We start from the raw sequence: 57,671 nt of genomic DNA, 5'->3' as shown, positions 1-57,671 counted from the left end.
AAAAAAGCGGATAGCCATGGCTACCCGCAAATGCGCACAGAGAGAAGGAGCTTATCGCAACCGTGTTAGAACACCGACTGAATTTTCAGACCGGCGACCAAGGCATTGTCGACTTTATCCACGCCACCTGGGTGGGTGACGTATTGCAGGTTGGGACGCACGGTCAACCAGTTGGTCACGTGGAAGCCGTAGTTGATTTCGTAGTTGTACTCGGTGCTGCGCAGTGGCGCATAACCTACCTGGCTGTAATCGGTGAACCCGCCAGCTTCGTTCAACAGCTCGGCGTTCTTGCGCACGTCATCGTTGACATGCAGGCGCGCAGCGCCAATGCCCACGTCATCTTTTGGACGCGCATCGAATGGGCCCTTGTACACCAGCATGATCGACTGATAGTTGTCGACCGTGTTGGTTTCCTTGTCGTGGAAGGTGGCGTTGGCCGCAATGTTCAGGCCGCGGGATGCGTCGCCGTTATGGGTGGTGAGTTGCTGTTGCGCAACGAACCAGTAGCCCTTTTTGCTGCTGCGGGTACGGTAGTCTGCGCCAGTGGTGGCCGCATTGTCGCCGTTGACGTCTTCACGTACATCGGGAGCATCGGCGGCGCTCTTGTAGTAACCCACACGGTATTCGCCCGGCAGGTTGTTGACCTTCGGCGACCAGACCAACTCCACCGGGATCACTGTACCTTTGGTGCCACTGCCGCTGAGCTTGAAGCCGTTGCCGTGTTCCAGCTGCGAGGGGTTCTGGTTGTACGCACCGATCTGCGCATACAGCTCTGGCGTGATGTTGTACTTCACGCGGATCGCAGCCTGGCTGACCGGCCAGTTGTACCAGGTGTTGACGTAGTTACCCACTTGGGAACCACAGAACGACAGGTTCTGGAAGTCGCACGGGAAGGTGTTGAAGTCTTCGCCCTCACCGAAATAACCGAGTTTCACATCCAGCTTGTTGTCGAACATCTGGTGCTGAATCCAGAACTGGGTCAGGCGCACCATATGGCCACGGCCGTACACTTCTTGAGACGAACTCAGGGTGCCGGCACGTGGGTCGCCAATACGGTCATTGGAGATGTTGCGGCCGTTACGGCTGGTCATCTGGATCTTGGCCTGGGTGTTGTCCCAGCCCCAGAGCTTTTGCAGGTCCAGCGCTACGCCGAGGCCGAACTGGTCAGCATAACGACCGGTCTTGTCATCGTTGTAGCCGCCGTGGGCGTTGTAGCCCGCTTCCCCAACGTAGTCGGCCTTGATGTCGATACCCTGCTCGATCAGTTTGGTCCGCTCGCCGCCCCAATCGCCGGTCATCCACTTGGAATCGGCACTGAACGCTTCGTCTGCCATCGCATTGGCAGACAAAACCAGCGCTGCCACTGCTGACAACTGGCAGATCAAGCGAGTGTTGTTATGTTGCTTTTTCATCCCTACATCCTCGTCTTTATTGTTATTAACTGTTTTTATCTAACGCGGTTTACAGCTATTTCCGAAACATCCACATCGAATGTGTGGGAGCGGGCTTGCTCGCGATGGCATCACTGCGGTGTGCCTGGTAGACCGAGCGGCCTGTATCGCGGGCAAGCCCGCTCCCACATTTTGATTTTCAGCGGCCCTTGAATTGGGTGACGTTGTCGGCATGCTGCTGTGCCGGCTGCATAGCTGCGGTGCCCAGGCGTTCGCCGGTCTTGGCGTCGAACAGCAGCACCTTGGCCGGATCGAACTGCAAGGTCAGGCTCTCGCCCACTTGCGGCGCTACGTCCGGCGCCAGGCGGCAGCAGACCTTGGTGTCATTGAGCTGCACGAACACCAGGGTGTCCGGGCCGGTCGGCTCGGTCACCTGGACTTCAGCGCGAATGCTCGGCAGGCCATTGCCCTCGCCGCTGGCCAGGACAATTTGCTCCGGGCGCAGGCCAAGGATCACGTCGCGGTCTTCAAGACCCGCATCGTTCATGCCCAATGGCAACTCGCAACGCGCCTGGCCGCTGTCGAGCAGGGCCAGCAGGCGGCCTTCCTTGCGTTGCAGGCGCAGGGGGATGAAGTTCATCGGCGGCGAGCCGATAAAGCTCGCCACAAACAGGTTGGCCGGATCGTTGTAGATGTCTTTGGGCGTGCCGAACTGCTGGATGATGCCGTCCTTCATCACCGCCACTTTGTCGCCCAGGGTCATGGCTTCGATCTGGTCGTGGGTCACATAGACCGTGGTGGTTTTCAGGCGTTGGTGCATCAGTTTCATTTCGGTGCGCATCTCGACCCGCAGCTTGGCGTCGAGGTTGGACAGCGGCTCGTCGAACAGGTAGATCTTCGGCCGCCGCGCCAGCGCCCGGCCCATGGCCACGCGCTGTTGCTGGCCACCGGAGAGCTGGCCCGGCTTGCGATTGAGCAGGTGTTCGATCTGCAGCAACTTGGCCACCCGCGCCACTTCCTCGTCGATGGCCGCCTGGCTCATCTTGCGGATCTTCAGGCCGAATTCGATGTTCTCGCGCACGCTCATGGTCGGGTACAGCGCGTAGGACTGGAACACCATGGCGATGTCCCGGTCCTTGGGGCTCATGCCGCTGACGTCCTGGTCACCGATCATGATCGCGCCGCCGCTGATGTTTTCCAGGCCGGCGATGCAGTTCATCAAGGTGGACTTGCCGCAGCCCGAAGGCCCGACGAGGATCAGGAACTCACCGTCCTTGATCGACAGTTCGATGTTCTTCAAGGTGTCCGGCAGGCCGGCACCATAGGTCTTGTTTACGTTGCGAAGTTCGAGCGTAGCCATGATTACCCCTTGACCGCGCCAGCCGTGAGGCCGCGCACGAAATACTTGCCTGCGACCACATAGACCAGCAGGGTCGGCAGCCCGGCGATCATCGCCGCCGCCATATCAACGTTATATTCCTTGGCCCCGGTGCTGGTATTGACCAGGTTGTTCAGCGCCACCGTGATGGGCTGCGAATCACCGCTGGAGAACACCACGCCAAACAGGAAGTCGTTCCAGATCTGGGTGAACTGCCAGATCAGGCAGACCATGATGATCGGCGTCGACATCGGCAGGATGATCCGACGGAAGATGGTGAAAAATCCCGCGCCATCCAGGCGCGCAGCCTTGACCAGCGCATCCGGAATGCTCACGTAGTAGTTACGGAAGAACAGCGTGGTAAACGCCAGGCCGTAGACCACGTGCACAAACACCAGGCCAGTGGTGGTGCTGGCCAGGCCCATCTTGCCGAGGGTGAACGAGGCCGGCAGCAAGACGGTCTGGAACGGCAGGAAGCAGCCGAACAACAACAGCCCGAAGAACAACTGCGAACCGCGAAAACGCCACATCGACAGCACGTAGCCGTTCAATGCGCCGATGGTGGTGGAGATCAGCACCGCGGGGATGGTGATCATGAACGAGTTCCAGAAATACCCGTTCACCGTGGCCCAGGCCTTGACCCAGCCAATCCCGGTAATCACCGTCGGCCAGCTCAGCAGGTTGCCGGTGCTGATGTCTTCCGGGGTCTTGAAGCTGGTCAGCAGCATGACCACCAGCGGCACCAGGTACAGCACCACGGCCAGGATCAGCACCCCATGGATCGCCAGGCGGCTGAAGCTGATGGAAGGTTTGGCGAGACTAGTCATGGCGCTTGGTCCTCAGCTCGGAGTACAGGTAAGGCACGATGATCGCAAGGATCGCGCCGAGCATCAGGATCGCACTGGCCGAGCCCATGCCCATCTGGCCGCGGCTGAAGGTGAAGGAGTACATGAACATCGCCGGCAGGTCGGACGAGTAGCCAGGGCCGCCGGCCGTCATCGCGGCCACCAGGTCGAAGCTCTTGATGGCAATGTGCGCGAGGATCATTACCGCGCTGAAGAACACCGGGCGCAGGCTGGGCAGCACCACGCTCCAGTAGATGCGCGGCAGGCTGGCGCCGTCGATCTGCGCGGCACGGATGATCGATTGATCAACCCCACGCAGGCCGGCGAGGAACATCGCCATGATAAAACCCGAGGCTTGCCATACCGCCGCAATCACCAGGCAATACACCACGCGATCCGGATCGATCAGCCAGTCCAGGCGAAAGCCTTCCCAGCCCCAGTCGCGCAGCAGTTTGTCCAGGCCCATGCCGGGGTTGAGCAGCCATTTCCAGGCGGTACCGGTGACGATCATCGAGAGCGCCATCGGGTACAGGTAGATGGTGCGGATAAAACCTTCGCGACGGATGCGCTGGTCGAGAAATACCGCCAGCAACACGCCGATCACCAGGGTGATGCCGATAAACATGCCGCCGAACAGCGCCAGGTTTTTGCTCGCCACCCACCAGCGGTCGTTGTCGAACAACCGCGCGTATTGCGCAAGGCCCACCCATTTATAGGTGGGCAGGAAGGTGGAGTTGGTGAACGACAGTACGAACGTCCACAGGATGTAGCCATAGAAGCCCACCAGGACGATGAACATGCTCGGGGCCAGCACCAGTTTGGGGAGCCAGCGCTGCAATGCATCGAACGGCGAGGCCTTGCTGAACACAGCAACAGAACTCATGGGGAAATCCAGGGCAGGGAGTAAGGGGCTAACGGATAACCTTGTGGGGGCCGGCTTCATGTGGGCGCTGGCTTGCCTGCGATGGCATCACCTGGGTGTCACTGCTACACCGAGGCGCCTGCATCGCGGGCAAGCCCGCTCCCACACTGAAACCGATTCCCCTCAGGGGTTACTTGGCAGACTTGACCGCTGCGCCAAGTTTCTTGGCGGTGTCGGCCGGGTCGGCTTTCGGGTCGTTGATGAAGTTGGTCACCACATCAAAGAACGCACCCTGTACCGCCAGCGTGGTCGCCATGTTGTGCGCCATGCTCGGCTGCAAGCCACCGGACTTGGCATCCACCAGGAAGTCCTTGGCCGCCGTCTGGGCGCAGCTGTCGAAGCCGTACTTGGCCATATCGCCGAGCATGTCGTTGCGCACCGGGATCGAGCCTTTGTTGATGCTGAAGACCTTCTGGAAGTTCTCGCCCAGCACCACCTTGGCGATGTCCTGCTGACCGGCCGAGGTGCCGGCATCTTTCTGCTTGAACACCGCCAGGGAGTCGATGTTGTAGGTGAAGGCCTTGTCGGTGCCCGGGAAGGCTACGCACTCGTAGTCCTTGCCGGCGACTTTCTTGGCAGCGGTCCATTCGCTCTTGGCCCAGTCACCCATGATCTGCATGCCGGCCTTGCCATTGATGACTTTGGCGGCTTCCAGGTTCCAGTCCTGGCCCTTGCCGTCGGCATCCATATAGGTGGCGACTTTTTTCAGCTCGGTCAGCGCCTTGACCATGTCGGGGCCGGTCAGGGTCGCGTTGTCGAGGTCGACCAGGGCTTTCTTGTAGCCGTCCACGCCCATGACCGAGAGCACTACGGCTTCGAATACCGTGCTGTCCTGCCAAGGCTGGCCACCATGGGCGAGCGGGATGAAGCCTGCGGCCTTGAGCTTGTCGCCGGCGGCGTAGAATTCTTCGAGGGTCGTAGGGTTTTTGCTGATGCCGGCTTTCTTGAAGACTTCCGGGTTGATCCACAGCCAGTTGACGCGGTGGATATTCACCGGCACGGCGACGTAATCACCTTCGTACTTCACCGTGTCGGAGACTTTCTTGTCGAGCAGATCGTCCCACTTCTCGGCCTTGGCCACGTCCTTCAAGACATCGGTGTCGAGCAGCCCGGTGGACGCCCATTCCTGGATGTCGGGGCCCTTGATCTGGGCTACGCCTGGCGGGTTGCCGGCGACCGCGCGGCTTTTCAGCACGGTCATGGCAGTGGCGCCACCGCCACCTGCAACGGCCCCGTCTTTCCAGGTAAAACCGTCTTTCTCAACTTGGGCCTTCAGGACATCCACCGCCGCCTTCTCACCGCCCGAGGTCCACCAATGCACAACTTCAACCGTCCCTTTCGAGTCGGCGGCAAATGCACTGAGGGGAAACAACGAGGCAATGGAAATAGCAACGGCGAGGCGATTAATCGCGTTCATCTGAGTACCTTTTTCTTGTTGTTATGCATGCAAGTCTGGAGCTTGCGCTGCATAGGATTCTAAACAGGGATTTTTGCCAGGCACGTAACAAAGGGACGGGCAAATGTCACCACTTGGTGACATAGCAACCGGCCCCCAGCGCACTGGCCATGCTTGGCGATAACGCCAGGCCCGGCAGCAATACGGCCTGCCAGGCATGGTACAGGTCCGGCTTGCCGCCCCAGATCTTGCTGGCGGGCAGGTTTTGCGGGTCGAGTTCGTGGTGCCAACTGCCCTGGACCCGGTCGATCAGGTGGGTTTCACAGAACTCCCAGAACCGCCGGTACCAGACCTCGTAATGCCACTCGCCGGTGCGCTTGAGCAGGGCCTGGGCCGCCGCGCTGGCTTCGGCGTGGGTCCAATGCAGGCGCTCACGCACCACCGGGCGGTAGTGCCAGTCCAGGGTGTAGACCAGGCCCGGGGCCCCATCCACCGCCCAGCCGTATTCACAGGCGCTGGCGAACAAGCCCCTGGCGGCTTCCAGCAACCACTCGGGCGTGACCAGCCCCGCCTGCTGGCGGGCGGCCTCCAGATGCAACACCAGGCGCGCCCATTCAAAGCCATGGCCGGGGGTGATGCCGTAGGGTCGAAAGCCATCGGCCGGGTTGTCTTGGTTGTAGCTGTGCAGAGGTTGCCAATGGCGGTCGAAGTGCTCGATCACCATAAACTCATTGGCGCCGGCGTGCTGACGGATCACTCGTTCGACGATGCGAAGCGCCCGCCCCAGCCAGCACGTATCGCCGGTGACATCGGCCAGGGCAAGAAAGGCTTCGGTGGCGTGCATATTACTGTTGGCGCCACGATAGGCTTCTTCGCCGCTCCAGTCCTGGGCGAAGGACTCGAGCATTGCGCCCTCCTCTTCACTCCAGAAATGCTGGTCGATGATCTGGATCGCATCCGTCAGCAAGGCTTGCGCCCCTGGGGCACCCGCGACCACTGCGGAACTGGCGGCCAGGGCGACAAAGGCATGCAGGTAGGCGGCCTTGCCCGTATTGCCGTCACGCGCGCCGGCGACGGCAAACCAGCCGCCATGCTCGGCATCCCGCAACGCGCCGCCGAGGCTGGCCACACCGTGCGCCACCAGCTCGGCATAGCCCGGCAACCCTTGGGCGTGGGCCATGGCGAAGCTGTGGGTCATGCGGGCGGTGTTCATGGTTTCGGCGCAGGCATCGGCGGGCAGGCGACCGTGGTCGTCGAGGTTGCCGAAGCCTTCAGGCAGCCGCGAGGCCTTGGCAAAGCCCAGCAGACGCTGGCCTTCGGCGGCAAGCCAGGCGTGATGGGCAGGTGCGTTCAGCCAACTGCTGGCAGGCAGTGGTTGCATGGTCATGGGTGGCCCTTTTTGTTTTTGTGGGATAACCGCAGTCTAAACAAGGGTCAGGAAGGGGCAGGTAACGAAAGGGCGAGAAAATGTCACCGAATGGTGACATTGGCAGGAGCCGGCAAGCCGGCTCCAACAATCACAATGGCGTCACTGGCCCAGGGGCGTGACCTTGGCCGGCGCGCTCACTTCACGCTGCAGGTTCTGCATCTGGGTCTGCAAAGTCGTGATGTTGCGGGTGGTCTGGATACGGAACACGTCGAACTCTTTGTTCGACGGCCCTTCGGTGGCGGCGCGGTTGTCCAGCTCGCTCTTGATCACCAGCAGGTCCTGCTCCAGGCGCGCAATGGCCGTGGCCGGATTGCCCTGCTTCTTCAAGGCTGCCACCTCCGTGCCCAGTTCCTTGACTTCGGCATTCAACTTGGCGGTTTCGGCCTGGGCGGCCTTGAGGGTGGTCAACTCAGTGACCAGACCCAGGACCTGGGCCTGCAACTGGGTATTGGCGGTGGTCAGCTCGGTGGTGCTGGCACTCATCTGCGCCAGGCGCTTGTCCAGGTCGGTGGCCTGGCCCGCCACGCCCAACTGTTGTTTGCCCTGTTCCAGCAATTGGCTTTCCAACTGCTTGATCTGCAGCTTGAGTGCTTCACTGCCGGTATTGACGTTGGCCTCGCTGGCCACCACCTTGCCGGAAATGTCCTGCAAGCGGCCGGCAGCTTCTTCACTGATGCGCGCGAAGCTTTCCTGGGTCGCTACCAGTTGCTGCCCCATCAGGGAAATCTGCTGGAAACTCCACCAGGCCAGGCCGGCAAAGGCGAACAGCAGCGCGCCGACCAGGGCCCACAACGGCCCGGTGCTGGCGCTCTTGACCTTGACCACCGGCGCCGGGCGCGAGCGGATGGCGGTGGCCGCTGTGGGCACAAAATCATCGTCGTCGCCAACGTCGGCCCGCAGGCTCGGCACGTTGTCAAAGTCGTCTTTAGTATCGTTACGCATGAATCAACCTTGAAATAACTACATAAAAACGGCGGGAGTATAAACCCCAGGCCCATCGCCTTGGTCGAACGGCCAGCGAAAAAACGCTTCGCGGTGTTGCCCAGGCTACTTGGTGCCCGGATCCTGGACCTTCCACCAATGGCAAAACTCATCGAGGGCCGTCCACAGGCTGACCTTGGGCTGATAGTCGAGATAGTGCTGTGCGCGGCTGATATCGAGGGTGAAATCCTTGTTCATCACCTGCATCCCCAGGCGTGACAGCGACGGTTCCGGGCGCCCCGGCCACATCGCGCAACAGGCTTCATTGAGCGCCGCAATGCTGTAGGACAAACCGTAGGAACGGTAACGCGTGACCTGGGGCATTTCCATCTGGCGCATCACGTAGTTGACCACGTCCCACACCGGCACCGGCGTGCCATTGCTGATGTTATAGGCCTTGCCCAGCGCCGATCCGGTGGCCAGCAGGCTGCTGAGCAGCGCCTCGTTGAGGTTGTGCACGCTGGTGAAGTCGACCTTGTTCAGGCCGTCGCCGACGATGGCCAGGCGGTTCTTGCGCTGCATTTTCAACAGGCGCGGGAAGATGCTCATATCACCAGCACCGGTCACAAAGCGCGGGCGCAGGGCCAGCACTTCCAGGCCGAACTCCTGGGCGCCGAAGACTTTCTGCTCGGCCAGGTACTTGGTAGCCGCATACGGGTGCTTGAAGCGCTTGGGCACTTGCTCCTCGGTCAGGCCCAGGTGATCGCGGCCATCGAAATAGATCGACGGCGACGACAGGTGCACCAGGCGCCCGACCCGTTGCTTGAGGCAGGCCTCGACCACGTTTTCGGTGACCTGCACATTGCCCTGATGGAAATCCTGGTAACGCCCCCACAACCCCACGGCGCCGGCGCAATGCACCACGGCCTCGACGTCGCGGCACAGGTTGCGTACCAGGTCCGGATCATTCAGATCACCCTGGATAAACTCGGCGCCGCGCCGTACCAGGTGCTCGACACCCTCGGCCCGCCGCCCGTTGACCCGCACGTCCAGGCCCTGCTCCAGGGCAAAACGCGCAAAGCGCCCGCCAATGAAGCCGCTTGCGCCGGTGACCAGAATTTTCATGTGTTACCCCGTGTTCTTTCATTTTTCATCGCAGTTGCGTTGACGCCGACAGTCACTCCAACGGCACCAGCAATTGGCCAGTTGCCCGCGCCAGATGCTCGGTCAACAAGCCGAGCAATTGCCCACCACTGCGCCAATGATGCCAGTACAACGGCACATCGATGGGTTTATCTGGCAATAACTCCACCAGTACGCCCCTTTGCAATTGCTCGCGCACCTGCAATTCCGGCACCAGCCCCCAGCCCAGGCCGGCTTCGGTCAGGCGGATAAAACCTTCGGACGACGGGCATAAATGGTGTTCGAAACCTCCATCCACACCTAGGGATGCGAGGTAGCGATGTTGTAGGAAATCATCCGGGCCAAACACCAGCGCCGGCGTACGCGCCAACTGATCGGCGCGCACGCTGCCTGGAAAGTGCCGGGAGATAAACGCCGGACTGGCCAACGCCCGATAGCGCATGGCCCCCAGCAACAGGCTGCGGGCCCCGGCCACCGGACGCTCGCTGGCGCAGACGCAGGCCGCCACTTCGCCGGCGCGCATGCGCTTGAGGCCGACGGTCTGGTCTTCAACCACCAGGTCCAGCAACAAATGTTGCTCGGCGCAAAAGTCGCCCACCGCCTGCGCCCACCACGTCGCCAGGCTGTCGGCGTTGATGGCAATCCGCAGGCGTTCAGGCATGCCCTCTTCATCCAGGGCTGGCACCTGGCTTTGCAGGTCGCGCTCCAGCAGGCGCACCTGCTGCACATGGTTGAGCAGGCGCCGGCCGATTTCCGTGGGGGTTGGCGGCGTCGCGCGCACCAGTACCGGCTGGCCGATGCGCGCTTCGAGCAATTTGATGCGCTGGGAGATGGCCGATTGCGACACCCCGAGTACCTGGGCACCGCGCTCGAAACCGGCCTGTTCCACCACGGCCGCGAGGGCCGACAGCAATTTATAGTCGAACATCAGTTTTCCTAATGAGCGATGAGCAATATTGGTTTTTCTTATACAGCGCCACACCGGAGAATGACCAGCATCGCGTCTTTACTTTCTTTCAAGGATCTCCCAATGGCTGGCGAAACCGCCCTGGCAACCCTGCTGCGCAGCATGAGCCCACAGCTCAATGCCGGCGACTACGTGTTCTGCACCCTGGCCGATAACCGCCTGCCCGCCTGCGAAGTGATCGGCAGCTTTCGCGAACAGGAAGGCTTGACGGTGATTGTCGAGCGCCAACAAGCCGAACAGGCCGGCCTGGCCTTTGAGTATGTAGCGGCGTGGATCACCTTGAACGTGCACTCGGCCCTGGAAGCCGTGGGCCTGACCGCTGCCTTCGCCAGCGCCCTGGGACGTGCCGGGATCAGTTGCAATGTGGTCGCCGGCTATTACCACGATCACCTGTTTGTCGGGCGCAGCGATGCGCAGCAGGCAATGGATGTGTTGCAACAACTGGCGGCGGGCGCGGAGTAAATCCTATGTGGCAGAGTTATGTTAACGGCCTGCTGGTAGCCCTCGGGCTGATCATGGCGATCGGTACGCAAAACGCATTTGTGCTGGCCCAGAGCCTGCGTCGCGAACACCACCTGCCGGTTGCGGCCTTGTGCGTGGTGTGTGATGCGCTGCTGGTGGCCGCCGGGGTATTTGGCCTGGCGACGGTGCTGGCACATAACCCTGTGCTGCTGGCGATTGCCCGTTGGGGCGGAGCGGCGTTCCTCCTGTGGTACGGCGCCCTGGCCTTGCGCCGCGCCTGTTCGCGGCAGAGCCTGGGCCAAGGCGAAGGGCAGAAGGTGCGCTCATTGCGCGCGGTGATGCTCAGCGCCCTGGCCGTGACCCTGCTCAACCCCCATGTGTACCTGGACACCGTTTTGCTGATCGGCTCCCTCGGCGCCCAGCAAACCGAGCCGGGCGCTTATGTCGCAGGCGCCGCCAGCGCTTCGTTGCTGTGGTTTTCCGCCCTCGCCCTCGGCGCCGCATGGCTGGCCCCGTGGCTGGCGCGCCCGGCGACCTGGCGCCTGCTGGACCTATTGGTGGCGGTGATGATGTTCAGCGTGGCCTATCAATTGATCAGTGCCTGAGGAATATTCCAAAACGCTCTGGAACCTCTATTCCACACAGTTGTTGCGTGGTTTTGCCGCACCCCCGGTGCTATGATCCAGACCCTGCGCCGCAAAGAGTACAAACTCCCCGGCGCTTGTTTGGCCGCCCGTGATCGGCCTTGCGCTCACCGCAACTGACCTGATTAGGAGAATTATCATGGCTTTCGAATTGCCGCCGCTGCCGTACGCACACGATGCCCTGCAGCCGCACATCTCCAAGGAAACCCTGGAGTTTCACCACGACAAGCACCACAACACCTATGTCGTGAACCTGAACAACCTGGTGCCTGGCACCGAGTTCGAAGGCAAGACCCTGGAAGAGATCGTCAAGTCCTCTTCGGGTGGCATCTTCAACAACGCAGCCCAAGTCTGGAACCACACCTTCTACTGGAACTGCTTGGCGCCAAACGCCGGCGGTCAACCGACTGGCGCATTGGCTGAAGCGATCAACGCCGCTTTCGGTTCGTTCGACAAGTTCAAGGAAGAGTTCACCAAGACTTCCGTCGGCACCTTCGGTTCCGGTTGGGGCTGGCTGGTGAAAAAGGCTGACGGTTCCCTGGCCCTGGCCAGCACCATCGGCGCCGGCAACCCGCTGACCAGCGGCGACACCCCGCTGCTGACATGCGACGTCTGGGAACACGCCTACTACATCGACTACCGCAACGTGCGTCCAAAGTATGTGGAAGCGTTCTGGAACCTGGTCAACTGGAAGTTCGTGGCTGAGCAGTTCGAAGGCAAGACCTTCACTGCCTAAGCAATCCTTGCAGTAAAAAAGAGCCCGGCGATTGCCGGGCTTTTTTGTGCGCGGTTGAAAATCATGGCACTCCAGCAGCGGAACCCAACGACAGGAATCGACCACAGAGCCCGTGGGAGAAATAACTTCCTCATCTATCTAAGGAGTGTCAGCTATGGGTGGATTAATAAGCGGGATGATGGGCGCAGCCTCGGCAGCCTTGCCGGGGATTGGGCAACTCGTGGGAGCGATGGCGGAAACGGCGGCGAAAATGTTGAAGGGCGGATCAGGTGAAAACGAGGAGAAGGATTCCGGAAAAGTCGCCGAAGATGTCCATGTAAAAACCAATGTGAGCATTACTTACTAATCGGTAAAGCTACCGAGCAGCTCTCGGTGCAGGTAAAAAAGCACACGCCTGCGCTCCCACCAGTAGTGCAAAAGGGCGGCGGACAAGATCCGCCCGCCGCCTTCCTGCCCTTCATCGACTAGGCTCCAGACGCTACCCAGCGCATTGTCCCTTTGACTGCCATCTCGGGATTGCCAATACTCATGGCATATTGAGGCTACCCGCATGGAACAAGGAATGACCCTTTGAAGCTGGAACTCAAAAACAGCTTGTCGGTGAAGTTGCTCCGGGTGGTGCTCTTGTCGGCACTGATTGTGGGCGTAGCACTGAGCGTGGCGCAGATCGTCTTTGATGCCTACAAGACGCGCCAGGCCGTGGCCGGCGATGCCCAGCGCATCCTCGACATGTTTCGCGACCCCTCGACCCAGGCCGTCTACAGCCTGGATCGTGAGATGGGCATGCAGGTCATCGAAGGCCTGTTTCAGGATGATGCAGTGCGCATGGCCTCCATTGGCCATCCCAACGAGCCCATGCTCGCCGAAAAGAGCCGGGATTTGCAGCACTCCCCCAGCCGCTGGCTGACGGATGTGATTCTTGGCCAGGAGCGCACCTTCACCACCCCATTGGTGGGGCGCGGGCCCTATAGCGAATATTACGGCGACCTGAGCATCACCCTCGACACGGCCACCTATGGCCAGGGATTTATCGTCAATTCGGTGATCATTTTTATCTCCGGGGTGCTGCGCGCCCTGGCCATGGGCCTGGTGTTGTATCTGGTCTATCACTGGCTGCTGACCAAGCCCCTGTCGCGGATCATCAGCCACCTGAGTTCGATCAACCCCGACCGCCCCAGCGAGCACAAGATCCCCCAGCTCAAGGGCCACGAAAAAAACGAACTGGGGCTGTGGATCAACACTGCCAACCAGTTGCTGGCGTCCATCGAACGCAATACCCACCTGCGCCACGAAGCAGAAAACAGCCTGCTGCGCATGGCCCAGTACGACTTCCTCACGGGCCTGCCCAACCGCCAGAAGCTGCAGGAGCAACTGGACAAGATCCTGATCGACGCCGGACGCCGGCAACGCCGGGTCGCGGTATTGTGCGTGGGGCTGGATGACTTCAAAAGTGTCAATGAGCAGTACACCTACCAGGCTGGCGACCAATTGCTGCTGGCCCTGGCCGACCGCCTGCGCGCCCACAGTGGTCGCCTCGGCGCCCTCGCCCGCCTGGGTGGCGACCAGTTCGCCCTGGTCCAGGCCGATATCGAGCAACCCTACGAAGCCGCCGAGCTGGCACAAAGCATTCTCGATGACCTGGAAGCCGAGTTCGCCCTGGACCACGAACAGATCCGCCTGCGCGCCACTATCGGTATCACCTTGTTTCCCGAAGACGGCGACAGCACCGAGAAGCTGCTGCAAAAAGCCGAGCAGACCATGACCCTGGCCAAGAGCCGCTCGCGCAACCGCTACCAGTTCTATATCGCCAGTGTCGACAGCGAGATGCGCCGCCGCCGCGAACTGGAAAAAGACCTGCGTGAAGCCCTGGGCCGCGACCAGTTTCACCTGGTGTACCAACCGCAGATCAGCTATGTCGACCATCGTGTGGTCGGGGTCGAGGCGCTGATTCGTTGGCAACACCCGGAACACGGGCTGGTGCCACCGGACCTGTTTATCCCGCTGGCGGAACAGAACGGCACCATCATCCCCATTGGCGAATGGGTGCTGGACCAGGCCTGCCGGCAATTGCGCGAGTGGCATGACCTGGGCTTCAGCGAGCTGCGCATGGCGGTCAACCTGTCCACGGTGCAACTGCACCACGCCGAACTGCCACGGGTGGTCAACAACCTGTTGCAGATCTACCGCCTGCCGCCGCGCAGCCTGGAGCTGGAAGTGACCGAGACCGGCCTGATGGAAGACATCAGCACCGCCGCCCAGCACTTGCTGAGCCTGCGCCGCTCCGGCGCGTTGATTGCCATCGACGACTTCGGCACCGGCTACTCGTCACTGAGCTACCTGAAAAGCCTGCCGCTGGACAAAATCAAAATCGACAAGAGCTTTGTCCAGGACCTGCTGGATGACGACGACGATGCCACCATCGTGCGGGCAATCATCCAACTGGGCAAAAGCCTGGGCATGCAAGTCATCGCCGAAGGCGTGGAGACGCCCGAGCAGGAAGCCTACATCATCAGCGAAGGCTGCCACGAAGGTCAGGGCTATCACTACAGCAAGCCCCTGCCGGCCCGTGAGTTGGCGGCCTATCTCAAACAGGCCGAGCGCAATAACGCTGCCATCCTGTAAAGCCATGATGGCCACCCAAGGCACGGCCTTGGGCGGCTGGCGCTGGAATGTTAAATTTTTACTGCGTTAACTCTTTACAGAAAATGCAAATCTTTCGCATTATGTCGCAGTTTTGCGCGCCGCACTGCGCCCCGATCAACTACCGAAGCAGGATGTTCGCCATGATTCGTATGCCCCTGGCCACCGCCAGTCTGCTGGCCATCGCCATTTCTCTCGCCGGCTGCGGCGAGGGTAAAGACAAGGCCGCCGCTCCCCAGGCGCCAACGCCAGCTGCCAGCACTCCCGCTCCAACGGCTGCCGCTACCGCCGGCCAGGTTGACGAGGCTGCCGCCAAGGCGGTCGTCGCGCACTACGCAGACATCGTATTCGCGGTATACAGCGACTCCGAGTCCACTGCTAAAACCCTGCAGACCGCCATCGACACCTTCCTCGCCAACCCCAACGACGAAACCCTGAAGGCCGCCCGTACCGCCTGGATCGCCGCGCGCGTACCGTACCTGCAGAGCGAAGTGTTCCGCTTCGGCAACACCATCATTGACGATTGGGAAGGCCAGGTGAACGCCTGGCCGCTGGACGAAGGCCTGATCGACTATGTCGACAAATCCTACGAACACGCTCTCGGCAACCCAGGCGCCACCGCCAACATCATCGCCAACACCGAGATCCAGGTCGGCGAAGACAAGATCGACGTCAAGGAAATCACTGCGGAGAAACTTGCCAGCCTCAATGAGCTGGGCGGTTCCGAAGCCAACGTCGCCACTGGCTACCACGCCATCGAATTCCTGCTCTGGGGCCAGGACCTGAACGGCACCGGCCCTGGCGCCGGCAACCGTCCAGCGTCGGACTACCTGCAAGGCGACGGCGCCACCGGTGGGCATAACGAGCGTCGCCGCACTTACCTGCGCGCCGTGACTCAACTGCTGGTCAGCGACCTTGAAGAAATGGTCGGCAACTGGAAACCCAACGTCGAAGACAACTACCGCGCCACCCTGGAAGCAGAGCCTGGCACCGACGGCCTGCGCAAGATGCTGTTCGGCATGGGCAGCCTGTCCCTGGGTGAACTGGCGGGCGAGCGCATGAAAGTGTCCCTGGAAGCCAACTCGCCGGAAGACGAGCACGACTGCTTCAGCGACAACACGCACTACTCGCACTTCTACGACGCCAAGGGCATCCGCAACGTCTACCTGGGCGAGTACACCCGCACCGACGGCACCAAGCTGACCGGCGCCAGCCTGTCGTCCCTGGTGGCCAAGGTCGACCCGGCTGCCGATGAAGCCCTCAAGGCTGACCTGGCGGCTACCGAAGCGAAGATCCAGGTCATTGTCGACCACGCCAACAAGGGTGAGCACTACGACCAGTTGATCGCCGCCGGCAACACCGCAGGCAACCAGATCGTGCGCGACGCCATCGCGGCCCTGGTCAAGCAGACCGGCTCTATCGAGCAAGCTGCTGGCAAACTGGGCATCGGCGACCTGAACCCGGACAACGCTGATCACGAGTTCTGATCCGCGCGGTTTGAATGAGGCGGCCTTCGGGTCGCCTTTTTTGTATTCATCGTTTGCAGTCGCCCTCTCCCCTGTAGGAGCTGGCTTGCCTGCGATGGCGGTGACTGACCCACCGCTATCGCAGGCAAGCCAGCTCCCACACAAGCCAGCTCCCCATTAAGCCAAGTCCTACATCAGATCCGCGCCCCCCTTTGCAGCCCCCGGTTTACAAGCCCTGCACCGCAGGTAGAATGGCGCCTCCAACCGTCACCCGAGCGCAATTCATGGCAATGCCGACCCTGCGGATCATTGGTTTCATCATCGGCATCTTCCTGATTACCCTCGCGGTCGCCATGGTCGTGCCCATGGCGACCCTGGTGTTTTTCGACCGCACCAGCGACCTGCCGTCCTTTCTCTGGGCAAGCATGATCACCTTTATCGCCGGCCTGGCGCTGGTGATCCCCGGGCGCCCGGAACAGGTGCAACTGCGCCCCCGGGACATGTACCTGCTGACCGTCAGCAGTTGGGTGGTGGTGTGTATCTTTGCCGCGCTGCCGTTTTTGCTGACCCAGCACATCAGCTACACCGACTCGTTCTTTGAAAGCATGTCCGGCATCACCGCCACTGGCGCCACCGTACTCAGTGGCCTGGACACCATGTCGCCGGGCATTCTGATGTGGCGCTCGATGCTGCACTGGCTTGGCGGCATCGGCTTTATCGGCATGGCGGTGGCGATCCTGCCGCTGCTGCGCATCGGTGGCATGCGCCTGTTCCAGACTGAATCCTCGGACCGCTCCGAGAAGGTCATGCCGCGCTCGCATATGGTGGCGCGGCTGATCGTGGCGGCCTATGTCGGTATCACCATCCTCGGCAGCCTGGGCTTCTGGTGGGCCGGCATGGGCCTGTTCGACGCGATCAACCATGCGATGTCAGCCATTTCCACGGGCGGTTTCTCGACGTCCGACGAGTCGTTGGCGCACTGGAAACAACCTGCCGTGCATTGGGTGGCGGTCGTCGTGATGATCATGGGCAGCCTGCCGTTTGCCTTGTATGTCGCCACCTTGCGCGGCAACCGCAAGGCGCTGATCAAGGACCAGCAGGTACAGGGCCTGCTCGGGATGCTGCTGGTGACCTGGGTCGTGCTCGGCACCTGGTACTGGTGGACCACCGACCTGCACTGGCTGGATGCGCTGCGCCATGTGGCGCTGAACGTCACGTCCGTGGTGACCACCACCGGCTTTGCCCTCGGCGACTACAGCCTGTGGGGCAATTTCTCACTGATGCTGTTCTTCTACCTGGGCTTTGTCGGCGGTTGCTCGGGCTCCACCGCCGGCGGGATCAAGATTTTCCGCTTCCAGGTCGCCTATATCCTGCTCAAGGCCAACTTGAACCAACTGATTCACCCAAGGGCGGTGATCAAGCAGAAATACAACGGCCACCGCCTGGACGAAGAAATCGTGCGGTCGATCCTGACCTTCTCGTTCTTCTTTGCCATCACCATCTGCATGATCGCCCTGGCCCTGTCGCTGCTGGGCGTGGACTGGATGACTGCCTTGACCGGCGCCGCCAGTACCGTCTCCGGCGTGGGCCCGGGGCTGGGCGAGACCATCGGCCCGGCCGGCAACTTCGCGACCCTGCCGGACGCCGCCAAGTGGATCCTGTCCCTGGGCATGCTGCTCGGCCGGCTGGAAATCATTACGGTGTTTGTGCTGTGTATGCCAGCGTTCTGGCGGCACTGACATTCGCTGAAGTTTCCAGTAGCCGCGCCCGGTATTCGCCGGGCGTGGCATCGAACCAGCGGCGAAACGCGCGGAAGAAGTTACTCGGGTCGGCAAACCCCAGCAGGTAGGCGATTTCCAGCAGGGTCATGCTCGGCTGCGCCAGGTACTGCTCGGCCAACTCGCGGCGGGTATCGTCGAGCAGGGTCTGGAAGCTGGTGCCCTCCTCCTGCAAACGCCGCTGCAAAGTGCGCTGGGACAGGTGCAAGGTCTGCGCCACCACCTCACGCTTGGGTTCGCCCTGGGGCAGCAGCCGGCATAGTACCTGGCGGGCCTTGTGGGTCACGCGGCTCTCGGAAAACCTGGCCAGGTATTCCCCGGCAAACCGATCGTGCAACAGCGCCATCGCTTCATTGGCAGTGGGCAGCGGCGCTTCCATGTCCGCCCGCTCGAAGATCAGCGCGTCATACGGTGCGTTGAACACCAGCGGTGCATGAAAGGCCTGTCTATAGGGTTCCAGGTCGGCAGGCTGAGCGCCTTGCACCAGCACTTTGCGCGGCTGCAACGTGCGCCCGGTCAGCCAGCCACATAACGCCAGCGCGCAGGCCAACGAGGCCTCGGCGCTTTGCCGGGTGGGCGGCAGGTGGTCGCCGTGCACCGTGAGGATCAAGGCATAGCCTTCGGGCAACAGACGGAAACTCAGGTCGGCGCTTTCGGCAATGATCCGCTGGTAGCGCACCAGCCGGGTAAAGCCTTCGGCCAGGGTGCTGCTGGACATCAAGGCGTAGCCGGCCACATGGAACGACGCCGGGCGCACCACCTTGCCCATGTTCAGGCCGATGGCCGGATTGCCCGACACCTCCACCGCCCGCTGCCAGAGCCGGGTCATGGAGTCCTGGGGGAACCGCGCGTCGGGGTCGTCCAGGGCGCGGTAATCCAGGCCCAGCTGTTTGAACAGGGCGCGGCAATCCAGGCCCTCGAGCTCCAGCGCCTTGACAATCCCCATCGCCCAACTTGCAGAAGTCGTTCGTTCGTTCATGGCGTTTTCTTGCACGCTTTCTATGAAGGGACGGCTGAAACCGCAGCCAGGAACCCAAGGATACTAAAGTGGCGTCTATTGTCACTGGCCCTTGCCTGTGATGACTCTAGACTCAAATAAGCTCCCCGCCGAACATCCGTCGGGCACAACAAAAACCAGAGGGCCGGCCAACGTGGAAAATGTCAGACAATTCAATAGCTTCGCCGAGTTCTATGCGTATTACCTGAGCGAACACGGCAACAGCACCTGCCGGCGCCTGCATTTTATCGGCACCAGCCTGGTGATTTTTATTCTCGCGCTCGCCATCGGCAAAGGCGCCTGGTGGCTGCTGTGGGTACTGCCGGTGGCCGGCTACAGCTTTGCCTGGGTCGGGCACTTCTTCTTTGAAAAGAACCGCCCGGCCACTTTCCAGCATCCGTTCTACAGCCTGCTGGGAGATTTCGTGATGTATCGCGACATGATCCTGGGCAAGGTGCCGTTCTAACCTACCCAAACAATAAGAGACCCGCCGATGAGCCAGCAGGCCCGCTTTACCCATATGCAGGACGGCACCCAGGAAGACTGGGCGATCATCGCCGCCGACTTCAGTGCCTACGCCCGCCAATTGCCGGGGCGCATCCTCGCGCACCTGCGGCTGCTGGAAGGTGACTTCGGTGGCTTCCCGGTGGACCGCCTGACCCATTCCCTGCAAACCGCCAGCCGCGCCTGGGCCGATGGCCGCGACGAAGAATATGTGGTCTGCGCGCTGCTCCACGACATCGGCGATACCCTCGGCTCCTACAATCACCCGGACATTGCCGCCGCTATCCTCAAACCGTTCGTCAGCCCACAGAACCTGTGGATGGTGGAAAAGCACGGGATTTTCCAGGGCTACTACTTTTTTCATCACCTGGGCATGGATCGCCACCTGCGCGAGCAATTTGGCGAACACCCGCAGTACGAGCAAACCATTGAGTTCTGTGCCCGCTATGACGCGGCCGCGTTCGACCCGGCCTATGCCACCCTGCCCCTGAGCTTTTTCGAACCAATGCTGGCGCGGGTCTTCGCCCAGCCCAAGACTTCGATCTACAAGGCCGCCATGGAGCGCCAGGCCAGCGTGTGACCTCTTGTCACTTGCGTGTTGGCGCAAATGGTTCGTGGATTTGCCGAGATAAAAGTCTTTTTGTCATTTGCAGTGCTGTATCCTGCCCAGGCTTTGTGAAAAGCGCGGCACATCTGCAATTCCACAACAGACCTTGCGAGGAGCGACGACGATGCACGAGATTCCCAATCTCCCCTTCCCAAGCCTGCACGAGACCGAGCAGCCAACCCCGCAACAGGCCGGCAGCGACAAGCCAGTACCGGCACAGGCAACACCGGTCGACAGCGATAGCGACGACTGACCGCAGTACCCAGACCGTGTGGAAAGCGTGACACTGCGCGCTTTCCACACCGCCTGAATCAAGAGACACGCCACATGCCCGACACTCCCAAGCATTCCCCCGATGAAGCGATACTCGGCGCCGCCCTGCAAATGGTCGATGTGTGGAGCCGCCTCAGCCCGGAAAAGCAGGCGCTGCTGCTCAAGCGCTTCGGCACCCAGGAAAACGCCCTGGCCGCGCTGGTCACCACGCGCATGCTCAACCCCGCCCCCCTGTAGGAGCCACTTGCCGGCGATCGCAGTCATGCAGCCGCCAAAGGTTTTATGCCCTGTACAGCGCAAAGCATCGGTATCATAAGCAGCCTATCTTTTCCTGCCGCGACAGTGGACCCTTCCCATGCCAGATACCCAGCGCCCCATGGCGGTCACGCTGCAAGTCGTTTCCATCGTGCTGTTCACCTTTATCGGCTACCTGAACATCGGCATTCCCCTGGCCGTATTGCCGGGCTATGTCCATAGCGACCTGGGCTTTGGCGCCGTGATCGCGGGCCTGGTGATCAGTGTGCAGTACCTGGCCACCCTGCTGAGCCGGCCCTACGCCGGGCGTATCATCGACAACCGCGGCAGCAAGCGCGCGGTGATGTACGGCCTGGCCGGCTGCGGCTTGAGTGGGGTGTTCATGCTGGCATCCGCCGCCCTGACCCATCTGCCGGCCCTGAGCCTGGCCAGCCTGCTGATTGGCCGGCTGGTGCTGGGCAGTGCCGAAAGCCTGGTGGGATCGGGCTCCATTGGCTGGGGCATCGGCCGGGTCGGCGCGACGAATACCGCCAAGGTCATCTCCTGGAACGGTATCGCCAGCTACGGCGCCCTGGCGATTGGCGCACCTTTGGGGGTGCTGCTAGTCCGCCAGTTCGGGCTGTGGAGCATGGGCGCAAGCATCATTGCCCTGGCAGTACTGGGCCTGTTGCTGGCCTGGCCCAAAGTCGCGGCGCCCATCGTGGTGGGCGAACGCCTGCCATTCATGCATGTGCTCGGCCGCGTGCTGCCCCACGGCTGCGGGCTGGCCCTGGGCTCCATCGGCTTTGGCACCATCGCCACGTTTATCACCCTGTATTACGCGACCCAGAACTGGGATAACGCGGTGCTGTGCCTGAGCCTGTTCGGCGCCAGTTTTATCGGCGCGCGCTTGCTGTTCGGTAACTTGATCAACCGGATCGGCGGGTTTCGCGTGGCGATTGCCTGCCTGTCGGTGGAAACCCTTGGCCTGTTGCTGTTGTGGCTAGCGCCGAATGCCGAGCTGGCCCTGGCGGGCGCGGCCTTGAGCGGCTTCGGGTTTTCCCTGGTGTTTCCGGCGCTGGGGGTTGAAGCGGTCAACCTGGTGCCCGCCTCCAGCCGTGGCGCGGCGGTGGGTGCCTATTCGTTGTTTATCGATTTGTCACTGGGGATCACCGGGCCACTGGCCGGGGCGATTGCGGCGGGTTTCGGCTTTGCCTCGATCTTCTTGTTTGCCGCGCTGGCGGCCTGCGCCGGGCTGCTGCTGAGCCTGTACCTGTATCGCCAGGCCCCCAAATACCGCGACGAACGTAACGCCGGCTAGAAATCTACCTTGCCGCGCCCGGCCTTGATGCTGCCGCGCTTGGTCTTGGATTCCAGGCGCCGTTTTTTCGAGCCCAGGGTGGGCTTGGTCGGGCGGCGTTTTTTCTCGACCTTGGTCGCGCTGAGGATTAACTCCACCAGGCGTTCCAGGGCGTCGGCGCGGTTCTGTTCCTGGGTCCGGTACTGCTGGGCCTTGAGGATCAGCACGCCGTCGCTGGTAATCCGACTGTCACGCAGTGCCAGCAAGCGTTCCTTGTAGAACGGCGGCAACGACGACGCGCCGATATCAAAACGCAAGTGCACGGCGCTGGAGACCTTATTGACGTTCTGCCCGCCTGCGCCCTGGGCGCGGATGGCCGTCAACTCGATTTCGGCATCGGGCAGGTGCACGTTACTGGAGATCACCAACATGGAAAGCGGGTCCGTTGACACCTGTAGGAGCCGGCTTGCCGGCTCCTACAGGGTGGGCTAGTTGTTCAGCGAGGATACAGCACTCAAGTCGGCCAGCGCCTTGCGCTTGTTCTTGAGCACGTAGCACACCCACATAAAGGCCACCCAGACCGGAATCGCGTACACCGAGACCTGGATCCCCGGAATCAGCAGCATGACTCCCAGGATAAACACCACGAACGCCAGGCACACATAGTTACCGTAGGGGTACCACAGCGCCTTGAACAAAGGCACCTGAGCGGTGCGGTCCATGTGCTGGCGGAACTTGAAGTGCGAGAAGCTGATCATCGCCCAGTTGATCACCAACGTGGCCACCACCAGGGACATCAGCAGTTCCAGGGCGTGCTGCGGGATCCAGTAGTTCATCAACACCGCCACCAGGGTGACAGCCGCCGAGGCCAGGATCGAACGCACCGGCACGCCGCGCTTGTCGATCTTCGCCAGCGCCGCCGGGGCGTCGCCCTGCTCGGCCATGCCCAGCAGCATGCGGCTGTTGCAGTAAGTGCCGCTGTTGTACACCGACAGCGCCGCCGTCAGTACCACAAAGTTGAGGATATGCGCGGCAGTATTGCTGCCCAGCATCGAGAACACCTGCACGAACGGGCTGCCGCTGTAGGCATCGCCGGAAGCGTTCAAGGTCACCAGCAGGCTGTCCCACGGCGTCAGCGACAACAGCACCACCAGGGCGCCGATGTAGAAGATCAGGATGCGGTAGATCACCTGATTGATCGCCTTGGGGATCACGGTGCGTGGCTGGTCCGCTTCCGCGGCGGTAAAGCCGAGCATCTCCAGGCCGCCAAACGAGAACATGATGATCGCCATGGCCATCACCAGGCCGCCAACGCCATGGGGGAAGAATCCGCCGTGCTCCCACAGGTTGCTCACCGACGCCTGGGGCCCGCCGGTACCGCTGACCAGCAGGTAGCTGCCCAGGGCGATCATGCCGACAATCGCCACTACCTTGATAATCGCAAACCAGAACTCGGCCTCGCCAAACACCTTGACGTTGGCCAGGTTGATCACATTGATCAGCACGAAAAACGCCGCCGCCGAGACCCAGGTCGGAATCTCCGGCCACCAGTAGTGCACGTACTTGCCGACGGCGGTCAGCTCGGACATGCCCACCAGAATGTAGAGGATCCAGCAGTTCCAGCCCGACAGAAAGCCTGCGAAACCGCCCCAATACTTGTGGGCAAAATGGCTGAAGGAGCCGGCCACTGGCTCTTCGACGATCATTTCGCCCAGCTGGCGCATGATCATAAAGGCAATGAAACCGCAGATGGCATAACCAAGGATCATCGACGGACCGGCTGACTTCAGCACCCCCGCCGAGCCCAGGAACAGGCCGGTACCGATCGCGCCACCGAGGGCGATCAATTGAATATGACGATTTTTCAGGCCGCGCTTCAGTTCGCCTGAATGCGAGTTGGGTTCACTCATGAAAAGGGTCTCACGCAAGGTTTGATGATGTTCAATACACGATGCTGCTTTGAAACCGACTCAAGCAGCGCCGATCAAACCCCAGCGCAGGCACCAGGAGTTCAGCGTCTTTCTAACGGTCATGCGTCACCTGTTTGTTTTTATCTGTGACGAAATCGAACCCGTCCGGCTTATGGCCAGGCGGAGTTAACAAGGCAGCTAGCCTTGAAGGCCTTTTGCGTGGATACGCAAGGGGGGTCACAGTAAAACGCGGCGCATTGTACACCGCTCGATCCGTTAGGGAGGGTTGTGGGGGAGATTGTTGGCCAGCCGTAAGATTTTCTTTACAGAAAAAGCCCATCGAGGGCACGCCCCGCCTAGGCCCATCCATTCCGTAAAACAATCGTTACAGACTGGAAGCTATTTCTGACGCTCCACCGACTCCCACGTGGCGAGCGGGCTTGCCCTGATGCCGATCAGTTAAGCGAACGCAATGCTCAACGCAGTGAAGATCAAATGTGGGAGCGGGCTTGTCGAATCGCCGCATCGCCGCGAAGACGTCGGCCCAGCAAACATTGATGTTGACTGACCCACTGCTTTCGCGAGCAAGCCCGCTCCCACAGGGGATCTCACTGGGGCAGAGAATGTTGGCACCACCACAGATCACGTGTGGGAGCGGGCTTGTCGGATCGCCGCATCGCCGCGAAGACGTCGACCCAGCAAACATTGATGTTGACTGACCCACTGCTTTCGCGGGCAAGCCCGCTCCTACAGGGGGGCTGCGCTTGACTGACGGGCATTAGGGCAAGCCCGCTCGCCACACCGCGTGCAAAAAAAAACGCCAACCCGCAGGTTGGCGCTTTTTCTTACAGCTTGAAGCTTAAAACTTGCGGCTGTCCTTAAGGCTTCTTACGCCCAAAACCCGGGCGCTGGCCGGAGCCTGCCGGCGCACCGCGGCGCTTGCCCGACGGCTCATCAGCTACCAGTTTGAGCCCTGGGCGCTTTTTCGGCGCGGGCTTGGCTGGGCGCTTGGCACCTTCGGCTGGACGATCGGTCTGCGGAGCACCACGGCCGGTATCGCCACGGTTGCTGCGACCGCCCGTTGGCGCCTCGCCACGACCGGCCGGACGCGGAGTACGCGGTGCACGCTCGCCATCCTGACGGGCCGGAGCCGACGGACGACGATCGCCCTCGATCTGCGGCTGACGGGAAATACGACCGCCAGTGGCCGGTGCATCCAGCGCCGGGCGCAAAGTACGGGCAACGCGCTCGGTACGTGCCACAGGGCGCGACGATTTACGCTGCATGCGCTCCAGCTTGTCTTTGCTCTTGGCGTTCATCTGCGGCATGGCCACAGGGGTCAGGCCGACTTCAGCACTGAGGATGTCGACTTCGTACTGGCTCATTTCGCGCCAGCGCCCCATCGGCAGGTCCGAATTGAGGAACACCGGGCCGAAACGCACGCGCTTCAGGCGGCTGACCACCAGGCCCTGGGATTCCCACAGGCGCCGTACTTCACGGTTGCGCCCTTCCATCACCACGCAGTGGTACCAGTGGTTGAAACCTTCGCCACCTGGCGCCTGCTTGATGTCGGTGAACTTGGCCGGGCCGTCTTCCAGCACCACGCCAGCCTTGAGGCGTTCGATCATCTCGTCATCGACTTCACCCCGTACACGCACCGCGTATTCGCGGTCCATCTCGTAGGACGGGTGCATCAGGCGGTTGGCCAACTCACCGTCGGTGGTGAACATCAGCAGGCCAGTGGTGTTGATGTCCAGGCGACCGATGTTGATCCAACGGCCTTCTTTGGGCTTGGGCATCTTGTCGAACACGGTTGGACGGCCTTCCGGGTCGTCACGGGTGCAGATCTCGCCGTCGGGCTTGTTGTACATGATCACGCGGCGCACCGATTCGGCGGCCTCTTCACGCTTGATGACCTTGCCATCAATGGTGATTGCGTCATGCAGGTCGACACGCTGGCCCAGGGTGGCTTCAACGCCATTGACCTTGATGCGCTTCTGGGTGATCCAGGCTTCTACGTCGCGGCGCGAGCCAACGCCGATACGGGCGAGGACTTTTTGCAGTTTCTCGCCGGCTGGGCCGATTTCCTGGCTGTCGTTCTGGTCTTGGTCTTTCATCTTAAGCACCTCCCGGTGTGTCGATTCAGGCGTGGCCTGAAGGTATTGAAACTGGGGTCTTGGGCGAACGCATCGCCAAAGGGTCGCGAATCATACGCTCATGGCGCGCATTGCGCATCAGAGACTAGTCGATATGGGCCGGCTCATTTGCTTTTCCGCCGACCGGTGGCGCCCAGGGCGATCAGCCGTAGCTCGGCTTCGGCCAGCACCGCGCGCTTGTCGACCTTGTCGAGCTTCTTCCAGGCCCGGATCTCACGCTTGCTGCGCCCGCAGCCGACGCAGATGTCGTCGCTGAATTTGCAGAGGCTGATGCAGGGGTCTTTGGTGGAGCTCATCACTACCTCACGGCACAGGGCTTTTCTGTAGGAGCTGGCTTGCCTGCGATGGCGGTGTGTCAGCCAGCCTATCCGGTGCTGACCCAGCGCCATCGCAGGCAAGCCAGCTCCTACAGGGGATCTCGTTTGCAGCACGAGTTTGGCTACACAACACATCAATGTGGGGGGGCAGACCGGGTCAGTCTTCGAATTCGCGGCGTTCGTTTTCGATGGCTTCGGCCAGTGCCCGGGCTTCGGCTTCTTCTTCGCTCAACTCGGGTTGTTCCAGGGCGGCAACGGCAGCCAGCAGTTTTTCGCGGGCGGCCGCCACACCCAGGATGTCTTCCTCAGGCTCAGGTTCGACCGCAGGCGCCGTTTCAACGTTCATCGGCGTTTCGCCCGCCCCATCACGCAGCAAGTCATCAAAGTCGGTCTTGATCCCCTGCTCCATATCGTCCAGCTCCAGCAGCAAGGTATGGAAACTGGTCTCGTCCTTCGGCTCCTCCGGTTCGGCGCTGGCATCGGCCAGTTCCTGCAAGCCGGGCGGCACCGGGGCATCGTCGAAGTCGAGCACCGGTTCGGCCTCGATCTCGCGCAGCTCGGCCAGTGGCGGCAGGTCGTCGAGGTTTTTCAGGTTGAAGTGGTCGAGAAACACCTTGGTGGTCGCAAACATCGCCGGTTTGCCGGGTACGTCGCGGTAGCCGACGATGCGGATCCACTCGCGCTCCAGCAGCGTCTTGACGATGTGGCTGTTGACCGCCACACCGCGCACATCCTCGATCTCGCCACGGGTGATGGGCTGGCGATAGGCAATCAGCGCCATGGTCTCCAGCATCGCCCGGGAATAACGTTGCGGGCGCTCTTCCCACAGGCGCCCCACCCACGGCGAAAATTTCTCACGGATCTGCAAGCGATAGCCCGAGGCCACTTCCCTCAGCTCAAAAGCGCGGCCGTCACAGGATTTACGCAGGATTTCCAGGGCCTTCTTGAACACCGGCGGTTCCGGGCGCTCGGCTTCTTCAAACAGTTCAAACAGGCGCTCCAGCGATTGGGGCTTGCCCGAGGCCAGGAGGAAGGCTTCCAACAGCGGTGCCAGTTCGCGGGGTTCAGTCAGATTCATCAATTCAGCTCGTTATTCGGCTCGCGCCCGCACGTGGATAGCCGCAAAAGGCTCATTCTGCACCAGCTCGACCAAGGACTCCTTGACCAGTTCGAGGATCGCCATAAAGGTCACGACCACGCCCAGGCGCCCTTCTTCGGCGGTAAACAGCTCGACAAACGGCACAAACCCGCCGCCCTTCAGGCGCTCCAGCACATCGCTCATGCGCTCGCGGGTGGACAAGGCTTCGCGGCTGACCTGGTGGCTTTCAAACATATCGCCACGGCGCAGCACCTCGGCCATGGACATCAGCAGTTCTTCCAGGCTCACATCTGGCAACAATTTACGCGCCCGGGCCTCCGGCGCATCGAGCTTGGGCACCACCACGTCACGGCCCACGCGGCTCAAGCCGTCGATGCCTTCGGCGGCAGCCTTGAAGCGCTCGTACTCCTGCAGGCGGCGGATCAGTTCGGCGCGGGGGTCGTCCTCTTCCGCTTCGATCGTCTCGGAACGCGGCAGCAGCATGCGCGACTTGATCTCCGCCAGCATCGCAGCCATCACCAGGTACTCGGCGGCCAACTCCAGGCGCACCGATTGCATCAACTCGACATACCCCATGTACTGGCGGGTGATTTCCGCCACCGGGATGTCGAGGATATTGATGTTCTGTTTGCGGATCAGGTACAGCAGCAAGTCCAACGGGCCTTCGAAGGCCTCAAGGAAGACTTCCAGGGCATCCGGCGGGATGTACAGGTCCAGGGGCATTTCCATGACGGCCTGGCCGTAGACCATGGCAAATGGCAGTTCCTGCTGGGCACCGGCCTGGCTGTCGACGGTTTCCACGGCCGACATTCAGGCCTCGACCATGAACGGTGCAGGATCGCCACAGCCTACCCGGATCACCTCTGGCTCGCCGTCGGCCAGGTTGATCACGGTGGACGCCTTGCCACCGCCGAAGCCGCCGTCGATGATCAGGTCCACCTGTTTTTCCAGGAGTTGTCGCATTTCGTAGGGGTCTTCCAACGGTTCAGTCTCGCCGGGCATGATCAGCGACACGCTCATCAGCGGCTCACCCAGCTCGGCCAGCAGCGCCAGGGCGATGGGATGCTCCGGCACCCGCAGGCCGATGGTGCGCTTCTTCGGGTGCAGCAGCAGGCGCGGCACCTCGCGGGTGGCATTGAGAATAAAGGTATAGGGCCCTGGCGTATGGGCCTTGAGCAGGCGGAAGGTGCCGGTATCGACCTTGGCGAACAGACCCAGCTGCGACAGGTCGCTGCAGATCAGCGCGAAGTTGTGGTTTTTATCTAGGTCGCGCAGGCGTCTTACGCGCTCCACCGCATTCTTGTCGCCGATCTGGCAACCAATGGCGTAGGAGGAGTCCGTGGGGTAGATCACCACGCCACCGGCGCGAATGATCTCCACGGCCTGTTTGATCAGCCGCGCTTGCGGATTTTCCGGATGAATCTGGAAAAATTGACTCACGTTCTCTACCTGTTCAGACAGTGGCGGTAATGGGGTCATGCTTGAATCGCCCCCACAGGAGCGGCAAGTCTTCCGGGACCGGGCGGTATTCGCCGATCTCCGACCAGCCGCCTGGGCCATGGAAATCACTGCCGGCACTGACCAGCAGACCAAATTCACGGGCAAGAATCGCCAGGCTGCCAACCTGTTCGGCGGGTTGATGCCCATTGACCACTTCGATGGCGTGGCCACCCGCTTGAATATAGTCGCCTATCAGCTTGCGACGCTTGCTGCGGGTAAAATCGTAATGCCAGGGGTGCGCCAGGCTGACCCAGGCCCCGGAGGCGCGCAGGGTCGCCACAGTGTCTTCGAGGGTCGGCCAATGCAGCTTGACGTCCCCCAGCTTGCCGGCGCCCAGCCATTTGCGGAACGCTTCGGCGCGATCCTTGACGTAACCCTCGCGCACCATCCAGTCGGCAAAATGCGGGCGGGCCGGCGCGTTGCCGCTGTCACCCAGCGCCTGCTGGATGGCACGGGCGCCCTCAAGGGCATTGGGCATACCCTTGAGCGCCAGTTTGCGGCTTATTTCTTCGGACCGCAGCCAGCGGCCATCGTGCAACCGGGCGATAGCCTCCACCAGCGGCGGGGCCGTGACATCAAAACCGTAGCCCAACACATGAATGGTTGCGCCGCCCCAGGTGCAGGACAGCTCGACGCCATTGACCAGTTGCATGCCCAGCGCCGTGGCGGCAATACGCGCCTCGTCCAGGCCTTCAAGGGTGTCGTGGTCGGTCAACGACAGGACTCGCACGCCTTTTTCAAACGCACGCGCAACCAGTACCGCGGGCGCCAGGGCGCCGTCGGAGGCCGTGCTGTGGCAGTGCAAATCAACATTCACGGGAGTCTGTAACCTCAAGTCAGCTGGCGCTTACGCTACCAAGGATGTTTGTTATTATGCCGCCACATCCAGCTTCTGGCTCTTACTGTGAAACAATTCATCGACTTCATCCCGCTGTTGCTGTTCTTCATCGTTACCAAACTCGACCCCAGGGTCATCGATATCGCCGGTCATGAGCTGTCGTTCGGGGGGATCTACAGCGCCACTGCCGTCCTGATCGTCAGCTCTGTGGTGGTCTACGGCGCCATCTTCATCTCCCAGCGCAAACTCGAAAAAAGCCAATGGCTGACCCTCATCGCCTGCCTGGTATTTGGCGGCCTGACCCTGGCCTTCCACAGCGAAACCTTCCTTAAATGGAAAGCCCCGGTGGTCAACTGGCTGTTCGCCCTGGTCTTTATCGGCAGCCACTTCATCGGTGATCGCCTGCTGATCAAGCGAATCATGGGCCATGCGCTGACCCTGCCGGAGCCGGTCTGGACACGCTTGAACGTGGCCTGGATCGTGTTTTTCCTGTTCTGCGGCGCCGCCAACCTGTTCGTGGCCTTCACCTTCCAGAACTATTGGGTCGACTTCAAGGTGTTCGGCAGCCTGGGCATGACCGTCCTGTTCCTGATCGGCCAGGGTATCTACCTGTCGCGCCACCTGCATGACACCGCCCCTACCACGCCAAAAACCGAGGACTGACATGCTCTACGCCATCATTGCCACCGACGTCGCCAACTCCCTGGAAAAACGCCTGTCCGTGCGCCCGGCCCACGTGGAACGCCTCAAGGCGCTACAGGCCGAAGGGCGCTTGGTGCTCGCCGGCCCACACCCGGCCGTCGACAGCAATGATCCGGGAGATGCCGGCTTCACCGGCAGCCTGATCATCGCCGAGTTCGCCTCCCTGGCCGACGCCCAGGCCTGGGCCAAGGCCGACCCGTATGTTGCAGCCGGCGCCTATGCCGATGTCGTGATCAAACCCTTCAAGCAAGTCCTGCCTTGATTCAGGTGACGCCGAACCTATTGGGTTCGGCAAACGTCTAATCGCTCATTATTCTCGGTAACCTGCCGACAACGTTCTGAATATTCGTGTGGAATCAGGAGTTCCGATGCGCTTACGTCAGTTGTGTCTGTTGGCAGTGTTAACGATCGGGGCTACGGCCCAGGCTGAAGAAACCTCGAACACCGGCAGTTCCACGCCCCTGTCCTTGAGTGCCGGCAGCCAGATCACCGAGTTGCAGCAACGCTTGAAAGAAAGCGAACGCCTGCGCGAAGAACTGAGCAAACAATTGCAAACTGCCGATGCCGCCCGCGAAAGTGCGCAACTGAGCCGGCTGCGCCAGGACAATCAGCGCCTGGCCCAGCAACTCAAGGACGCGCAAGGTGGCGCCCTGCCACGTTGGCTCACCGACCAGCAGCAATGGTTCGTGATTGGCGCAGGAGTTGCGCTGGTTGCCCTGCTGTGCGGTATCTTCGCCAGTGGCGGGCATCGGCGCCGTCGACAATGGCTAAATTGAGTGAGTCATGAGCGAGCTGTTACTGATAGATGATGACCAGGAGCTCTGTGAGCTGCTGACCAGTTGGTTGAGCCAGGAAGGTTTCCAGGTGCGTGCTTGCCATGACGGCGTGAGTGCGCGCAAAGCCCTGGCCGACGCCGCGCCGGCGGCCGTGGTGCTGGACGTGATGCTGCCCGATGGCAGCGGCCTGGAGTTGCTCAAGCAATTGCGCGCCGACCACCCTGAATTGCCGGTACTGATGCTTTCGGCCCGGGGCGAGCCCCTGGACCGGATCCTCGGCCTGGAACTGGGCGCCGATGACTACCTGGCCAAACCCTGCGACCCCCGCGAACTGACCGCCCGCCTGCGGGCCGTATTGCGCCGCAGCCACCCGACGGCGGTGTCGACCCAACTGGAACTGGGCGACCTGTGCTTCAGCCCGGTGCGTGGCGTGGTGATCATCGACAGTCAGGAACTGACCCTCACCCTGTCCGAAAGCCGCCTGCTGGAAGCCTTGCTGCGCCAGCCGGGCGAGCCCCTGGACAAGCAGGAACTGGCGCAGATCGCCCTGGGCCGCAAGCTGACCCTGTATGACCGCAGCCTGGACATGCACGTGAGCAACCTGCGCAAGAAAATCGGCCCGCATGCCGACGGCCGCCCGCGGATCGTCGCACTGCGCAGCCGTGGCTACTACTACACCCCCTGAAATCCCCTGTAGGAACCGGCTTGCCGGCGATGAGGCCCTTGAGTCATACGCTGATCCAACGGACGCCATCGCCGGCAAGCCGGCTCCTACCTGTTTTGTAAGTGCCCGCCCAATCTGTCTTTACCCAAGCTTTACCCTCCCCTGACCGCCGCTGACCTTGATCTTCGTAATCTACTCACATCCGGAATCACCGGAACCGAGACAAGGAGAAACACCATGCGCAAGACCCTTATCGCTCTGATGTTCGCCGCAGCCCTGCCTACCGTCGCCATGGCCATGCCAGAAGGCCAAGGCCCGATGGGCGGCCCTGCTGGCCACATGATGGGTGGCCCGGGCCACGGCGGTGAACACGGCATGCGCGGCAAAGGCGGCCCTTTCAGCCAGCTCGACCTGACCCGCGAACAGCGCCAGCAGATCGGCAAGCTGATGGGCGAACAACGCGAAGGCCGCCAGCAACTGGTCAAAAAGTACCTGGACAAACTCCCGGCTGCTGAGCAGAAAGCCATGAACGACGAAATGGCCGCCGCCAAGCAGAAAACCCAGGCGGATATCCGCGCCCTGCTCAAGCCTGACCAGCAGAAGAAGTTCGACGAAATGGCGAAGAAACGCGCCGAACGCCAAGCCGAGTGGCAGCAGTTCCAGGCCTGGAAAGCGCAACAACCGCAAAAAGCGCAATAATGCGTTAGCAACCTCCCAGCCCAGTGGCCCGTGCCACTGGGCTTTTCCTGTTTGAGGGTTTCCTGTGCGTTCACTCTTCTGGCGCATCCTTGCCAGTTTCTGGCTGGCCATCGCCCTGGTTGCCGGGCTGTCGATCCTGCTTGGGCATATGCTCAACCAGGACGCCTGGATTCTCAGCCGCCATCCCGGCCTCAATAACCTGGCCGAAGAATGGACCCAGCGTTACGAAACCCAAGGCGAGGACGCCGCCCAGGACTTGTTGCAACAGCGAAAGCGCCAGTACCACGTCGATGTACAAGTGCTCAACGAGAGCGGCGACCCGGTGGTGCGTGGCACCTTCCCGCGCCGTGCCGCCGCCTTCGAAGCGCGACAGCATGAGAGCCACGAGGGCCGGCTGCCCTGGCGCCGCCTGACAGCCGAGTACACCAGCGAAAAAACCGGCGACACCTACCTGCTGATCTACCGCATCGCCCTGCCGGAGCTGGATGCCTGGCACCGCAGCAGCCTGCTCTGGCCCTTGAGTGCCCTGGCGATTGCATTGGTGGTGCTGACCCTGTTCAGCCTGCTGGTGACCCTGTCGATCACCCGTCCCCTCAGCCGCCTGCGCGGAGCGGTGCATGATCTGGGCCAGGCCACATACCAGCAAAACAGCCTGGCGCGCCTGGCCGACCGGCGCGATGAGTTTGGCGTGCTGGCCACCGACTTCAACCGCATGGGCGCACGCCTGCAAAGCCTGATCGGCAGCCAGCGGCAATTGCTGCGCGATGTGTCCCACGAACTGCGCTCGCCACTGGCCCGCCTGCGGATCGCCCTGGCCCTGGCCGAACGGGCCACCCCCGAGGCGCGGGAAAAACTCTGGCCACGCCTGACCCTGGAATGTGATCGCCTGGAAGCGTTGATCAGCGAAATCCTGGTCCTGGCGCGGGTGGATGCCGACAACGCCAGCGCCGAAGACATCGACCTCAACACCCTGCTCAAGACCCTGCAAAAGGACGCCCAACTCGGCGCCCCGGACCAGGAAGTACAGCTTCACGCCGACCCGGCGCTGACACTCAAGGGCTGGCCACATATGATCGAGCGGGCACTGGACAACCTATTGCGCAATGCCCTGCGCTTCACCCCGCCCAGCCAGCCAATTGAAATGCGCGCCCAGCGTGAAGGCGAACGCATTGTGATCAGTGTGCGCGACCATGGCCCGGGCGTGGATGCCGAGCACCTGCAAAAGCTGGGCGAGCCGTTTTACCGCGCCCCCGGGCAAACCGCCCAGGGGCATGGCCTGGGCCTGGCCATCGCCCGCCGGGCCGCCGAGCGTCATGGCGGCAGCCTGACCCTGGCCAATCATCCCGACGGCGGTTTTATCGCCACCCTGGACTTGCCCTTGCAACCGGGGATTGCAGCCCACCCCTGAAGATCTTCTATGATGGCCCTTCTCTTATGGAGGGCCTTTGATGACTGATCTGCTCACCTCGATCCAGCGTGCACTCGATCTGCCGCCCACACCGCTGGCGACCGCCGAGGCCGGCGCCTTGCCCTCAGCCTTCGCCGTCACCGAGTTGGCTTGCGCCAGCATGGGTGCCGCCGCCCAGGCCGTAGCCCGGTTGCTGGAACAACAGACCGGGCGCCTGCCCCTGGTCAGCGTGGACCGGCGCCTGGCCTCATTCTGGTTCTCCAGTTCCCTGCGCCCACAAGGCTGGAGCGTGCCGCCGTTGTGGGACCCGATTGCCGGCGACTACGCCTGCGCCGACGGCTGGATTCGCCTGCACACCAACGCCCCTCACCACCGCGCGGCTGCCGAGCGTGTGTTGGGACAGGTCGCGGACCGGGCGGCGATGACGCTCAAGGTCGCCCCATGGAGCGCTGCCGAGCTTGAGCAGGCGATTGTCGACGAGGCCGGCTGCGCCGCACAGATGCGCACCTGGCAGGAGTGGCAAGCCCATCCCCAGGGGTTGGCGGTCAATCAGGAACCGTTGCTGGCGCGAAAACGCTTCGACACGGCCGGCAGAACCCGCTGGCTCGGCAACGTGGCGCGCCCGCTGGCGGGGGTCAAGGTACTGGACCTGACCCGCGTGTTGGCCGGCCCCGTGGCCAGTCGTTTTCTCGCCGGCCTTGGCGCCAACGTCTTGCGCATCGACGCCCCCGACTGGAACGAACCCGGGGTCGTGCCGGAGATGACCCTGGGCAAGCGCTGCGCGCGCCTTGACCTTAAACACCCCAGCGACCGGCAATTGTTCGAAAGCTTACTCAAGGATGCCGACATTCTGTTCCACGGTTATCGGGCAGATGCGCTGGAGCAACTGGGTTACAACGCGAGCGCCTTGCAGCAGATTAGCCCCGGCCTGATCGACGTCAGCCTCAACGCCTACGGCTGGAGCGGCCCATGGCGCAATCGCCGGGGCTTCGACAGCCTGGTGCAGATGAGCAGCGGCATCGCCCACGCCGGCATGCTGTACAAACAGGCAGATAAACCGGTGCCGCTGCCGGTGCAGGCACTGGACCATGCCACCGGCTACCTGATGGCGGCCAGTGCGATACAGGCCTTGGCCGAGCGCTTGAGCAGTGGGCATGGGGGTTCGGCACGGCTGTCGCTGGCGCGTACGGCGAAGCTGTTGATCGAGGCGGGACAAGACAAACAGCCAGCGTTGCGTGAAGAAGAACCGGGTGATCAAGGGCTGCTGGTAGAGCAGACGGCCTGGGGCCCGGCCCATCGTTTGCTGGCGCCGGTCAGTATTTCCGGGACTCCGCTGCAATGGGATTTGCCGGCTGGGGAATTGGGCGCGCATCGGGCACAGTGGTGACCTTGAAAGGGTCATCGCGGCGATGCGGCGACCCGACAAGCCCGCTCCCACAGTTGATCGTGTGCAGATCAAACAACTCGGTCAAATGTGGGAGCGGGCTTGCCCGCGATGAGGTCCACCAGGCACAACAATTTCACAAGGTCAGCAGCCCGCTGTACAACCCATACGCCGCCAGGCTCGCCCCGGCGATCACGCAACTGAAAATTCCTTTTTCCAGCAACGTAAACAACGGCTGGCCCTGCTCGCGCTTGGCCTGGGCGAACAGGATCACCCCTGGGGCATACAACAGCGCCGACAGCAGCAGGTATTTCAAGCCGCCGGCGTACAGCAGCCACACCGCATACCCCAGCGCAATCACCCCCACCAGCAGGTCCTTGAGCCGCTGGCCATGGGCTCCCTCGTAGGTTTCCCCGCGCCCGCACAGCAGCACGGCATAGGCCGCCGACCATAAATACGGCACGAGGATCATCGACGACGCCAGGTAGATCAGCGTGGTGTAGGTACTGGCCGAAAACAGCGTGATCACCAGGAACAGCTGGATCATCACATTGGTCAGCCACAACGCATTGACCGGCACCCGGTTGGCGTTTTCCTTTTTCAGGAAGGCCGGCATGGTCTTGTCATGGGCAGTGGCGTAGAGAATCTCGGCGCACAGCAAGGCCCATGACAGCAACGCGCCGAGCAGCGACACCGCCAGGCCGATGCTGATCAACATCGCGCCCCAGGGCCCGACGATATGTTCCAGCACGCCCGCCAAGGACGGGTTCTGCAAGTTGGCCAACTCCGGTTGGCTCATGATCCCCAAAGACAGCACGTTGACCAGCACCAGCAGGGCCAAGACCCCGACAAACCCGATCACCGTGGCGCGGCCCACGTCCGAGCGTTTTTCCGCGCGCGCCGAGTACACGCTGGCGCCTTCGATGCCGATAAACACAAACACGGTGACTAGCATCATGTTGCGCACCTGGTCCATCACCCCACCAAATTGCGGGTTGCCCAGGCCCCAGATATCCCGGGTGAAAATATCCGCCTTGAACGCCACCGCGGCTATCACGATAAACATCAGCAGCGGCACGATCTTGGCCACGGTGGTGACCTGGTTGATAAACGCGGCCTCCTTGATCCCGCGCATCACCAGAAAATGCACGGCCCACAGCAGCAGCGACGCACAGCCGATCGCCACCGGCGTATTACCCTGGCCAAACACCGGGAAAAAATAGCCCAGGGTGCTGAACAGCAGCACGAAGTAACCGACGTTGCCCATCCAGGCACTGATCCAATAGCCCCAGGCCGACGAGAACCCCATGTAGTCGCCAAAACCGGCCTTGGCGTAGGCGTACACACCCGAATCCAGGTTGGGCTTGCGGTTGGCCAGGGTCTGGAACACGAAGGCCAGGGTCAGCATGCCAATGGCGGTGATGCCCCAACCGATCAGGATCGCTCCCACCTCGGCCCGCGCGGCCATGTTCTGCGGTAACGAGAAGATCCCGCCGCCAATCATTGAGCCCACTACCAACGCCACCAGGGCGCTGAGGCGCAGCTTTTGTGCCGGTTGCGACATAGAAACTCCTGCAGATGAAACCGTCATCGAGCTAACAACTGTGCACTCGGCTAATTTATCGAAAACATGCAACGTTTATTAGCTATAGCGAATAAAACTGCTCGCCTCATAACTTAATGACATTTCAGTTAGTCGAGTTTAGGCAAATTTAGAATTTAAATACCACTTGTCTTTTATCCATGAGGGGTATCTGACAAGGCCTCTTGAAAAAGTTTGCACATTTGCGAAAACGGGCTAGCTTCAAACATCCACGCCTTAGGCATATAGCATTAACCCGAACGGATAAAAGCTCTGGGACGCGCTTATCCGAGCAATTATACGCCCGCTACATTTATTCATAAGTCTTTAATTCACAATGGAATGTGCCAATGAAGTGATCTGAGTCAGCTGTTTGAATAGCGCACAGTTTTATTCTGTGGTCTCTCTTCTCCTGCATTGGAGTCACGCAATGTCTGAATCCCCCGGAAAACTTCGATTAGGCGCCCTTGTTGCTCTAGTTGTGGGCTCAATGATTGGCGGCGGGATCTTCTCGTTGCCGCAAAACATGGCCGCCAGCGCCGATGTCGGTGCGGTATTGATTGGTTGGGTTATCACTGCCGTAGGCATGTTGACCCTGGCCTTTGTATTCCAGACCCTGGCCAACCGTAAACCTGACCTGGACGGCGGCGTGTACGCCTACGCCAAGGCCGGTTTTGGCGACTACATGGGTTTCTCCTCCGCCTGGGGCTACTGGATCAGTGCCTGGCTGGGCAACGTCGGCTACTTCGTGCTGTTGTTCAGCACCCTCGGTTACTTCTTCCCCATCTTCGGCGAAGGCAACACCCCGGCAGCGGTGATTGGCGCGTCGGTGTTGTTGTGGGCCGTGCATTTTTTGGTGCTGCGCGGGATCAAGGAAGCCGCATTCATCAACCTGGTGACCACGGTCGCCAAGGTCGTGCCGCTGGTGCTGTTTGTGTTGATCGCCCTGTTCGCGTTCAAGCTGGACATCTTCACCGCTGATATCTGGGGCGTGAAAAACCCCGACCTGGGCAGTGTGATGAACCAGGTGCGCAACATGATGCTGGTCACCGTCTGGGTGTTTATCGGTATCGAAGGCGCGAGCATCTTCTCGTCCCGTGCCGAAAAACGTTCGGACGTGGGCAAGGCCACCGTCATCGGCTTTATCACCGTGCTGCTGTTCCTGATGCTGGTGAACGTGCTGTCCCTGGGGATCATGACCCAACCGGAACTGGCCAAGCTGCAGAACCCGTCCATGGCGGCCGTGCTGGAGCATGTGGTCGGCCATTGGGGCGCGGTGTTGATCAGCGTCGGCTTGATCATCTCGTTGCTGGGCGCGCTGCTGTCGTGGGTGCTGCTGTGTGCAGAGATCATGTTCGCCGCCGCCAAAGACCACACCATGCCGGAGTTCCTGCGTAAGGAAAACGCTAACCATGTGCCGGTCAACGCCCTGTGGCTGACCAACGCCATGGTCCAGATCTTCCTGGTGATCACGCTGTTTTCCGCCAGTACCTACCTGTCGCTGATCTACCTCGCCACCTCGATGATCCTGGTGCCCTACCTGTGGTCGGCAGCCTACGCGCTGTTGCTGGCGGTACGCGGCGAGACCTACGAGGCGGCCCTGGCCGAGCGCAAGAAAGACCTGTTCATCGGCTCCATTGCCCTGATCTACGCGGTCTGGCTGCTGTATGCCGGTGGCACCAAATACCTGCTGCTCTCCGCCCTGCTCTACGCCCCCGGCGCGATCCTGTTCGCCAAGGCCAAGCGTGAACTGGGCAAACCGATTTTCACCAACGTCGAGAAGCTGATTTTCGCCGCAGTGGTCATTGGCGCCCTGGTGGCGGCCTATGGGCTCTACGACGGCTTCCTGACCCTGTAACACCTGAATCTTTTTGTTCACTGGAGGATCTGTAATGACCACGGAAAAAGTTAAGTACGGCGTACATTCCGAAGCCGGCAAACTGCGCAAAGTCATGGTGTGTTCCCCAGGTCTGGCCCATCAGCGGCTGACCCCCAACAATTGCGACGAACTGCTCTTCGATGACGTGCTCTGGGTGGCCCAGGCCAAGCGCGACCATTTCGACTTCGTTACCAAGATGCGCGAGCGCGATATCGATGTGCTGGAAATGCACAACCTGTTGACCGAGATTGTCGCCATCCCCGAAGCGCTGGACTGGATCCTGGAGCGCAAGATCACCGCCAACACGGTTGGCCTGGGCCTGGTCGATGAAGTCGGCTCGTGGCTCAAAAGCCTGGAGCCGCGCAAGATCGCCGAGTTCCTGATCGGTGGTGTATCCGCCGATGACCTGCCAAGCAGCTTCGGTGGCAAGACCATCGAGATGTTCCGCGACTTCCTCGGCCACTCAAGCTTTATCCTGCCACCGCTGCCCAACACCCAGTTCACCCGCGACACCACCTGCTGGATCTACGGTGGCGTGACGCTCAACCCGATGTACTGGCCGGCGCGACGCCAGGAAACCCTGCTGACCACCGCCATCTACAAGTTCCACCCAGAGTTCACCAACGCCGACTTCCAGATCTGGTACGGCGACCCTGACCAGGAGCACGGTGCAGCCACCCTGGAAGGCGGCGACGTGATGCCAATTGGCAACGGCGTGGTGTTGATCGGCATGGGCGAGCGCTCCTCCCACCAGGCCATCGGCCAACTGGCGCGCAACCTGTTCAAGAACAAGGCCGTGGAAAAAGTCATCGTTGCCGGCCTGCCCAAGTCCCGCGCCGCGATGCACCTGGACACCGTGTTCAGCTTCTGCGACCGCGACCTGGTAACCATCTTCCCCGAAGTAGTGAACCAGATCGTCGCCTTCACCCTGCGCCCTGACGAGAGCAAGCCCCACGGCATCGATATCCACCGCGAGAAAACCAACTTCCTCGACACCGTGGCCGCAGCCCTTGGCCTCAAGGCCCTGCGTGTGGTGGAAACCGGCGGCAACAGCTTCGCCGCCGAACGCGAACAGTGGGACGACGGCAACAACGTGGTGGCCGTGGAACCTGGCGTGGTGATCGGTTACGACCGCAACACCTACACCAACACCCTGCTGCGCAAGGCCGGTGTGGAAGTCATCACCATCAGCGCCGGCGAACTGGGCCGGGGCCGGGGCGGCGGCCACTGCATGACCTGCCCGATCATCCGCGACCCTATCGACTACTAAACGACCATCTCCCCGGCGGCATCCACCCGATGCCGCACGGGCCGATTACCGAATCCAAGGAGAATCATCATGGCGTTCAACATCCACAACCGTAACCTGCTGAGCCTGGAACACCACACCCCGCGCGAACTGCGCTACCTGCTGGACCTGTCCCGCGACCTCAAGCGCGCCAAGTACACCGGCACCGAGCAGCAGCACCTCAAGGGCAACAACATCGCGCTGATCTTCGAGAAAACCTCGACCCGCACCCGATGTGCCTTCGAAGTCGCGGCCTATGACCAGGGCGCCAACGTTACCTACATCGACCCGAACTCGTCGCAGATCGGCCACAAAGAAAGCATGAAAGACACCGCCCGCGTACTCGGGCGCATGTACGACGCCATTGAATACCGTGGCTTCAAGCAGGAAATCGTCGAAGAACTGGCGAAGTTCGCCGGGGTCCCGGTGTTCAACGGCCTGACCGACGAGTACCACCCAACCCAGATGATCGCCGACGTGTTGACCATGCGTGAACACGCTGACAAGCCGATCCACGACATCAGCTACGCCTACCTGGGCGACGCCCGCAACAACATGGGCAACTCGCTGCTGCTGGTCGGCGCCAAGCTGGGCATGGACGTACGCATCTGCGCACCAAAGGCCCTGTGGCCCCACGATGACCTGGTGGGTCGCTGCAAAAAATACGCAGAAGAAAGCGGTGCACGCATCACCCTCACCGAAGACCCGAAAGCCGCGGTCAAGGGCGTGGACTTTATCCACACCGACGTCTGGGTCTCCATGGGCGAGCCTGTGGAAGCCTGGGCCGAGCGTATCGAGCAACTGCTGCCGTACCAGGTCAATGCCCAATTGATGAAAGCCACCGGCAACCCACGCACCAAGTTCATGCACTGCCTGCCGGCGTTCCATAACAGCGATACCAAGGTCGGCAAACAGATTGCCGAACAGTATCCGCACCTGGCCAACGGCATCGAAGTGACCGACGACGTGTTCGAGTCCCCGGCCTGCATCGCCTTCGAGCAAGCGGAAAACCGCATGCACACCATCAAGGCGATCCTGGTTTCGACGCTGGCGGACCTGTAACCCAACACCGCTCCCACTGATGTAGCACGGGCAATGTGGGAGCGGGTTTTATGTGGGAGCCGGGCTTGCCCGCGATGCAGTCACCTCGGTCTGCCAGACATAGCGAGGTGAGGCCATCGCAGGCAAGCCAGCTCCCACATAAAGCCCGCTCCCACACTTGCTCCGGTGTTCACAAGGCCGAATTTTAGAAGGATTGCATTATGCGTATCGTCGTTGCACTGGGCGGTAACGCCCTGCTCCGCCGTGGTGAACCCATGACAGCGGACAACCAACGCGCCAATATCCGGATCGCCACCGAGCAGATTGCCAAGATTCATCCGGGCAATGAGCTGGTGATCGCCCACGGCAATGGGCCACAAGTCGGCCTGCTGTCGCTGCAAGCCGCCGCCTACACCCAGGTTTCGCCCTACCCGCTGGACGTGCTGGGTGCCGAAACCGAAGGCATGATCGGCTACATCATCGAACAGGAACTGGGCAACCTGCTGGACTTTGAGGTGCCTTTCGCCACCCTGCTGACCCAGGTTGAAGTGGACGCCAACGACCCGGCTTTCCAGAACCCGACCAAGCCGATCGGCCCGGTCTACTCCAAGGCCGAAGCGGAAAAACTGGCCGCCGAAAAAGGCTGGGCGATTGCCCCCGATGGCGATAAATATCGCCGGGTGGTGGCCAGCCCACGGCCCAAACGCATCTTTGAAATCCGCCCGATCAAGTGGCTGCTGGAAAAAAGCAGCATCGTGATCTGCGCAGGTGGCGGCGGCATCCCGACCATGTATGACGAGGACGGCAAGCTCAAGGGTATCGAAGCTGTGATCGATAAAGACCTGTGCTCCTCGCTGCTGGCCCAGCAACTGGAAGCCGACCTGCTGGTGATCGCCACCGACGTCAACGCGGCGTTTATCGACTTCGGCAAGCCGACGCAAAAGGCCATCGGCCAGGCGCACCCCGACGACATGGAAAAACTTGGCTTCGCCGCCGGCTCCATGGGGCCCAAGGTCCAGGCCGCCTGCGAGTTCGCCCGCAACACTGGCAAAACCGCAGTGATCGGTTCACTCTCGGACATCGAAGCCATCGTCCAGGGCACCGCCGGCACCCGTATCAGCACGGCAAAACCTGGCATCACCTACCTATAACTACACCAGGGCGGTTGTTGCAGCCGCCCTTCTCCAATGCCTTGTTAAGGAGAGACGCCTATGGCCATCTTTGAACCCGGTCACTTGCATATCGAACGCCACGCGTTGAATGCCCAGGATCACAGCTACGACCTGTGCATCGACTATGAAGTCAGCCAGGACCCGAAGGAAGGCAAGGGAATGCTCTTCAAAATGCACGGCTCCGTGCAGGGCAAGGACCTCAAGGAAGAATTCTTCCTGCCCAAGGACCAGGCCTACGACTTTGCCCGCCATGCCATGAACATCGCGCAGAAATACGGCATGCCGAAAACCGCGGTGCTCAACGGTGGCATGCATAAACAGTACGACCTGATGTTCGAGGATGTGCGCCACCAACTGGATGTAAAACCGGGCGACCCGATCAAGCCTGAACACCTGGAATAACCAAAACAGCTCAAATGTGGGAGCTGGCTTGTGTGGGAGCTGGCTTGCCTGCGATGCAGGCACCTCGGTGTGTCAGTCACCCCTCGATGATGCTATCGCAGGCAAGCCAGCTCCCACATTTTTGATCTCCACCCCCGCTCAGGCATACTGGCCACCCTCCGCATTGCAGAATCAACATCCACCCCATGCGTATCCACGTCAGCTTCATCGACCGCGTCGGCATCACCCAGGAAGTCCTGGCCTTGCTCGGTGGGCGCAATCTCAACCTGGATGCGGTGGAGATGATCCCGCCCAACGTCTACATCGACGCGCCGACCCTGAGCGTGGAGGTGCTGGAAGAGTTGCGCGATGCGCTGTTCAGCGTGCAGGGCGTACAGGCGGTGACGGTGGTGGATATCCTCCCCGGCCAGCGCCGTCACCTGCAACTCGACGCCCTGCTGGCGGCCATGACCGACCCGGTCCTGGCCCTGGACAGTGCGGGCAAGGTGCTGCTGGCCAACCCGGCGCTGATCGCCCTCTATGGTCGCGAGCCGGCTGGCGAAAGCATCGCCGAGCTGTTTGAGGATCCGGCGCTGCTGGAAGCCTTGCTCGAACATGGCTTTCGCCTGCCCCTGCGCGAGATCAGCGTCAACGGCCAGACCTTATTGCTGGACGCCACACCGATCACCGATGCCGGCGCGCTGCTGACGTTGTACCAACCCAACCGTATCGGCGAGCGACTTTCGGCGCTGCACCATGACCATGCCGAAGGTTTCGACGCACTTTTGGGCGAGTCGCCGGCGATCCGCACCCTCAAGACCCGTGCGCAACGAGTGGCGGCCCTCGACGCCCCGCTGTTGATCCAGGGCGAGACCGGCACCGGCAAAGAGTTGGTGGCCCGCGCCTGCCATGCCATCAGTGCACGCCACAGCTCACCGTTCCTGGCGCTGAACTGCGCGGCACTCCCGGAAAACCTCGCCGAGAGCGAGCTGTTCGGCTACGCCCCCGGCGCCTTTACCGGGGCCCAGCGCGGCGGCAAGCCGGGGCTGATGGAGCTGGCCAACCAGGGCACGGTATTTCTCGACGAGATTGGCGAGATGTCGCCGTACTTGCAGGCCAAGCTCCTGCGTTTTCTCAATGACGGCAGCTTTCGCCGGGTCGGCGGCGACCGCGAGGTCAAGGTCAATGTGCGCATCCTCAGCGCCACCCACCGCGACCTGGAGAAAATGGTCAGCGAAGGCACCTTCCGCGAAGACCTGTTCTACCGCCTCAATGTGCTGAATGTGGAAGTGCCGCCCCTGCGCGAACGCGGCCAGGACATCCTGCTGCTGGCCCGCTACTTCATGCAGCAGGCCTGCGCGCAGATCCAGCGCCCGGTCTGCCGCCTGGCGCCGGGCACTTACCCGGCGCTGCTGGGCAACCGCTGGCCGGGTAACGTGCGCCAGTTGCAGAACGTGATCTTCCGCGCCGCCGCCATTTGCGAAAGCAACCTGGTGGACATTGGCGACCTGGATATCGCCGGCACCTCGGTCGCCCGCCAGAGCGACGGCGAAGTGGACAGCCTGGAGCAGGCAGTGGAGGACTTTGAGCGCAGCCTCCTGGAAAAGCTCTATACCACCTATCCCTCGACACGCCAGTTGGCCAACCGCCTACAGACGTCTCACACCGCTATCGCCCATCGATTGCGCAAGTACGGCATCCCCGGCAAGCCATGATCACCAAAAAACCCGGCGCCCTCGCTGGATCACCGCCCCGGTCGCGCTGAAAAACAGCTGCTGGGCCATGGCCGCGCTCAGGCGTGAATAGTAGATGGCGATCACGTCGCTGTCGGTCTTGTCGGCCAGGCCTCTAAAACTCATAAAGCGTTGTTCCGGGCGCTTGAGATGGCCGGCAGTGAAATCCGCATTGGCCGCCCCGGGAGTGCGGTAGTGAAAATGGGCGTAAGCCAACACCCTGCCCGCCTTGTCCTTGACCACATACTCCTGCAAAAAGTCATGCTCGCGCTTGAGCGCAATGCGCCCCTCTATCGGTAGGATCTGCACCTCATTCTGACTCTTGAGGTAGGCAATCCCCTCTTCATCCGGCGCCAGGCGCTTGACCATTTCGATCCGGATCAACCGGCCATGCTCCACAAGGCGGCTGGCGGCCTGCCCCAGTTCCTTGAGCAGAGGCTGTGCGACAGCAGCGGTTTTCTCTTGCTCCAGGGCTTTGCGGATCTTGTCGGCCACCGTGCTGATTTTGCCGGCATGCCGCAACAGCCGGGCCTCGACGCTGGCGGGCAGGCTGGAAATACGCGCCTCGTTGCGGGCCTGCTCCAGCACGCTCGCCTGCCTGTCCAGCAGTTTGCGCCCATCGTCCTTGAGCCGCTCCAGGGAGCGCACCGCGCGCGCAGGCGGGGCGCTGGCCTCGGTGATCGACTCAAACTCATCCAGGCCAGGGGTCTGGCGAAAGCTCGCCACCACGCTTTGGTCAACCGGGTTGATAACATCGACAATGTCCTCGTTCAACTCCGGCGTACGCGCACGCACCTGGCCCACCAGGTACCGGCTCTTGCGGTCACGGATCAGGCGCTTGCCGCTACCCACCGCAGGCCTGGGCCTGGACGCGGGGGCCTGTTCGCGCTCGCGCAGCAACGTCGCCAGGGAGCCGCGGGCCTCGTGCTCCATGGCGTTGAGCATTTTGTGCAAGCGTTCGACGCTGCCCTCATACAGCAGGTCAGAAGCCATATCACCAAAGTCGCGCAGGGAGGCCTGGGTGGTGTCGTACTCGAACAGAATCGCCTCATACCCGTCGATGCGTTGCTGCACACTCAGTGAGCTGGCGTCTTGCAAGGTTTTTTGCGACTGCACCGATTGGATCGTCTCGTCGATCAGGGTCCCGATGCGGATGAAATCGTCATACTCCTCCGGCAGCGGCGGCCGGCGCAGGATCACCCCACCCAATGCCTTCAGTTGTACGGACTTCCAGTCCAGCGGCGTGCCCAGCGTCGAGGGCTGCAACGCATCAGCGCGTGATTCATACCCGGGCACCTCGGTCAGCCGGGCATAGTTGTTGCGTTCCAGGATGCTCAAATCGATCAGCTTTTCGTTGTAGCCAATGATCGTCTGCGTAGCCTGAACGAGCGAGTGGTGGGCTGCCTGAACCACGGCCACATCTTCATGGTCCAGTTGCTCATGCAACTGGCTACGGCGCTCGGCAGGCAGCACCTCGGTGGCGCGGTTGGTGACCAGCACTGCCATGCGCACCCGCAGGTTTTCGACCAGATCTTCCAGTTGCAGGATCCTCTCCGGTTCGAAGCGCTCCACGGGTTTGTTGGCGTTTTTTGCAAGTAACGCGTCCAGCTTGTCGAACTGCGCCCGGCTGAGTTTCTCCAGGTCGCCCAGGTAATGGTTGCGCAGGTCCTGCAGGGACTGATCAAAGAGTTTTTCCGGGCTGCCCTCGTGTGCCTCTTTAAAGTGCTCTTCGCTGGCTGCCACGGCACTTTCAGCCTCAAGCAGGCGCGCCGTGGTCTCCTGATAATGGTGCTCAAACATTTGGTTCTGGCGCTGGATATTGGCGCGTCGGGCGGCCGCCGACAGCTTTGGATGGCCACCGAGCAATTGCAGGCCCAGGTCGACGTTCCACACCCCGTGTGCATCCTTGCGCAGCCAGGGGCCGACGCGCTGGGGGGCTCGTAGGTCGATGATGCGCCAGCGCCCCTCAACCTGCCTGACCCCATACAGCTTGCTGTCCAGCAGCATGTAGTCTTCATGGCTGACGGTTGCGTCGGCGCGCAGCACCGCGACTCGGCCCCGTACGGGACTGTCCGGCGAGTTGATCGCAGGGGTCGCCGGCCACTGCTCGCGGCGCCCGGGCGACCAGCGAAAGGTTGCCAGTTGTGCCTGCTGCGCCGCGTCGAGACGCAGCCGCGAGTTGGCCCAGGACAAATCCATACCCGTCACATCCGCCCGCGAACGCTGCCAGGCAGAGGCCGACAGCGTTTGCTGAACATGGGCCGTGGAGGTCTGGATGGGCGCCGACCGGAACTCGCTCAGCCGTAAGCGTTGATCAAGGCTGACGACCGGGCTCAGTAGCAAACCTGCGAGGCTGCCGAGCAATTCGGCCAGGGTAGTGGCCGATTCTTCCTGGCTAGCCCCGGCCGGCAACGCCAACACCGCACGAAAACTGCCATACACCTGGGCCAACCACCCCGCCACCGCCACCGACCCTCTGAGCATTGGCAGCAGGGCATTGAATATCTGCCATAGGTTGTTCTTGAACAGCGTCCAGCGCAGCGCCTCGACCGAGGTTGCGCGCTGTTCGGCGGCCTGCCACAGGCTCTTGGCGTTGTCATCGAAAACCGCCTCCAGGAACACCCCCGGCACGCACTCGTCACTGAGCAACGCCGGGCTGGAGGGGGCCGGCACGGCGTATTCGTCCCCCTGTAGAAAACGCTGCACATGAGGGCTGAGAAATCCACCATTGCCGAACAACGCCCGGCTCTTGTCAGGCAGGCGCTCAAGCACTAGCGCCTGCAAATCACTGCCGGGTCGCGCGATCTCGTCGAGCAGCGCCTGGCGGCTGGCAAACTGTTGCAGGGCCGCCTCGGCCTGATCGGGCCGATACAGGATATGGGGCAATTCACCGTTATCCCGCGCACCGAGCACAAACAGGTTGCGGGCCTTGTGCACGGCGCCACCGGCATGGGTCAGGAACGCCAGGGGCCGGGCGACGATCACTTGGTTGCCGACTGTGCGCTGCAGGGGATCGTCCTGCAGCAGTGCGAGTACCACCGCTGCGCCTGACGGGGTAAACCCGTTGCGCCGGCGCAGGCTGTTTTCAAGGGCCCGCAGGGGCAACTGGAGCGCCATCTGCTCGACAAACAGGCGCCGGCGCCGTGCCGACTCTAGCGGGTCCACCAGCAACGCCGGCTTGAGCAGCGCCGGGTAGTGCAGGCCCACATCGACCGTTTCGATGAGTTTTTTCAGGTACGCCGGCTGCATCCACCTGGCGGGCACAACGCCTGGCCCGGCCTGGTGGCTGATCTGCACACTGGCGTAGGGGGTGGCGAAGGGGTTTTCCAGGGCCCAGGAGGTCAAGGTCCTGGTGCTGCGTTGCGTCCAGCCCACCGTTGCACCCTGGGTGCGTTCAAACGTCAGCAGGTAATCATCCGGGTTGATTGCCGCATGTTGCGGGTAATCCAGGCGCATCTGGCGTTGCAGCGCTTTGCGCGCAAACACGTCAATCGGGTCCAGGCCATCGAGGAACGACGCGCCACCTGTACGCTTGTGCAGGTGCGCCAGGCGCTCCAGCCATTGGCCGTAAGTGTGCCGATCAGTGCTGCTGGCCGCCTGCAACCACACTGGCAGCTGCTCTTCGTGGGGCGGCTGGACATAATCGGCCTCGAACCAGACCTCGGGCGCAGTGAGCTTGTGCAGCAGGCGCTTGTAGCTGTCGACATCGGGCAATGCCGACCAGTCGACACGCTTAAGCGCCCTGAGCTGGCGCTCCAGCAAGGCCTGGGCCTGCGCATCGAAGACATCTCCCTGGGGCTCCCGGAGCCCCCATCTGACAAGGAGGCCGGGGCTGTAGTGGCTCATGTAGCGTGGCAGCAGGTTGCCCAACTCATCCAACGTACTGAGCTTGAGCACGCTCATCGCCGGCACATAGACCAGGTTGACCTGGTGCTGCGCCACCTCGCGCTGCAAGACCAATAGCGGCAGCCATTCGCCCGGCAGCCCATCCTGCCCCGCATACACTTGATAAATCCGCAGCACGTGGACCCCGCCCAGCGCCTGTCGATCCGCCTGGTACCCCCAGAGTTCTTGCGGCCCGTCGCCCAGGCCCAGGAGCTTTTGGCCTTGCTCCTTCGTCAGCGGCGGGTTCTGCCGGGCGCTGAGCAGGCACTCGCGCAGTTGCTTGGCGACCGCCCCCCAACGACTCAAAGCTGTATCGCCTGGAACATGGGCGTTCCAATAGGCCAACAGCCTCGCGTTAAAACCATCGGGCAATTCGGGCGCCAGGGTGTTGAGCATGATCGCGACATCATTGACCGAAACAGCGCCAATGAACGGGACAAGGCCCTGGGTTACCGAGCTGACCAGCACGCAATGCTGACCTGGCACATAACTTGGCACGTCGCGGCTCATGCAGCGCCGGATCAGGGCGTCGCTCAAGGTGCTGAGCTGGGCATAGCTGACGCCATTGGCCTGGGACGGCTGCCTTGAACCGATCCAGGTGCTGCCGGCCTGCAAACCGCTGTCATTGAATTGGTCGTTGATCCATTCCTGGATCATCGACTCGGCCACTTGCGCCAATGTCGGGCGCTGGGCGAACAGGTGCGCGAGAAAGTCGCGGGAAGCCTGTAGTTGTGAAATGCCCTGATTGGCCTCAATTGAATTGCTCATGCTGCGCGTCCTGATCGTCGGGAAGGGCAAAAAATACGCCGCTCTCTACTGCACTGTGCGCTGCATAAATCTCCTGGCGTCCAGCCACGGGGGAACTTATCGTAGCGAAAACGCTACACCGGAACGTTTTCAATACACCACTGATCGGCCTTCGCTATGCAAGGCTTTGATCCAGATAGGCTTTTTTTCCGCCGTCGATCTGTAGCGAATTCGCTACATGACGGTTGAGCAAATGTTTTTAGATTCATCACAACTATCTGATTTATAACAATAAAATTATATTGGCCGCGTTTTTGCTAAGGACTTTCCCATTCTAATCCCGTCCACCAGACGATTCTGGCCCTGAGGAGTTTCCATGAGCGAATTGCGTTTTACTGAAGATCACGAATGGCTGCGCGCCGAAGCCGACGGCAGCGTCACCGTGGGTATTACCGCGTTCGCGCAAAACGCCCTGGGCGATGTGGTGTACGTGCAATTGCCTGAGCTGAAGGCCTACGACCAGGGTGCCGAAGCCTCCACCGTGGAGTCGGTCAAGGCTGCCAGCGGCGTGTACATGCCCCTGACCGGCGAAGTGCTGGAAGTGAACGACAAGCTCAGCGACAGCCCGGAGTTGGTCAACGAAGACCCGATGGGCGAAGGCTGGTTCTTCCGCTTTAAACCGGCTGATGCCACTGCGGTAGCTAAGCTGTTGGATCAGGACGCATACGACCGCCTGATCAAAGCCAACGCCCAAGCTTGAGGAGCGCGCCATGACCGTTAATTTGAGCACCGCCAACGAGTTTATCGCCCGCCATATCGGCCCGCGCCAGGATGACGAGCAGCAGATGCTCGCGACCCTGGGCTTTGATTCCCTCGAAGCCCTGAGCGCCAGCGTGATCCCGGAAAGCATCAAGGGCACCGCCGTGCTCGGCCTTAGCGATGGCCTGAGCGAAGCCGATGCCCTGGCCTCGATCAAGGCCATCGCCGCCAAGAACCAACTGTTCAAGACTTACATCGGCCAGGGCTACTACAACTGCCACACACCGTCGCCGATCCTGCGCAACCTCCTGGAAAACCCGGCCTGGTACACCGCCTACACGCCGTACCAGCCGGAGATTTCCCAGGGTCGCCTGGAAGCGCTGCTGAACTTCCAGACCCTGATCAGCGACCTCACCGGCCTGCCGATCGCCAACGCCTCCCTGCTCGACGAAGCCACCGCTGCCGCCGAAGCCATGACCTTCTGCAAGCGCCTGAGCAAGAACAAGGGCAGCAACGCGTTCTTCGCCTCGGTGCACAGCCACCCACAGACCCTCGACGTGCTGCGCACCCGTGCCGAGCCGTTGGGCATCGACGTGGTGGTGGGCGATGAGCGTGAACTGACCGACGTCAGCCCGTTCTTCGGCGCGCTGCTGCAATACCCGGCCAGCAACGGTGACGTGTTCGACTACCGCGAACTGACCGAACGCTTCCACGCCGCCAACGCCCTGGTGGCCGTGGCCGCCGACCTGCTGGCCCTGACCCTGCTGACCCCACCGGGTGAGTTCGGTGCCGACGTGACCATCGGCAGTGCGCAACGCTTCGGCGTGCCGCTGGGCTTTGGTGGCCCGCACGCCGCTTACTTCTCCACCAAGGACGCGTTCAAGCGCGATATGCCGGGGCGTCTGGTCGGTGTGTCCGTAGACCGTTTCGGCAAGCCGGCCCTGCGCCTGGCCATGCAGACCCGCGAGCAACATATCCGCCGCGAGAAGGCCACCAGTAACATCTGCACCGCCCAGGTACTGCTGGCCAACATCGCCAGCATGTACGCGGTGTACCACGGCCCCAAAGGCCTGGTGCAGATCGCCACGCGCATTCATCACCTGGCCGCGATCCTGGCCAGTGGCTTGACCGCGCTGGGCCTCAAGGTTGAACAAGAGACCTTCTTCGACACCCTGACCCTGGTCACCGGCACCAACACTGCAGCCCTGCACGACCAGGCCCGTGCCCAGCGCATCAACCTGCGCGTCGTGGACGCGGCACGCCTGGGCCTGTCGGTGGACGAAACCACCACCCAGGCCGATATCGAAACCCTGTGGAGCGTGTTCGCAGGCGGCAAAGCCCTGCCGGACTTCGCCGCCCTTGCAGCCAGCGTCGACAGCACCCTGCCTGCCGCACTGCTGCGCCAGTCGCCGATCCTCAGCCATCCGGTGTTCAACCGTTATCACTCGGAAACCGAGCTGATGCGCTACCTGCGCAAGCTGGCCGACAAGGACCTGGCGCTGGATCGCACCATGATCCCGCTGGGCTCGTGCACCATGAAGCTCAACGCCGCCAGTGAAATGATCCCGGTGACCTGGGCCGAGTTCGGCGCCCTGCACCCGTTCGCCCCGGCCGAGCAAAGCGCCGGCTACCTGCAACTGACCAGCGAACTGGAAGCCATGCTTTGCGCGGCCACCGGTTACGACGCGATCTCCCTGCAGCCGAACGCCGGCTCCCAAGGCGAGTACGCAGGCCTCTTGGCCATCCGTGCCTATCACCAGAGCCGTGGCGATGAACGTCGCGATATCTGCCTGATTCCTTCGTCGGCCCACGGCACCAACCCGGCCACCGCCAACATGGCCGGCATGCGTGTGGTCGTCACCGCCTGCGACGCCCGGGGCAACGTGGACATCGAAGACCTGCGCGCCAAGGCCATCGAGCACCGCGAACACCTCGCCGCACTGATGATCACCTACCCGTCGACCCACGGCGTGTTCGAGGAAGGCATCCGCGAAATCTGCGGGATCATCCATGACAACGGCGGCCAGGTGTATATCGACGGCGCCAACATGAACGCGATGGTCGGCCTGTGTGCCCCGGGCAAGTTCGGCGGCGACGTGTCGCACCTGAACCTGCACAAGACCTTCTGCATCCCCCATGGCGGTGGCGGCCCGGGCGTTGGCCCGATTGGCGTCAAGTCGCACCTCACGCCATTCCTGCCCGGCCACGCGGCCATGCAGCGCAAGGAAGGTGCGGTGTGTGCAGCACCGTTCGGCAGCGCGAGCATCCTGCCGATCACCTGGATGTACATCAGCATGATGGGCGGCGCGGGCCTCAAGCGCGCTTCGCAGTTGGCGATCCTCAACGCCAACTACATTTCCCGTCGCCTGGAAGAGCACTACCCGGTGCTGTACACCGGCAGCAACGGCCTGGTGGCCCACGAATGCATCCTGGACCTGCGCCCACTCAAGGACAGCAGCGGCATCAGCGTGGATGACGTGGCCAAGCGCCTGATCGACTTTGGGTTCCATGCGCCGACCATGTCGTTCCCGGTGGCTGGCACCTTGATGATCGAGCCGACCGAAAGCGAATCCAAGGAAGAACTGGACCGCTTTTGCGACGCCATGATCGCCATCCGCGAAGAGATCCGCGCAGTGGAAAACGGCACGTTGGACAAGGACGACAACCCGCTGAAAAACGCTCCGCACACGGCAGCTGAAATCGTCGGTGAATGGAGCCATCCGTACAGCCGCGAACAAGCGGTGTATCCGGTAGCGTCGCTGATCGAAGGCAAGTACTGGCCGCCGGTGGGCCGGGTCGACAACGTGTTTGGCGATCGCAACCTGGTGTGTGCGTGCCCCTCGATCGAGAGCTACGCGTAACCTGAGCGGTAGAACGCGGTCAATGTGGGAGCTGGCTTGTCGGGTCGCCGCATCGCCGCGATAGCGGTGTATCAGTAACAGAAATGTTGCCTGACCCACCGCTATCGCGGCGATGCGGCGACCCGACAAGCCCGGCTCCCACAGGGATCGGGTACAACCGAAAATCTGCGCCCAATAATAAGAAACCGGAGAACAACTCATGTCTTTAAGCGTGTTCGACCTGTTCAAGATTGGCATCGGCCCCTCAAGCTCTCACACCGTCGGCCCGATGCGTGCCGCCGCCCGCTTCGTCGAGGGCCTCAAGCGCGATAACCTGCTGGGCGCCACCGCCAGCATCAAGGTGGAGCTCTACGGATCTCTGGGTGCCACCGGCAAAGGCCACGGCAGCGACAAGGCCGTGTTGCTGGGCCTGGAAGGCGAACACCCGGACACCGTGAACACTGAAACCGTGGCCGCACGCCTGGCACAGATGCGCAGCGACGGTCGCTTGAACCTGCTCGGTGAACACAGCATTGCGTTCAACGAGAAAGAACACCTGGCGATGATTCGCAAACCCCTCGCCTATCACCCCAACGGCATGATCTTTCGTGCGTTTGACGCCGCCGGCATCCAGATTCGCAGCCGCGAGTACTACTCGGTGGGCGGCGGTTTTGTGGTGGATGAAGACGCCGCCGGCGCCGACCGGATCGTCGAAGACGCCACGCCCCTGACCTTCCCTTTCAAGCACGCCAAGGATTTGCTCGGCCATTGCACCACGTATGGGCTGTCCATCAGCCAGGTGATGCTGACCAACGAAAGCGCCTGGCGCCCGGAAGCCGAGACCCGCAGCGGCCTGCTGAAGATCTGGCAGGTCATGCAGGACTGCGTGGCCGCCGGTTGCCGCAATGAAGGCATCCTACCTGGCGGCTTGAAGGTCAAGCGCCGTGCGGCCGCGTTGCATCGCCAACTGTGCAAGAACCCGGAATCGGCGCTGCGCGACCCGCTGTCGGTGCTGGATTGGGTCAACCTGTATGCCCTGGCGGTCAATGAAGAAAACGCCAACGGCGGGCGCGTGGTCACGGCGCCCACCAACGGTGCCGCCGGGATCGTGCCGGCGGTATTGCATTACTACATGCGCTTTATTCCCGGTGCCAATGAAGACGGCGTGGTGCGCTTCCTGCTCACCGCCGCGGCCATCGGCATCCTCTACAAAGAAAACGCCTCGATCTCCGGGGCTGAGGTCGGCTGCCAGGGTGAAGTGGGCGTGGCCTGCTCCATGGCCGCCGGGGCCTTGTGCGAAGTGCTGGGCGGCACGGTTTCCCAGGTGGAAAACGCCGCTGAAATCGGCATGGAGCACAACCTCGGCCTGACCTGCGACCCGATTGGCGGTTTGGTGCAGGTGCCCTGCATCGAGCGCAACGCCATGGGCTCGGTGAAGGCGATCAATGCGGTGCGCATGGCCTTGCGCGGCGACGGGCAGCACTTCGTGTCCCTCGACAAGGTGATCCGCACCATGCGCCAGACCGGCGCCGATATGAAAAGCAAATACAAGGAAACCGCCCGTGGCGGTTTGGCCGTCAACATTATCGAGTGCTGATGCTTATAAATGCGCCAGCACGTTTTTCAGGAGCTGAATATGTCCACCCAAACCCTGTTGAAAACCCCGCTGCACGCCCTGCATCTTGAACTGGGCGCGCGCATGGTGCCGTTCGCCGGCTATGACATGCCGGTGCAATACCCTCTGGGCGTGATGAAAGAACACCAGCACACCCGTGAGCAGGCCGGGTTGTTTGATGTGTCGCACATGGGCCAGATCCGCCTGACCGGCGCCAACGCCGCCAAGGCCCTGGAAACCCTGGTGCCGGTGGATATCATCGATCTGCCCGTGGGCATGCAGCGCTACGCCATGTTCACCAATGACCAGGGCGGCATCCTCGATGACCTGATGGTCGCCAATCTGGGTAACGACGAGCTGTTTCTGGTGGTCAACGCCGCCTGCAAGGATCAGGACCTGGCGCACCTGCGTCAGCATCTGGGCGAGCAATGCCAGATCGAGCCGCTGTTTGAAGAACGCGCCCTGCTGGCCCTGCAAGGCCCGGCGGCAGTCAAGGTGCTGGCGCGCCTGGCACCGGAAGTGACCAAGATGACCTTTATGCAATTTGCGCCCCTGCGCCTGCTGGGGGTGGAGTGCTACGTCAGCCGTTCCGGCTATACCGGCGAAGACGGCTTTGAGATCTCGGTACCTGCGGCCAACGCCGAGAGCCTGGCCCGCAGCCTGCTGGCCGAAGCCGAAGTTGAAGCCATTGGCCTGGGCGCCCGCGACTCCCTGCGCCTGGAAGCCGGCCTGTGCCTCTATGGCCACGATATGAACACCGAGACCACGCCGATTGAGGCCAGCCTGCTGTGGGCGATTTCCAAGGCGCGTCGTGCCGACGGCGCGCGTGCCGGCGGTTTCCCGGGCGCAGGCCGGATCTTCACTCAGCAGCAGACCGGCGTCAGCCGCAAGCGCGTCGGCCTGCTGCCCCAGGAACGTACGCCGGTGCGTGAAGGTGCAGAAATTGTCGACGAACACGGCACCGTAATCGGCAGCGTGTGCAGCGGCGGCTTTGGCCCCAGCCTCGGCGGCCCGCTCGCCATGGGCTACCTCGACACGGCCTTTACCGCGCTGGATTGCGAAGTCTCAGCGCTGGTGCGTGGGAAAAAGGTGCCACTTCGTGTAAGTAAAACGCCATTCGTGCCACAACGTTACTACCGTGGCTGATTGACTGTTCCTATAAGTAACGCGGTTGCGTTCATTTGCACTAATCTGTAACGCAACCGCCATAAAACAGTGCACTGACGATAGTCAATGTTATGTCGATTAACCTATAACAAGTGATCCACGCTATCGAATAACACAGCCCGACAATAGTTGACCGAAGTGTCATGAAGGCGAGTAAATACGCGGCTTGCAGAGGGCTTGTTTTTTCTGTCTTAGTTGTCGTAGAGTTTGCTCACTGTGTTTGCATGGGTCGCTTGGAACCTGGACCTGGGCAGTAGCCAAAGTTCGCTACAACCCGTTCGACGTCTCTTACTTTCCTGCAACCCAGCCCAGTACTCTTTCAGGTGAAAGGGGCTGTCATTAATTTTTAGCGTCAAGGAAATAAGAAAATGGCTGAACGTCAGAGCGGTACCGTCAAGTGGTTTAACGACGAGAAAGGGTTTGGTTTTATCACTCCAGAAAGTGGTGCGGACCTGTTCGTGCATTTCCGCGCTATCCAAGGCAACGGCTTCAAGAGCCTGAAAGAAGGCCAGAAAGTGACCTTCATCGCTGTGCAGGGCCAAAAAGGCATGCAGGCTGACGAAGTACAAGCAGAAGGCTGATCCTTACTGCGACAAAAAGCCTCTGGTGGTGACATCAGAGGCTTTTTTATGTGCGTTTGTCCGTAAAATGGCTTTTTTCCTCCAGAGAGCCGAGCCATGTCGAAACACCTGCTGAGCCCCCAAGGCGAATTCCCCGCCGTTGGCCTGGGCCGTCGTCTGGCAGCGATGTTCTATGACTTCCTGTTATGTACCGCCCTGCTGATCGTCACTGCCTTCCTCTATAAGCTGGTGTGGATCGCCTTTGTGGGTGAAGCAAAAATGCGCACGCTCTCGGAATCCGGTGCGCTGGACGGTGATCCGCTGCTGTCGACGATTCTGTTTTTTGTACTGTTTGGTTTCTTTGCCAAGTTCTGGACCCATTCCGGGCAGACGTTGGGTATGCAAGTGTGGGGCGTACGCGTGCAGAACGCGGACGGCTCGCGCATCAGCCTGTGGCAGGCGCTGTTGCGTTTTGTGGTGTCGATTGCATCGTGGTTATGCGCAGGGTTGGGGTTTATCTGGTCGCTGGTGGACAAGAAACAGCGGGCTTGGCATGACATCTATTCCGACACGCAGCTGGTGCGGATCCCGAAGAAAAAGAAATAGCCCCAGGCCAATGAGATCCAAATGTGGGAGCGGGCTTGCCCGCGATAACGGTGTGTCAGTCACTACATGTGCAGACTGATCCACCGCTATCGCGGCGATGCGGCGACCCGACAAGCCCGCTCCCACATTTTTTCTGCATCTGCCGTGGATCAGGCGTTGCCCGCCAGCTTCAGGCGTGCCGCCTGGGTAAAGTCCAGCATGCGCTTGAGCGGGCGCACGGCATGGGGGATCAACGAGGGTTCGACAAAGATCTCGTTGCTGCCTTCACGCAGGCATTGCAACGTGCGCTCCAGGGTATTCATCGCCATCCACGGGCAGTGCGCGCAACTGCGGCACGCCGCGCCGTTACCGGCGGTTGGCGCTTCGACAAACACCTTGTCCGGGCACAGCTGCTGCATCTTGTAGAAAATGCCACGGTCGGTGGCGACGATAAACGTCTTGTTCGGCAAGCGCTGCGCCGCCGCGATCAACTGGCTGGTGGACCCCACTGCGTCGGCCAACTCGATGACCGAGGTCGGTGACTCCGGGTGCACCAGGATCGCGGCATCCGGGTACAGCGCCTTCATGTCTTCCAACTGCTTGGACTTGAACTCTTCGTGGACGATGCAGGCACCGTCCCACAGCAGCATGTCGGCACCGGTCTGGCGCTGGATATAGGTGCCCAGGTGCTTGTCCGGGCCCCAGATAATGGTCTCGCCGTTATCCATCAGGCTTTCGACGATTTCCAGGGCACAGCTGGAGGTCACCACCCAATCGGCCCGGGCCTTGACCGCCGCCGACGTGTTGGCATACACCACCACGGTGCGCTCCGGATGCTGGTCGCAGAACGCCGAGAACTCTTCCACCGGGCAGCCAAGGTCCAGGGAGCACGTGGCTTCCAGGGTGGGCATCAGGATGCGTTTTTCAGGGGTGAGGATTTTCGCCGTCTCG

The 57,671-nt window shown here is 61.6% G+C and carries 52 protein-coding genes (1 of these 52 running past the window's edge); 31 read left to right on the top strand and 21 right to left on the bottom strand.

The genetic code is table 11. The features are described from left to right. Positions 1-65: 65 nt before the first annotated feature. From HBO11_RS12770 to HBO11_RS12730, 9 genes are all read right to left on the bottom strand, one after another. Positions 66-1,412, bottom strand: a complete 1,347-nt coding sequence (locus tag HBO11_RS12770; protein WP_169955350.1) for a carbohydrate porin — start codon at positions 1,410-1,412, stop codon at positions 66-68. Positions 1,413-1,590: 178 nt separating this feature from the next. Next, a complete protein-coding gene (gene ugpC / locus HBO11_RS12765) occupies positions 1,591-2,751 on the bottom strand; it encodes a sn-glycerol-3-phosphate ABC transporter ATP-binding protein UgpC (protein ID WP_169955351.1) in 1,161 nt (386 codons plus the stop codon). A gap of 2 nt (positions 2,752-2,753) precedes the next feature. Then, positions 2,754-3,596 (bottom strand): carbohydrate ABC transporter permease, encoded by an 843-nt coding sequence (locus tag HBO11_RS12760; RefSeq protein ID WP_169955352.1) that lies wholly within the window; start codon positions 3,594-3,596, stop codon positions 2,754-2,756. Continuing rightward, positions 3,589-4,497 (bottom strand): sugar ABC transporter permease, encoded by a 909-nt coding sequence (locus HBO11_RS12755; protein WP_029296391.1) that lies wholly within the window; start codon positions 4,495-4,497, stop codon positions 3,589-3,591. The genes HBO11_RS12760 and HBO11_RS12755 overlap by 8 nt, the downstream gene beginning before the upstream one ends. Positions 4,498-4,666: 169 nt before the next feature. After that, positions 4,667-5,953, bottom strand: a complete 1,287-nt coding sequence (locus tag HBO11_RS12750; RefSeq protein WP_169955353.1) for an ABC transporter substrate-binding protein — start codon at positions 5,951-5,953, stop codon at positions 4,667-4,669. A 106-nt stretch (positions 5,954-6,059) separates the two neighbouring features. Then, the gene (locus HBO11_RS12745) at positions 6,060-7,319 is read right to left on the bottom strand and encodes an AGE family epimerase/isomerase (RefSeq protein WP_169955354.1); all 1,260 of its coding nucleotides are present in this window, start codon (positions 7,317-7,319) and stop codon (positions 6,060-6,062) included. A 141-nt stretch (positions 7,320-7,460) separates the two neighbouring features. Then, positions 7,461-8,303 carry an ATPase gene (locus HBO11_RS12740; RefSeq protein ID WP_169955355.1) on the bottom strand — a complete coding sequence of 281 codons (843 nt, stop codon included), beginning with the start codon at positions 8,301-8,303 and terminating at the stop codon, positions 7,461-7,463. A gap of 105 nt (positions 8,304-8,408) precedes the next feature. Next, the gene (locus tag HBO11_RS12735; protein WP_169955356.1) at positions 8,409-9,407 is read right to left on the bottom strand and encodes an NAD-dependent epimerase/dehydratase family protein; all 999 of its coding nucleotides are present in this window, start codon (positions 9,405-9,407) and stop codon (positions 8,409-8,411) included. 52 nt (positions 9,408-9,459) lie between these two features. Continuing rightward, positions 9,460-10,353 carry a LysR family transcriptional regulator ArgP gene (locus HBO11_RS12730; protein WP_169955357.1) on the bottom strand — a complete coding sequence of 298 codons (894 nt, stop codon included), beginning with the start codon at positions 10,351-10,353 and terminating at the stop codon, positions 9,460-9,462. Between the two features lie 102 nt (positions 10,354-10,455). On the opposite strand from HBO11_RS12730, the gene HBO11_RS12725 reads away from it, so the two are divergent. The 7 genes from HBO11_RS12725 to HBO11_RS12695 all read left to right on the top strand — a co-directional run bounded on the left by HBO11_RS12725 (position 10,456) and on the right by HBO11_RS12695 (position 18,079). Continuing rightward, a complete protein-coding gene (locus HBO11_RS12725; RefSeq protein WP_169955358.1) occupies positions 10,456-10,854 on the top strand; it encodes an ACT domain-containing protein in 399 nt (132 codons plus the stop codon). A gap of 5 nt (positions 10,855-10,859) precedes the next feature. Then, the gene (locus HBO11_RS12720) at positions 10,860-11,459 is read left to right on the top strand and encodes a LysE/ArgO family amino acid transporter (protein WP_169955359.1); all 600 of its coding nucleotides are present in this window, start codon (positions 10,860-10,862) and stop codon (positions 11,457-11,459) included. Between the two features lie 178 nt (positions 11,460-11,637). Next, a complete protein-coding gene (locus HBO11_RS12715) occupies positions 11,638-12,234 on the top strand; it encodes a Fe-Mn family superoxide dismutase (protein ID WP_017125974.1) in 597 nt (198 codons plus the stop codon). Positions 12,235-12,388: 154 nt separating this feature from the next. Beyond that, a complete protein-coding gene (locus HBO11_RS12710; protein ID WP_169955360.1) occupies positions 12,389-12,580 on the top strand; it encodes a hypothetical protein in 192 nt (63 codons plus the stop codon). Positions 12,581-12,804: 224 nt separating this feature from the next. Then, positions 12,805-14,856, top strand: coding sequence for a bifunctional diguanylate cyclase/phosphodiesterase (locus HBO11_RS12705; RefSeq protein WP_169955361.1), 2,052 nt, complete (start codon positions 12,805-12,807; stop codon positions 14,854-14,856). 161 nt (positions 14,857-15,017) lie between these two features. Continuing rightward, a complete protein-coding gene (locus HBO11_RS12700; protein WP_169955362.1) occupies positions 15,018-16,361 on the top strand; it encodes an imelysin family protein in 1,344 nt (447 codons plus the stop codon). A gap of 263 nt (positions 16,362-16,624) precedes the next feature. Then, entirely contained in the window at positions 16,625-18,079 is a 1,455-nt protein-coding gene (locus tag HBO11_RS12695) for a TrkH family potassium uptake protein (RefSeq protein WP_169955363.1), read from the top strand. Here HBO11_RS12695 and HBO11_RS12690 read toward each other — a convergent pair. Beyond that, positions 18,036-19,097, bottom strand: coding sequence for an AraC family transcriptional regulator (locus HBO11_RS12690; RefSeq protein ID WP_169955364.1), 1,062 nt, complete (start codon positions 19,095-19,097; stop codon positions 18,036-18,038). The genes HBO11_RS12695 and HBO11_RS12690 overlap by 44 nt on opposite strands. 172 nt (positions 19,098-19,269) lie before the next feature. On the opposite strand from HBO11_RS12690, the gene HBO11_RS12685 reads away from it, so the two are divergent. From HBO11_RS12685 to HBO11_RS12670, 5 genes are all read left to right on the top strand, one after another. After that, the gene (locus tag HBO11_RS12685; RefSeq protein WP_169955365.1) at positions 19,270-19,581 is read left to right on the top strand and encodes a DUF962 domain-containing protein; all 312 of its coding nucleotides are present in this window, start codon (positions 19,270-19,272) and stop codon (positions 19,579-19,581) included. A 27-nt stretch (positions 19,582-19,608) separates the two neighbouring features. Then, complete coding sequence (locus HBO11_RS12680; protein ID WP_169955366.1) at positions 19,609-20,199, top strand: HD domain-containing protein; 591 nt, start codon at positions 19,609-19,611, stop codon at positions 20,197-20,199. Between the two features lie 151 nt (positions 20,200-20,350). After that, entirely contained in the window at positions 20,351-20,479 is a 129-nt protein-coding gene (locus HBO11_RS28675; RefSeq protein WP_262376940.1) for a hypothetical protein, read from the top strand. A 74-nt stretch (positions 20,480-20,553) separates the two neighbouring features. Continuing rightward, positions 20,554-20,736 carry a hypothetical protein gene (locus tag HBO11_RS12675; protein WP_169955367.1) on the top strand — a complete coding sequence of 61 codons (183 nt, stop codon included), beginning with the start codon at positions 20,554-20,556 and terminating at the stop codon, positions 20,734-20,736. Positions 20,737-20,854: 118 nt separating this feature from the next. Next, entirely contained in the window at positions 20,855-22,054 is a 1,200-nt protein-coding gene (locus HBO11_RS12670) for an MFS transporter (RefSeq protein WP_169955368.1), read from the top strand. Here the strand turns inward: HBO11_RS12670 and arfB are convergent. The 8 genes from arfB to HBO11_RS12630 all read right to left on the bottom strand — a co-directional run bounded on the left by arfB (position 22,051) and on the right by HBO11_RS12630 (position 29,832). Continuing rightward, a complete protein-coding gene (gene arfB, locus HBO11_RS12665) occupies positions 22,051-22,464 on the bottom strand; it encodes an alternative ribosome rescue aminoacyl-tRNA hydrolase ArfB (RefSeq protein WP_057439984.1) in 414 nt (137 codons plus the stop codon). The two genes, HBO11_RS12670 and arfB, sit on opposite strands and share 4 nt — an antisense overlap. 57 nt (positions 22,465-22,521) lie before the next feature. After that, positions 22,522-23,943, bottom strand: coding sequence for an amino acid permease (locus HBO11_RS12660; RefSeq protein WP_169955369.1), 1,422 nt, complete (start codon positions 23,941-23,943; stop codon positions 22,522-22,524). Positions 23,944-24,821: 878 nt separating this feature from the next. Further along, complete coding sequence (rluB, locus tag HBO11_RS12655; protein ID WP_057960500.1) at positions 24,822-26,060, bottom strand: 23S rRNA pseudouridine(2605) synthase RluB; 1,239 nt, start codon at positions 26,058-26,060, stop codon at positions 24,822-24,824. 143 nt (positions 26,061-26,203) lie between these two features. Next, entirely contained in the window at positions 26,204-26,395 is a 192-nt protein-coding gene (locus HBO11_RS12650) for a DUF1289 domain-containing protein (RefSeq protein ID WP_057439987.1), read from the bottom strand. A 178-nt stretch (positions 26,396-26,573) separates the two neighbouring features. Continuing rightward, complete coding sequence (gene scpB / locus HBO11_RS12645) at positions 26,574-27,494, bottom strand: SMC-Scp complex subunit ScpB (protein WP_169954699.1); 921 nt, start codon at positions 27,492-27,494, stop codon at positions 26,574-26,576. 12 nt (positions 27,495-27,506) lie between these two features. Continuing rightward, a complete protein-coding gene (locus HBO11_RS12640) occupies positions 27,507-28,205 on the bottom strand; it encodes a ScpA family protein (protein ID WP_169851199.1) in 699 nt (232 codons plus the stop codon). A gap of 120 nt (positions 28,206-28,325) precedes the next feature. After that, complete coding sequence (locus tag HBO11_RS12635; protein WP_169954698.1) at positions 28,326-28,955, bottom strand: L-threonylcarbamoyladenylate synthase; 630 nt, start codon at positions 28,953-28,955, stop codon at positions 28,326-28,328. A 13-nt stretch (positions 28,956-28,968) separates the two neighbouring features. Further along, positions 28,969-29,832, bottom strand: coding sequence for a PHP domain-containing protein (locus HBO11_RS12630; RefSeq protein WP_169954697.1), 864 nt, complete (start codon positions 29,830-29,832; stop codon positions 28,969-28,971). Between the two features lie 87 nt (positions 29,833-29,919). Here HBO11_RS12630 and HBO11_RS12625 point away from each other — a divergent pair, with 87 nt between their 5' ends. The 7 genes from HBO11_RS12625 (at position 29,920) to HBO11_RS12595 (ending at position 35,489) form a co-directional block, all read left to right on the top strand. Beyond that, positions 29,920-30,516 (top strand): septation protein A, encoded by a 597-nt coding sequence (locus tag HBO11_RS12625; RefSeq protein WP_169954696.1) that lies wholly within the window; start codon positions 29,920-29,922, stop codon positions 30,514-30,516. A 1-nt stretch (position 30,517) separates the two neighbouring features. Then, on the top strand, positions 30,518-30,817 hold the full coding sequence (locus HBO11_RS12620) for a YciI family protein (protein WP_169954695.1): 300 nt from the start codon (positions 30,518-30,520) through the stop codon (positions 30,815-30,817). 106 nt (positions 30,818-30,923) lie between these two features. Continuing rightward, complete coding sequence (locus HBO11_RS12615; RefSeq protein WP_169954694.1) at positions 30,924-31,331, top strand: translation initiation factor 2; 408 nt, start codon at positions 30,924-30,926, stop codon at positions 31,329-31,331. 7 nt (positions 31,332-31,338) lie between these two features. Continuing rightward, a complete protein-coding gene (locus HBO11_RS12610; RefSeq protein ID WP_169954693.1) occupies positions 31,339-32,016 on the top strand; it encodes a response regulator transcription factor in 678 nt (225 codons plus the stop codon). Positions 32,017-32,232: 216 nt separating this feature from the next. Further along, positions 32,233-32,694 (top strand): LTXXQ domain protein, encoded by a 462-nt coding sequence (locus HBO11_RS12605; protein ID WP_169954692.1) that lies wholly within the window; start codon positions 32,233-32,235, stop codon positions 32,692-32,694. 64 nt (positions 32,695-32,758) lie between these two features. Beyond that, on the top strand, positions 32,759-34,102 hold the full coding sequence (locus HBO11_RS12600) for a HAMP domain-containing sensor histidine kinase (protein ID WP_169954691.1): 1,344 nt from the start codon (positions 32,759-32,761) through the stop codon (positions 34,100-34,102). 40 nt (positions 34,103-34,142) lie between these two features. Beyond that, positions 34,143-35,489, top strand: a complete 1,347-nt coding sequence (locus HBO11_RS12595; RefSeq protein WP_169954690.1) for a CoA transferase — start codon at positions 34,143-34,145, stop codon at positions 35,487-35,489. A gap of 133 nt (positions 35,490-35,622) precedes the next feature. Here the strand turns inward: HBO11_RS12595 and arcD (HBO11_RS12590) are convergent, their stop codons facing one another. After that, entirely contained in the window at positions 35,623-37,050 is a 1,428-nt protein-coding gene (gene arcD, locus HBO11_RS12590) for an arginine-ornithine antiporter (RefSeq protein WP_169954689.1), read from the bottom strand. A gap of 448 nt (positions 37,051-37,498) precedes the next feature. Between arcD (HBO11_RS12590) and arcD (HBO11_RS12585) the strand changes: the two genes are divergently transcribed. The 6 genes from arcD (HBO11_RS12585) (at position 37,499) to HBO11_RS12560 (ending at position 44,544) form a co-directional block, all read left to right on the top strand. Continuing rightward, positions 37,499-38,926 (top strand): arginine-ornithine antiporter, encoded by a 1,428-nt coding sequence (gene arcD, locus HBO11_RS12585; RefSeq protein ID WP_169954688.1) that lies wholly within the window; start codon positions 37,499-37,501, stop codon positions 38,924-38,926. Between the two features lie 34 nt (positions 38,927-38,960). Beyond that, positions 38,961-40,217 carry an arginine deiminase gene (gene arcA, locus HBO11_RS12580; protein WP_169954687.1) on the top strand — a complete coding sequence of 419 codons (1,257 nt, stop codon included), beginning with the start codon at positions 38,961-38,963 and terminating at the stop codon, positions 40,215-40,217. 69 nt (positions 40,218-40,286) lie between these two features. Then, entirely contained in the window at positions 40,287-41,297 is a 1,011-nt protein-coding gene (locus HBO11_RS12575) for an ornithine carbamoyltransferase (protein ID WP_038442811.1), read from the top strand. 200 nt (positions 41,298-41,497) lie between these two features. Beyond that, positions 41,498-42,427, top strand: a complete 930-nt coding sequence (gene arcC / locus HBO11_RS12570; RefSeq protein WP_169954686.1) for a carbamate kinase — start codon at positions 41,498-41,500, stop codon at positions 42,425-42,427. A gap of 60 nt (positions 42,428-42,487) precedes the next feature. Then, on the top strand, positions 42,488-42,850 hold the full coding sequence (locus HBO11_RS12565) for a DUF5064 family protein (protein WP_169954685.1): 363 nt from the start codon (positions 42,488-42,490) through the stop codon (positions 42,848-42,850). Positions 42,851-43,035: 185 nt separating this feature from the next. Next, positions 43,036-44,544 (top strand): sigma-54-dependent transcriptional regulator, encoded by a 1,509-nt coding sequence (locus HBO11_RS12560; protein WP_169954684.1) that lies wholly within the window; start codon positions 43,036-43,038, stop codon positions 44,542-44,544. On the opposite strand, the gene HBO11_RS12555 is transcribed toward HBO11_RS12560, so the two are convergent. After that, positions 44,545-49,215, bottom strand: a complete 4,671-nt coding sequence (locus tag HBO11_RS12555) for a hypothetical protein (protein ID WP_169954683.1) — start codon at positions 49,213-49,215, stop codon at positions 44,545-44,547. A gap of 355 nt (positions 49,216-49,570) precedes the next feature. On the opposite strand from HBO11_RS12555, the gene gcvH reads away from it, so the two are divergent. From gcvH to HBO11_RS12525, 6 genes are all read left to right on the top strand, one after another. Then, on the top strand, positions 49,571-49,954 hold the full coding sequence (gene gcvH, locus HBO11_RS12550; protein ID WP_169954682.1) for a glycine cleavage system protein GcvH: 384 nt from the start codon (positions 49,571-49,573) through the stop codon (positions 49,952-49,954). Positions 49,955-49,964: 10 nt separating this feature from the next. Further along, the gene (gene gcvP, locus HBO11_RS12545) at positions 49,965-52,814 is read left to right on the top strand and encodes an aminomethyl-transferring glycine dehydrogenase (protein ID WP_169954681.1); all 2,850 of its coding nucleotides are present in this window, start codon (positions 49,965-49,967) and stop codon (positions 52,812-52,814) included. Positions 52,815-53,013: 199 nt separating this feature from the next. Further along, positions 53,014-54,390: an L-serine ammonia-lyase gene (locus tag HBO11_RS12540; RefSeq protein ID WP_169954680.1), complete on the top strand. Its 1,377-nt coding sequence runs from the start codon at positions 53,014-53,016 to the stop codon at positions 54,388-54,390. A gap of 39 nt (positions 54,391-54,429) precedes the next feature. Beyond that, positions 54,430-55,554, top strand: coding sequence for a glycine cleavage system aminomethyltransferase GcvT (gene gcvT / locus HBO11_RS12535; RefSeq protein ID WP_169954679.1), 1,125 nt, complete (start codon positions 54,430-54,432; stop codon positions 55,552-55,554). Positions 55,555-55,943: 389 nt separating this feature from the next. Beyond that, the gene (locus tag HBO11_RS12530) at positions 55,944-56,156 is read left to right on the top strand and encodes a cold-shock protein (protein WP_004887993.1); all 213 of its coding nucleotides are present in this window, start codon (positions 55,944-55,946) and stop codon (positions 56,154-56,156) included. Positions 56,157-56,252: 96 nt separating this feature from the next. After that, positions 56,253-56,741: an RDD family protein gene (locus HBO11_RS12525; RefSeq protein WP_029300279.1), complete on the top strand. Its 489-nt coding sequence runs from the start codon at positions 56,253-56,255 to the stop codon at positions 56,739-56,741. Between the two features lie 149 nt (positions 56,742-56,890). Here HBO11_RS12525 and nadA read toward each other — a convergent pair whose 3' ends face one another. Further along, positions 56,891-57,671, bottom strand: partial view of a quinolinate synthase NadA gene (nadA, locus tag HBO11_RS12520; protein ID WP_029300280.1) — the 3' portion only. The gene runs 278 nt beyond the window's last position; only the last 781 of its 1,059 coding nucleotides appear in the window; the start codon falls outside the window, past its right edge — the gene reads right to left on this strand; the stop codon is at positions 56,891-56,893.

The organism is Pseudomonas sp. WS 5010, from assembly GCF_012985565.1.
Taxonomy (GTDB): Bacteria; Pseudomonadota; Gammaproteobacteria; order Pseudomonadales; family Pseudomonadaceae; genus Aquipseudomonas.
Note: the sequence above shows the minus strand (reverse complement) of the source record. Positions and strands in the feature narration are given on the sequence as shown.

Bases quoted from the DNA above. Each gene is read 5' to 3' on its own strand.
- HBO11_RS12770 (WP_169955350.1), bottom strand. From the start codon at position 1,412: ATGAAAAAGCAACATAACAACACTCGCTTGATCTGCCAGTTGTCAGCA.
- ugpC (WP_169955351.1), bottom strand. From the start codon at position 2,751: ATGGCTACGCTCGAACTTCGCAACGTAAACAAGACCTATGGTGCCGGC.
- HBO11_RS12760 (WP_169955352.1), bottom strand. From the start codon at position 3,596: ATGACTAGTCTCGCCAAACCTTCCATCAGCTTCAGCCGCCTGGCGATC.
- HBO11_RS12755 (WP_029296391.1), bottom strand. From the start codon at position 4,497: ATGAGTTCTGTTGCTGTGTTCAGCAAGGCCTCGCCGTTCGATGCATTG.
- HBO11_RS12750 (WP_169955353.1), bottom strand. From the start codon at position 5,953: ATGAACGCGATTAATCGCCTCGCCGTTGCTATTTCCATTGCCTCGTTG.
- HBO11_RS12745 (WP_169955354.1), bottom strand. From the start codon at position 7,319: ATGACCATGCAACCACTGCCTGCCAGCAGTTGGCTGAACGCACCTGCC.
- HBO11_RS12740 (WP_169955355.1), bottom strand. From the start codon at position 8,303: ATGCGTAACGATACTAAAGACGACTTTGACAACGTGCCGAGCCTGCGG.
- HBO11_RS12735 (WP_169955356.1), bottom strand. From the start codon at position 9,407: ATGAAAATTCTGGTCACCGGCGCAAGCGGCTTCATTGGCGGGCGCTTT.
- HBO11_RS12730 (WP_169955357.1), bottom strand. From the start codon at position 10,353: ATGTTCGACTATAAATTGCTGTCGGCCCTCGCGGCCGTGGTGGAACAG.
- HBO11_RS12725 (WP_169955358.1), top strand. From the start codon at position 10,456: ATGGCTGGCGAAACCGCCCTGGCAACCCTGCTGCGCAGCATGAGCCCA.
- HBO11_RS12720 (WP_169955359.1), top strand. From the start codon at position 10,860: ATGTGGCAGAGTTATGTTAACGGCCTGCTGGTAGCCCTCGGGCTGATC.
- HBO11_RS12715 (WP_017125974.1), top strand. From the start codon at position 11,638: ATGGCTTTCGAATTGCCGCCGCTGCCGTACGCACACGATGCCCTGCAG.
- HBO11_RS12710 (WP_169955360.1), top strand. From the start codon at position 12,389: ATGGGTGGATTAATAAGCGGGATGATGGGCGCAGCCTCGGCAGCCTTG.
- HBO11_RS12700 (WP_169955362.1), top strand. From the start codon at position 15,018: ATGATTCGTATGCCCCTGGCCACCGCCAGTCTGCTGGCCATCGCCATT.
- HBO11_RS12695 (WP_169955363.1), top strand. From the start codon at position 16,625: ATGGCAATGCCGACCCTGCGGATCATTGGTTTCATCATCGGCATCTTC.
- HBO11_RS12690 (WP_169955364.1), bottom strand. From the start codon at position 19,097: ATGAACGAACGAACGACTTCTGCAAGTTGGGCGATGGGGATTGTCAAG.
- HBO11_RS12680 (WP_169955366.1), top strand. From the start codon at position 19,609: ATGAGCCAGCAGGCCCGCTTTACCCATATGCAGGACGGCACCCAGGAA.
- HBO11_RS28675 (WP_262376940.1), top strand. From the start codon at position 20,351: ATGCACGAGATTCCCAATCTCCCCTTCCCAAGCCTGCACGAGACCGAG.
- HBO11_RS12675 (WP_169955367.1), top strand. From the start codon at position 20,554: ATGCCCGACACTCCCAAGCATTCCCCCGATGAAGCGATACTCGGCGCC.
- HBO11_RS12670 (WP_169955368.1), top strand. From the start codon at position 20,855: ATGCCAGATACCCAGCGCCCCATGGCGGTCACGCTGCAAGTCGTTTCC.
- arfB (WP_057439984.1), bottom strand. From the start codon at position 22,464: ATGTTGGTGATCTCCAGTAACGTGCACCTGCCCGATGCCGAAATCGAG.
- HBO11_RS12660 (WP_169955369.1), bottom strand. From the start codon at position 23,943: ATGAGTGAACCCAACTCGCATTCAGGCGAACTGAAGCGCGGCCTGAAA.
- rluB (WP_057960500.1), bottom strand. From the start codon at position 26,060: ATGAAAGACCAAGACCAGAACGACAGCCAGGAAATCGGCCCAGCCGGC.
- HBO11_RS12650 (WP_057439987.1), bottom strand. From the start codon at position 26,395: ATGAGCTCCACCAAAGACCCCTGCATCAGCCTCTGCAAATTCAGCGAC.
- scpB (WP_169954699.1), bottom strand. From the start codon at position 27,494: ATGAATCTGACTGAACCCCGCGAACTGGCACCGCTGTTGGAAGCCTTC.
- HBO11_RS12620 (WP_169954695.1), top strand. From the start codon at position 30,518: ATGCTCTACGCCATCATTGCCACCGACGTCGCCAACTCCCTGGAAAAA.
- HBO11_RS12615 (WP_169954694.1), top strand. From the start codon at position 30,924: ATGCGCTTACGTCAGTTGTGTCTGTTGGCAGTGTTAACGATCGGGGCT.
- HBO11_RS12610 (WP_169954693.1), top strand. From the start codon at position 31,339: ATGAGCGAGCTGTTACTGATAGATGATGACCAGGAGCTCTGTGAGCTG.
- HBO11_RS12605 (WP_169954692.1), top strand. From the start codon at position 32,233: ATGCGCAAGACCCTTATCGCTCTGATGTTCGCCGCAGCCCTGCCTACC.
- HBO11_RS12595 (WP_169954690.1), top strand. From the start codon at position 34,143: ATGACTGATCTGCTCACCTCGATCCAGCGTGCACTCGATCTGCCGCCC.
- arcD (WP_169954689.1), bottom strand. From the start codon at position 37,050: ATGTCGCAACCGGCACAAAAGCTGCGCCTCAGCGCCCTGGTGGCGTTG.
- arcD (WP_169954688.1), top strand. From the start codon at position 37,499: ATGTCTGAATCCCCCGGAAAACTTCGATTAGGCGCCCTTGTTGCTCTA.
- arcA (WP_169954687.1), top strand. From the start codon at position 38,961: ATGACCACGGAAAAAGTTAAGTACGGCGTACATTCCGAAGCCGGCAAA.
- HBO11_RS12575 (WP_038442811.1), top strand. From the start codon at position 40,287: ATGGCGTTCAACATCCACAACCGTAACCTGCTGAGCCTGGAACACCAC.
- arcC (WP_169954686.1), top strand. From the start codon at position 41,498: ATGCGTATCGTCGTTGCACTGGGCGGTAACGCCCTGCTCCGCCGTGGT.
- HBO11_RS12565 (WP_169954685.1), top strand. From the start codon at position 42,488: ATGGCCATCTTTGAACCCGGTCACTTGCATATCGAACGCCACGCGTTG.
- HBO11_RS12560 (WP_169954684.1), top strand. From the start codon at position 43,036: ATGCGTATCCACGTCAGCTTCATCGACCGCGTCGGCATCACCCAGGAA.
- HBO11_RS12555 (WP_169954683.1), bottom strand. From the start codon at position 49,215: ATGAGCAATTCAATTGAGGCCAATCAGGGCATTTCACAACTACAGGCT.
- gcvH (WP_169954682.1), top strand. From the start codon at position 49,571: ATGAGCGAATTGCGTTTTACTGAAGATCACGAATGGCTGCGCGCCGAA.
- gcvP (WP_169954681.1), top strand. From the start codon at position 49,965: ATGACCGTTAATTTGAGCACCGCCAACGAGTTTATCGCCCGCCATATC.
- HBO11_RS12540 (WP_169954680.1), top strand. From the start codon at position 53,014: ATGTCTTTAAGCGTGTTCGACCTGTTCAAGATTGGCATCGGCCCCTCA.
- gcvT (WP_169954679.1), top strand. From the start codon at position 54,430: ATGTCCACCCAAACCCTGTTGAAAACCCCGCTGCACGCCCTGCATCTT.
- HBO11_RS12530 (WP_004887993.1), top strand. From the start codon at position 55,944: ATGGCTGAACGTCAGAGCGGTACCGTCAAGTGGTTTAACGACGAGAAA.
- HBO11_RS12525 (WP_029300279.1), top strand. From the start codon at position 56,253: ATGTCGAAACACCTGCTGAGCCCCCAAGGCGAATTCCCCGCCGTTGGC.